A 56,717-nucleotide genomic window follows, 5' to 3' on the forward strand; every position below is an offset into this window, starting at 1 on the left:
GATCCGAACTGGATCGCCGCCGCGCGCTGCGTCAGCAGCTGCGCCAGGTCCTCGCACAGCTCATACCGTTCGCGCACGAAGGCGATGGGCTGGAGCAGGCGCTGGCCGGAAGGCGTGGTGTAGAGGGCGATGAACGAAGGGGGTACGTCGATCTGGTTGGGGTCGTCCATGCGGGCAGGATAGCGGGGTACTGGTGCCGTACTCGACCTCGGGCGCGGATCGGCCGGGGAGGCCGCGGACACAAGCATCGACGCCGGTCGCCTTAGTCGGGCTTGGCGACGGCGGCCTGCTTTCGATTGGCCCACATCGCGCGCCAGAGGATCGCGAACCCATTGAGCTCCTTCTTCTTCGCCGACTTGCGCGCGGGTGCGGGCGACGCACGACGGAACTCCGCAAGGGCCTGCTGAGTTGCGGCGAGCACGGCCTGGGACTGCGCAAGGATGGCCTGCGCCTGGTGGTACACCACCTGCGCGTCGGGTGACGTGGGTGCCCCATGAGCGGGAACGGCACCCGCGGACTGGCCGACGTCCATGGCAGCGGCGATGGCCTGGTCTATCGCCGCGGGCCGCGCCGGCAGGCCGACCTGCGCCGGGTCGCGCGCGTCGTGGCGATCTTCCAGGAGCATCTCGGCCAGGTTCTCCTCGAATTGGCCGAGGATCTGGCTCGCGACCTCGGCGATCATGCCGCTGCCACGGCCGTACTGGGCGACTGCTCCGGTGAGCTGCAGCTGCGTGGTCACGGTGACATCGGTGCCACTGCCGGACGGTTGCAGTGCGAAGCTGAATTCGGACTGGGCGGCACCACGCCCCTTCGGGTCGAGACCCGCCCCCTTCAGCCAGGCGATATGCGCCTGGTCGTCCTGCTTGACGAGTTCGGCCTGGCCCTCGAAACCCAGCTTCACCGGACCGAGCTTGACCGCCACCGCGCCGCGGTATTTGTCGGGACCGACGACTTCGGTCAGCTTGGCCCCGGGCAGGCAAGGGAGGATGCGGGGCACGTCGAGCATCAGCTTCCACGCCTCCTCGATGGGCAGCGGCACGTGAAACTTGTTGGTGAACTCCATGATCAGTCCTGTTGCTTGCTGGTCTGTGCCGATGCATGGCCAAGCAGTTCGGCCACTCGAATGGGCGTGAGCGGGAATTCGGCGATCCGCACACCCCGGGTCCACAGCGCGTCTTCGACCGCCCCCACCACGGCCGCCGCCACCGGAATGGTGGAGCATTCGCCGATGCCCTTGATGCCCAGTGCGTTGAGCGGCGTGGGCGAAGGCTGGAAGATGACCTCGATGTGCGGCACCTCGGGCGCGGTGGGCAGCAGGTACTCGGCGAAGGTGGTGCTCAGGGGCTGGCCGTTGGTGTCATAGCCCATCCACTCGAAGAGCGCGTTGCCGATGCCGTGCACCACGCCGCCCACCACCTGCGCCTCGGCCAGCTGCGGATTGATGATGTTGCCGCTGTCCTGCACCGCGACATAGCGCACGATCTCGACGTGGCCGGTATCGGGATCGACTTCGACCTCGCAAGCGTGCGAGGCGCCGGCATAGGTTTGCGCATCGCAGTGGAAGTGCGCGATTTCCTCGAGCCCGGGGTCGGCGACCAGCGGCAGCGCATAGCCGGGCACGCCTTTCATCAGCATCGCCAGCCGGGCCAGCGACACGCGCCTGGAGAAGTCGGCGGTGTGTACCTCGCCGTCCGACAACTGCAGGTCGCCCACCTCCACGGCGAGCACCGCGGCCGCCACGTCGAGCACCTTGGTGCGCAGCCTCGAGGCGGCTTCGTTGACGGCGTTGCCGGCCATGATGGCTTGACGGCTTGCGAAGCCGCCGTGGCCGTAGCCGATCAGCGAGGTGTCGCCGGCGAAGACTTCAACGGCGCGCGGCTGCAGACCGAAATAGGGCGCGCACAGTTGCGCAAGCGTGGTCTTCAAGCCCTGCCCCATCGCCAGTGCCCCTGTGTACACGGCCACGCAGCCGGACGGCTGGATCTTGACTCGCACCGATTCGTACGGGCCGCGGCCGGTTGGCTTGACCGAATTCGCGATCGCCAAGCCGCGCAGGCGACCCCGCTGCTCGGACTGGACGCGCCGGGCAGCGAAGCCGGAAAGGTCAGCCGCCTCGACGGCGCGCGCATGGAGCGCCGGGAAGTCGCCGGAGTCGATGGTCAGGGGCACGCCCGCGCGCGACTTGAGCGGCTTGGTGTACGGAATCTTCTCCGGCGGGATCAGGTTGCGCTGTCGACACGCCACCGGATCCATGCCCAGTTCGCGGGCGAGCCGATCGAGCAGGCGCTCCATGACGAACGTGGCTTGCGGGTATCCGGCGCCGCGCACGGTGGAGACCGGCACCTTGTTGGTGTGGACGACCGACACCTCCAGCGAGAACGACGGCACGACGTAGGGGCCGGTGATGGACGAGGCCGCGTTGTAGGGCACGTTGGTGCCCTGCGGCGTGTACGCGCCGTGGTCGTGGACCAGCGAGCCGCGCAGCCCCTTCACCCGGCCGCTGCGGTCGGCCACCAGCTCCATGGTCCAGTACTGGTCGCGCTCCTGGATGGCGGAGACGAAGTGTTCGCGCCGGTCCTCGACCCACTTCACCGGCCGCTTGAGCTTGCGGGCGACCGCGGGGATCACCACCTCCTCGGGGTAGATCATGAATTTGGCGCCGAAGCCACCGCCCACGTCCGGAGTGATGACGCGCAGGCGCTCCTCGGGCTGGCCCAGCATCAGGGCGATCGTGTAGTGCAACTCGTGCGCCATCTGCGTGGACGACCACACCATGAGGGTGTCGGAGCCCTTCTCGAGCAGGGCCAGGACGCCGCGCCCCTCCATGGGATGCGCCGCGCCCCGATGGGCCCAGAAGCTCTCTCGCACGACCACCTCGCCATGGGCGAACGCGCGATCCGGCTCGCCGTAGGACAGGGTGAAGTGCTGCAGAACGTTGGTCTGCAGCTCGGTCCGCACCCGTGGCGCGTCGGGGCGCGCGGCAATGCGAGGATCGGCGAGTACTGGCAGGGGTTCATAGGCGACCTGCACCCGGCTGGCCGCATCTTCGGCCACATGCCGACTGCGGGCGACGACGACGGCGATCGCCTCCCCGACGAAGGCCACTTCATCGCGCGGGAGCACGAAGGGCATCGTGTTCTCCGGCAGGTTGGCCAGGGCAAACCCCAGGGGCATGCGCCACGAGGTGAGCTCGCCGAACAGGTCGCGCTGGGAGTAGACCGCGACCACGCCGGGCAACGATGCGGCCGCGGCGGTGTCGATGGAGAGGATGCGCGCGTGTGCTTCGGAGCTGCGCACGAAGCAGGCGTGCAGCGCGTCGTCCACGGGGATGTCGTCGAGGAAACGGGCCTCGCCCCGCAGGAGTTGCTCGTCCTCGAGCCGGCGCGCGCTCTGCCAGATGCCCGTGCCCGGGATCTTGGCGGTCATGCCTGCTCCTTGCGGCGCACCACCTCGATCGCGCGCAGCGCCGCCGCGACGATGTTCTGGTAGCCGGTGCAGCGGCACAGGTGGCCCGACAGCACGTCGCGCACGGCAGCTTCATCGGGGTGGGGATGGCTCTCCAGCAGCTCGGTGAGCGACATGAGGATGCCGGGGGTGCAGAAGCCGCACTGCAGCGCGTGCAGCTCGTGGAAGGCCTGCTGCAGGGGACTGAAGGTGCCGTCGGTGGCGGCCAGTCCTTCGACGGTGCGCACGTTCTTGCCGTCGGCCTGCACGGCCAGCATGAGGCAGCTGCGCGCGGACACCCCATCGACCAGGACCGTGCAGGCGCCGCAGACTCCGTGCTCGCAGCCCACGTGCGTGCCCGTCAGGCCCAGGTCGCCGCGCAGGAAGTCGGCCAGGTGCACGCGCGCCTCGGGGACACCGCGGTGTGCATGGCCGTTTACGCACAGCGCGATGCCCGCTTCTTTCGTGTTCGTTGTCAATTTACCGCTCCGCTCTCGAAAGAGCCTTGGCCAAGGCCCTGCGGCACAGGACCTGCGCCAGGTGTTTGCGATACCACCCGGGGACATAGCTGTCGCTGCTGGCTTCGACTTGGCCGCAATGCGCCGCGGCTGCATCGATGTCGGCTGGCAAGGCCCGCGACCCCAGCAGCACCTGCTCGGCCGCCAGCACCTTGACCGGCATGGAACCGATGCCGCCCAGGGTGACCGACGCGCGCCCGACGATGCCCTGCGCGTCGAACTCGAGCAGCACCGCCGCGGAAACGATGGCGAAGTCGCCGTGCCGGCGCGCGTATTCCTCGAAGGCATACCCGTGCCCAGCGGGCCAGGGCCTGATGGACAGGGCCACCAGGATCTCGTCCGGCTGCAGCGAAGGCGTCATGTAGCCCGCCGGAAAGTCCGCCATGCGGATCTCGCGCCGGCCGCGCACGCTGGCAGCCGTGACGCAGGCGTCCATCGCCATGGCGATGGTGGGGATCTCCGCCGACGGGTCGAGCTGGCACAGGCTGCCGCCCACCGTGCCCCGGTTGCGGGTCTGCCGGTGGCCGACGTTCAGGATGGCCTCACGCAGGATCGGCAGGCGACGCTCGACGAGAGGCGAGAACTCCACGTCGCGCTGCCGCGCCATGGCGCCGATCTCGACGACATGGCCGGCCTCGCGGATGAAAGAAAGCTCCTGGATACCGTTGATGTCCACCAGGCAGTCGGGGAACGCGAAGCGCATGTTGAGCATGGCCACGAGCGACTGCCCCCCCGCCAGCACCCGCGCGTTGTCGACCTCGCTCAGCGCGCGCAGCGCCTCGTCGAGCGTGCGCGGGGCGACGTAATCGAATGCCGGAGCCTTCATGGGTCGTCAGATCTTCGAGAGGTCCAGCGAGGAGCGCGCGAACAGCTCCTCCGGCGCCACCTGGCGGGTGGAAAGTCCCTGCCCGTAGTGGTAGCGCGAGAAGGTCTCGATCACATGCTGGTTCGCCTCCAACCCGTAAGGCCAGTAGTCCGCACCCATGAGACGCTTGGCCTCATTGTGGTGGTGGACCATCCAGGGCAGGGTCACCGCCAGGTGGCAGATCTCGTCGAGTTCCTTGACCGCGAGGTTCTTGGCCGTGAGGAACGCCTTGTAGACGCTCACCGGGAGCCACGGGTACTTCTCGACCAGGCTCTTGCGGATGCCGACCATGTGCATGATCGGGAAGATCCTGGTACGCCGGAAGTAGTCCTGCTCGGACTCGATGTAGTTCTTGAACAGCCTGCCGACGTGGGGCGCGCCGCGCAGGAAGCAGGACGGCGCCCGGGCGCCGATGTAGCCGTCGATCTCACCCGACTCGAGCATGCCCGACAGCGTCTTGTCGTTGGGGATCTGCTGCAGGTCGATCGAGTCGGGCAGGGAGATGGGGGCGCGCTCCTCGCGGCCACCCTCCTCCACCCCACCGCGGCGCCAGTGGATCTCACTGGGCTTGACGCCGTATTCGTCTTCCAGGATGCCGCGAATCCAGACGTTGGCGGTGATCTGGTACTCGGGCACGCCGATCACGCGGCCGCGCAGGTCGTGCGGATGCTCGATCCCGCGGTCGGTGCGCACATAGATGCCGGACTGGCGGAACACCCGCGACAGGAAGGCCGGAACCGCGACATATTGGTTGTCGCCGCGCGCCGTGGTCATCATGTGGCTGCTCATGGAGATTTCGGTGATGTCGAATTCCCCGTACCGGAAGGCGCGGTGAAACGCCTCCTCCGGCTCGAGCGGCACCGCGTGCACGTTGCAACCCTCGATCTGCGCCCTTCCATCGAACAGGGCCTGCGTCCGGTCGTAATTGCCGACCGACATGCTGAGTTCCAGTTTGCTCATGTTGTCTCTTGCTTTCCTTGGATCAATCCGCTTTGAGGTTCAACTGCTTGGCCAGCGCGCGGAACTTGTCGATGTCCGAGTGCACGACCTTGGTGAATTCGGCCGGGTTCTCCGCCGCCGGGGTATAGCCCAGCTCGAGCAGCCGCTTCTGGATCTCCTTGCTCTGGGCGATTTCCGCGACGGCCTGGTAGATCTGCTGCTTGACCGGTTCGGGCGTGCTGCCCGGCACGGCCAGTCCCTGGTACTGGCTCATGTTGAAGCCGGGGGCACCGCTTTCGGCCACGGTGGGTACGTCGGGCAGGATGGGCGATCGCTGGGCCGCCGTGATCGCCAGCGCGCGCATGCGACCGTTGCCGATGTAGGGCACCGCGCCCGAGACGGTCACGATGGCGTAGTCCAGCTGGCCGCCCAGCACGTCCACCAGTGCGGGCCCGCAGCCCTTGTAGGGCACGTGCGTGTTGTTCGTCTTGAACGCCATGTTCATCATCTCGCCGGCCAGGTGCGGCGCGGTGCCGGAACCGCAGGAACCCCAGTTCAGCGGTGACTTCGATGCCGCGACCAGGTCGTTCATGGTCTTGAGCCGGGAGTTGCCCGGCACGACCACCACCATCGAGGCGTAGGCGACGCCGACCACCGGGGCGAGGTCCTTGCGCGGGTCGTAGGAGAGCCGGGAATAGATGGCCGGCGCAAGCGAGAACGAGTCGTTGACCATCATCAGCGCCGTCCCATCGGCAGGACGTCCCGCCACGTAGGCAGCCGCCATGGAGCTGCCCGCGCCCGCGCGGTTCTCGACGACGACGGTCATCCCCTTTTTCTGGAGCTCGGCCGTGAACAGCCGCGCGAGGATGTCGACGCCGCCGCCAGGCGCGAAGCCCACCGTGATCTGCACGGGCTTGGTGGTCCAGCCGGTGCCGTTCGCCCAGGACAGGGCGGAAGTGAACAGCGAAGCGGCCGCAAGGCCTGCGACGAGCGTGCGACGGGTCAGGGTGCGGGAAAAGGTCATATAGAGATCCAATCTTGCAGTTCGATAAACACGGTTGCCCTCAGCAGACATGCGACTGAATACGACCTCCGACCCAAGGAACCCCGCCGCGCAGACCGCGCGCGTGAGCCTTCGAATCGTAGCGTATTAGTCAGCATGCTGAGTAGATGGGCTTGCAAAGAGCGTGCCACCAGCCCCGGCCCCCGGCCGCCACTGCCTTCAGCACATCGCAAAGCGACGCTATCCAGGCACCTGTCTGCGCCAAGTCATAGCGGTTCGCTTCGTGCGGGCCGATTGCGCGGTCACACCCGCAATCGGAGATCACAACCGGTCTGGATCCGCGGCCCATGGCGGCCACCGCACTGGCGCGCACGCACGCACCGATGGCACCGCGAGCCACCAACACGGTGCGCACGTCACGCGGGGTGAACCCTGCAGCCAGCCTGGTGCCGAGCCGCTCGCCGGCAAACGAAGGCATCTGAATGCACGCGGACGACACCATCGCGCCGGCATCCTGGTACTTCAACCGCTGCGCCTTCACAGCCAGTTGGCGCGGATCGTCCACCTGGCGGGCACGCCAGTCGATCACCTCGTGGTCCTCATTCTGGAAGGGCTCCACCACGAGTCCTGTCGGGGGTCCAGGCAGGGCGCCTCACGGGCGTCATGGACCGCACTTCGTGCGCGACCGGGCTCAGGCGTGTCATGGATCGGGGGAATAAAATCATCAGCGGACTGACGAATATGAGCACTTACGCGGGGGATACCAGGTGGTTGAGCGAAACAAGTTGAAGGCCGACCGGTTGGCGAGGCAGAACGCCGCACGCCTGGCGGAAGCGGCCGAGCCGCCGCGGGCCGACGTCGCGCTGGACGTGGAGCCGCCGGTGAGCGCCTCCATGTCGCCGAAGCAGCTTCTCTGGCGCCGGCCAGGCTTCCTGGTGCGCCGGCTGCACCAGATCCATGTGGCGATGTTCCTGGAGGAGTGCTCCAGCCACCCTCTCACCCCGGTGCAGTTCGCAGTCCTGACGGCGCTGGCCGTGCTGCCAGGGCTCGACCAGGTCTCGATCGGGCTGGAAGTCGGCCTGGACCGCACGACGACCGCCGACGTGGTCAAGCGCCTCGAGGAGAACGGCTTCGTCAGGCGCACCGTGCACCCAGCCGACAAGCGTGCGCGCCAGGTATTCCTCACGAAGGCCGGACAGGTCGTCGTCGACGAGATGCACGCGAGCATGACGAGCGCCCAAGAGCGGCTGCTGGCACCACTGACCCCGGCCGAGCGCGGGATGTTCATGCAGTTGCTCTCCAGGCTGGTCGAGGTGAACAACCAGTACGGCAGGACGACATTGAAGGGCATGGCCTGAGCGTTCAGGCCAGATAGACCGGGTCGTTGGCCACCACGCTGGTGCCGCACGCCACGCGGCGTTCCTTGAGCAAGAGCCGGCCGTCCTCGCCGTGCCCTGGCTTCGCCATCGGCCAGACCGGATGTGCGGGCCACCTGCATCCATGTCATTTTCGAACTCCTGCTGCTGTTCGCTCTGGAAGCCAATCATGTCAGTGCACTGACTAATACGCAAGGCGGCCGCGTACGACGGGACGCTAGGGAAACTGCGGATTGCCCCGTCTTTTGCCGCAGTGTGAAAGGGGCTTTTTGCTTTGTAACAAGCTGCGCCTCGAGGCCTGTCCTTGGGCCGACATAAAGATCAGCATACAAACCAACGCGTTGCCCGATTAGGATGCCAGGCCGCACCTCCATGCCCCTGTACCAAGCCACCCTCTTCGACTGCGATGGCGTTCTCGTGGACAGCGAGGGCATCACTCATGCCGTGCTGTCGGAACTGATGGCCGAGCTCGACTGGTGCGTCTCACCCGAAGAGTGCGCCAGGATTTTTGGCGGCAAGGGGGTCGTCGAGGAGCGGGTACTGATCGAGACCCGCACCGGCCGCCCATTGCCGCCGGAGTGGGTCGCGCAGTTCCGCTCCAGGCGTGATGCCGAACTCAGGAGGAGCCTACGGCCGATTCCTCACGCCCTCGAAGCCGTCGCGCGGGCGCATGCCGCATACGGCGAACGCATGGCGGTCGCCTCCGGCGCCTACCGCAGCAAAGTGGAGATGCAGTTGCGTCTGTGTGGCTTGTCGGGCTATTTCGAAGGTCGGGTGTTCAGCGGCCAGGAGCAGGCTCGTTCCAAGCCGCATCCCGACGTGTACCTCGCCGCTGCCGCTGCGCTCGGGGTGGACCCGCGAGCTTGTGTCGTCATCGAAGACACGGTGACCGGCGTGGCTGCCGGCGTGGCTGCCGGGGCGACGGTCCTGGGCTACTGCCCACGCACCGCCGCCATCAGCGACGCGGGGGCGCTGGTGGCCGCCGGAGCGGCCCGCGTGATCGCGGACCTGCGCGAGCTCGACGCACTGATCTGAACGCCCGCCTTCCGTCGGCAGCCCGGGCCGCACGATGGCCAAGCCGGCAGCCTACTACGCCCCCTTGACCCGCTCGTGCAGCCGCCGCAAAGAGCCCCACACCGCGACGGCCACGATCGGGATCGCCACCGCCGCCGTCGATTCGGGCGTGAACGGCCAGCCCAGGGCTTGCGCGCCCTTGGCCAGGTACGTCACCAGGCCGACGATGTAGTAGGTGATGGCGGCCACCGAGAGGCCTTCCACCGTGGACTGCAGCTTCAGCTGCACGGCCTGGCGGCGGTTCATGGTCGCCAGCAGCTGCTGGCTGCTCTCCTGCTGCTCGATCTCCACGCGGGTGCGCAGCAGGTTGCTGGCCCGCGACACCCGCTGCGACAGCGCGTCCTGCCGGCGCGCCGCCCATTCGCAGGTGCTGCGCGCGGGCGACAGGCGCCGCTGGATGAAGTCGCCCAGCGTCTGCAGGCCCGGCAGTCGCGCCTCGCCGATGTCCGCCACGCGCCGGTCCACCAGCTGGAAATAGGCACTGCTGGCCGAGAAGCGCGAGTGGCTGGCGGCGTACTGGCTCTCGATCTCGCCGGCCAGCAGCGTCAATCGATCGAGCAACTGCGGCTCTTCATGCCGCGCGGCGTCCCGGATGGCGGCCGCCAGTGCGGCCAGTTCGTGTTCGGCCCGCCCCAGTGCCGCGAACGCGCGCCGCGCCACGGGCAACGCCAGCAGGGCCATCATGCGGTAGCTGTCGATCTCGATCAGCTGCTGCACCAGGCGACCCAGGCCACGCGCCGGCATGTCACCGGAGAGCAGCACCATGCGCGTGAAGCCGTCGGCGTGCAGTGCGAAGTCGGCGTAGACCTCGGCCCGCCCCCCGTCCAGCACCGAGCCGACCAGCGTGTCCTCCCGCAGCACCGTCCCAAGCTGCGGTGCGCAACCCGTGGGCGCCGCGCGCAGCACCCACAGGTGCAGACCGGCCAGCAGGCGGCCGGGCAAGCCGGCCAGCCAGGCCTGGGGCAGGTGGCGCAGCACGGTCTCGGGTTCGCGCTCGCCGAGGCCCGCCGGGTCGAGCGGGCACGAGAACGACCAGCTCACGAACTCGGTGTGCAGCTCCCACCGCAGGTGAAAGCCGGCCACGTCGACCCGCAGGTGCGTGCAGTCGCGGTCCGGAACCGGCAGGTGGTGGTCGCGCAGCAGCGAGGCCAGGTGCGCCCGGCTCGCCTCGCGCTGGTCGGCATCGCACAACAGCACCACATGGCTGATGGCCAGCGGCGCCGCCAGCGCCTCGGGCGGGCGGGCGTGGATCTCGTTGTGCAGGGCGGTGCGCTGCGGATGCGGCGCTGGCAGGTGGTGCGACAGGCTCATCGGTCCTCCGGATGCCGATGCTAGTCCACTGAAACACTGCGACGAGGCGGTGCCGTGCGGCCCCTCACCACCCCTTCCAATGGTTCAGCCGACCGTGCGGCGATCCAGGCGCGTGGGGCCGCCGGGCGTGGTGAGCCACGAGCCGGATGCGCCAGATCGCACGGCGCTGCGGCTGCATCAGAGCGCCAGGATGATCTTCTGGCCGGCGGCCCGCGAGCAGCAGGCGAGCATGCGCTGGTTGGCGGCGCGCTCCGACTTGGTCAGCACCTTGTCGCGGTGGTCGACCTCCCCCTCCACCACCGCCACCTCGCAGGTGCCGCACAGGCCCTCGTTGCAGTCGCAGGGCACGTCGAATCCGGCCGACTGCAGGGCCTGCAGCAGGGTCTTGTCGGGAGGCACCAGCACATCGACGTCGGAGTCCTTCAGGTGCGCGACGAAGGCATGCTCCCGGGCCGGATCGAGCGCCGAGCCGTCGGCGCTGAAGTGCTCGAAGTGCAGCACGCCTTCGGGCCAGCGCTCGCTCAGGTTCTCGAGTTCGTCGATGAGGCGGTCCGGGCCGCAGGCGTAGACCCGGGTGGCGCCATCCACGTGCGCCAGGACGGTGGGCAGGTCCATGCGCCGGCCCTCGGCCTTGACGTACAGCGTGAGGTGCCCGCCATGTTCGCGCTCCAGGCGATCGAGCAGGGCCATCTGCCGACGCGAGCGGCCGGCGTAATGGATTTCGTACGCCTTGCCGATGCGCTTGAGGCGGTCGGCCATGGCCATCACCGGCGTGATGCCGATGCCGGCGGCGATGAGCACGAAGCGCCGTGCCGATTCGTCGAGCTTGAACAGGTTCTTGGGGCCCGAGAGCTGCAGCGCCTGGCCCACCTCGAGCGTGTCGCAGAAGTGGCGCGATCCGCCCCGGCCATCGCCCTCGCGCTGCACCACCACCTGCAGCAGGCTGCGGTCATCGGCTGGCCCGCATAGCGAGTACTTGCGGCGGAAGCCGCCGGCGATCAGGTCCACGTGCGCGCCGGCGCTCCAGGCCGGCAGCGGCCCGCCCCGGGGATCGGCCAGCTCGATGCGGCACAGGCCCTCGCCTTCCTCGTGCTTGCCGCGGACGACCACCGTGCGCGCGATGCTGTCCTTGGCCGGCGGGCCGATGTAGAACGGCTCGGCGCTGGCCGCCGTGGGGGAGCCGCTGCGCCCGGGGTTGAGCGCGGGGTCCCACTCCACCCACAGCTCCGAGGGGCCGCGGAACGAGGTGTTGGACAGGTAATCGATCTGCTGGCCTGCGACCAGTCGGATGTGCGGCAGGCGGCGCACGAACTCCTCGAGGAACACCCGCATCTGCATGCGGCCGATGTTCTTGCCCATGCACTGGTGCGCGCCGTAGCCGAAGGTGAGGTGTTCCACCGCGCCCTCGCGGTAGACGTCCACTTCATCGGGGTTCTCGAAGTGGCGCGGATCGAAGTTGGCCGAGGCCATCACGACCAGCAGCTTGCCGCCCTTGGGGATGCGCACGCCGCCCACCACGGCGTCGTCGGTGGCGATGCGGCGCCAGGCGATGATGGATCCGGCCACGCGCAGGCATTCCTCCACCGCATTGGGAATGAGGGCCGGGTTGGCGCAGATGTCCTCCCAGGCCTTGCGCTGCGTGAGCAGCGTGAGGAAGGCGTTGGCCGTGGCGTTGGAGGTGGTCTCGTGCGCCGCCGCCAGGATGGCCATCATCATCGAGCGCATGTACGACTCGGGCACCACGTCCGGGTGCGCCAGGTGCTGGCGGATGGTCTCGTACATCCAGCCCTCGCCATCGGGCCTGGCCCGCATGTCGTCCAGGATCTGCTGCGCGGTCTGCCAGAAGCGGCCCACGTTGTGGGCGATCTCCAGCTGCTCCTGCGGCGAGGGGCGGCCCCAGGTGTTGAGCGTGTGCGCCACGGCGAACTGGCGCAGCTGCTCGGCGCCCTCGTCGGGCACGCCCAGGAACTTCAGCGCGATGTTCAGCGGGATCTCGTAGAACATCTCGCGCACCAGGTCGGCGCGGCCCTTGTCCACGAAACGGTCCATGTACTGGCGCGCCAGCGATCGCACCATGGGCTCGAAGGTGGAGAGCCGCTCGGGCAGAAAGGCGTCCATCAGCAGGCGCCGGCGCTCCATGTGGTCGGGCTCGTCCTCGTTGACCATGGTGCGGTTCATCGCGAAGCCGTACGACTGCAGGATCTCCATCACCTGCGGCGGGGCCGGCGTGATCTTCTCCAGCGCGATGGCCGGCGAGAACAGGATGTTGTCGCGGAACACCGCCTTGACGTCCTCATAGCGGGTCACCACCCAGTAGCCCAGCTGCGGGCTCCAGAACACCGGCTCCTGCTCGCGCGCCCAGCGCAGGTAGTCGCCAGGGGACTGCATGTAGGCCGGCTCGAACGGGTTGAAGGCGGCCGCGTTGGCGCTGACCGGGCAGCCGTTGGGCGCCAGCTGCCGCTGCAGCGCCTGGTGATCGATGGGACAGCGGCCGAGCGCCGCGGAGGAAGGGCTGTTCATGGCAGTCGCTCGAAAAGGAATTGCGGAAGTGTTTTACGCAAAGCGTAAATTCGCCACAGGGTTTACCCCTAAACCATGGCCTGGTCGCCGCCGAACCCCATGGTGGCGCTGATGCCGCGGGCCTCTTCCACCACCTGGGGGCAGACCCGGCCGCCCGGACGGGTATCGAAGCCGTTGCTCGCCCCCAGGGCGGTGAGGACCGCGCAGACATGCCCGCGCGCATCGAAGATGGGCGCCGACACCGCGCTGATGCCCGCCAGCAGGGTGTCGTTGACGATGGCGCAGCCCTGTTCACGCACCTGCCTGCAGAGCCTGGCCACCGGCTCCGGCCCGGACAACATCGAGCGCTGCTCGGGCGTGGCCGCGTCGAATTCCGACTCGGCCTTCCGGCGCAGCTCGGCGTCGCCTGAGTAGGCCAGGAAGACCTGCCCCGTGGCCGACCAGAGCAAGGGCATGACCGAGCCGGCGCGGATGTTCACCGTCACCGGCAGCGAGGGTTCCTCGATCCGCAGCACGGTCGGGCCGAGGTTGCCCATGACGGCGATGAAGCAGGTGACCTGCAGCGCTTCGCGCAGGTCCAGCAGCGCGCTCTCACCCAGGCGCACCGGATCGCATTGGCGCAGGGCCGCCAGGCCGATGCGGATGGATTCCGGGCCCAGCCGGTAGTGCTGCGTGGACGGGTCTTGCGCCACCAGCCCCTCCTGGATGAGGCTGACCAGGTAGCGGTGGACCTTGGACGCGCTTTCCTGCACATCGGCGGCGATGGCGGTCAGGCTGGCGGATCCTCCCAGCCGCGCCAGCGCCTTGAGGATGGACATGCCGGTTTCCGCGGATTGAACGCGCTGGCGACGGTCGGTGAGGGAGGTGGCTGGCATGGGCGGGATCGAAGGAGTGGGTCGCATCAGGGTAATCACCGTCCAGCTTTTACGCAATGCGTAATACCCTTGCGCAATTCATTCATCCGTTCAAGGAGATCCCATGTTGAACCGGCGTCACGCCACCGGACTGATCGCGGCACTGGCCGTCCTGGCAGGCAGCGGCCTGGCCCATGCCCAGAACTTCCCCGGCAAGCCCATCCGCTGGGTCGTGCCCTACCCGGCCGGCGGCGGCTCGGACTTTCTGGCGCGCACCATCGGCCAGCAACTGTCGACCCAGATCGGACAGCCGGTCCTGATCGAGAACAAGCCCGGCGGCAACACGGCCATCGCCGCGTCCGACGTGGCGCGCGCGGCGCCCGACGGCTACACCATCCTGTCCGCCGACAACGGCACCATGGTGTTCAACACGGCGCTGTACTCCAAGCTCTCCTACCACCCCGAGAAGAACCTGGTCCCGGTCACCTTGATGGGCAAGTTCCCCATGATCCTGGTGGTGGGGCCGAATTCAGAGTTCAAGGACGCGAAGGACTTCATCGCCAAGGCCAAGGCCGCGCCTGGCCGCATCAGCTACGGCTCGGCCGGCGCGGGCAGCCCGCACCACCTGGCCATGGAACTGCTGAAGGTCGACGCGGGCCTGCACATGGTGCACATCCCCTACCGCGGCGCCGCCCCGGCGCTCACGGACCTGGCCGGCGGGCAGGTCGCCGCGATGATGGTCGACCTGGCGGCCGGCGCCGGCTTCCTCAAGGGCGGCAAGGTGCGCCCGCTGGCCGTGGCCAACCCGACTCGCCTGCCCCAGCTGCCCGACGTGCCCACCTTCGCCGAGCTGGGCTTCAAGGGTGTCGAGGCCGCCGCCCAGGTGGGCGTGGTCGCCCCGGCCGGCACGCCCGCCGATGTGGTGGGCGCCCTGCAAAAGCAGATCGCCGCCGCCATCCAGACGCCGGCCATCCGCCAGAAGCTGATCGATTTCGGCATCGAGCCCGTGGGCAGCACGCCCCAGCAGTACGCGGACCTCAATCGCGCCGAGGTCCAGCGCTGGCACAAGCTGATTCGCGAGCAGAAGATCTCGCTGGATTGAGGGTTGCGTCTCGGGGTGTCCACCGCGGGCGGCGCCGGGCGGGCCGCGCGACGGCCCCTTCGCGGCGGGCGCCAGTGGCAAGATCGTGAGCGACGACCCGGTCTTCATGCTCGAGTCGATGGGCCTTCGCACCGGCCCCGACCGGGCCAAGCTGATCGGGGCGAGCTGCCGGCTGCCCGAAGAGCCGCTCCCACGGCATGGCGGCCGGTGCCGGCGTGCCCCTGAACGACCCCACACGATGACGTCCAACGCAGCCCTTCCCCTCCACGGCATCCGCGTCGTGGAGTTCACCCACATGGTCATGGGCCCGAGCATGGGGCTGATCCTGGCGGACCTGGGCGCCGACGTGGTCAAGGTGGAGCCGCTGGACGGCGACAACACCCGGCGCCTCACCGGCGCGGGCGCCGGCTACTTCGCCATGTACAACCGCAACAAGAGCAGCCTGGCCATCGACCTCAAGAGCCAGGCCGGCCACGAGGCGGTGCTGCGCCTGGTCGACCAGGCCGACGTGGTGATCGAGAACTTCCGGCCCGGCGCCATGGACGCGCGGGGCCTGGGCGCCGACGCGATCCGGGCGCGCAACCCCGGGGCCATCTACTGCTCGGGCAAGGGCTTCCTGAGCGGCCCCTACGCGCACCGCACGGCCCTGGACGAGGTGGCGCAGATGATGGGCGGCCTGGCCTACATGACCGGCCTTCCCGACAGGCCCATGCGCGCCGGCGCGTCGGTGATCGACGTGACGGGCGCCCTGTTCGGCGTCATCGGCATCCTGGCGGCGCTGGTGCGGCGCCAGGCCACCGGCCGCGGCGAGCAGATCGCAACGGCCCTGTACGAGACCACGGCCTTCCTGGTGGGCCAGCACATCGCGCAGTTCGCGGTGACCGGCACCGCGCCGCCGCCGATGTCGCAGCGCCAGTCGGCCTGGGCGGTGTACGACATCTTCGAGTCGCGCGAAGGGGAGCGGGTGTTCGTGGCCGTCGTCACCGACACGCAATGGCGGCGCTTCTGCGAAGCCTTCGGCCTGGAACGCTTCGTCGACGATCCGCAGCTGGCGAGCAACAACGATCGCGTGATGCAGCGCGAGCGCGTGATCCCGGTGGTCACCGAAGCGTTGCGCACTTTCTCCAAGGTCGACCTCATGGCCCGCCTCGAGGACATCGGCCTGCCCTTCGCCCCGGTGGCGCGCCCGCAGGACCTGGTGGACGACCCGCACCTGAACGCCGGCGGCCTGCTGGAGGTATCCGTCGCGGGTGGCACGGTGGCCAAGCTGCCCGCGCTGCCCATCGAGATGGGTGGACACCGCTTCGGCCTGCGCTCGGGCATGCCCGAGGTCGGCGACGGTGGCGCCGAGGCGCTGCGCGCGGCCGGCTATTCGGCGCAGCAGATCGAGGCCCTCGCGCGCGAAGGCGTGGTCCGCCTCGGCACGGCCGCCGACTCATGACCGCGGGAACAGACCCACCGGGCGGCGCTGGAGGACATGGCCAGCATCGCCGAGTGAGCAGTTGCGAGGCGTTGGTCGAGAGGCTGGCGAAGGGTTGAAGCGGCACCGGTGCGTCGGCTCCGGTGCGCCGGCCTCGCCGCCTGCGCCGGTCACTCCAGCTTGAGGTCGAACTGCGCCTTCATCTGCCGGAACTGCTCCAGGTTGGAGGCGACGCGCTGCGCGAGCTGCTGGGAGCGCAGCAGTTGCGGCGACATCTGCCGGTCGATGTAGGCCTTCTGAATGTCCTTGTCGCCCAACGCCGTGGCGATGTGCCGCTCCAGCTGGGACACGATGGCCGGCGGCGTGCCCTTTGGCGCGAAGAAGGCGAACCACACCTCGGCATCGAAGTCCTTCAGCCCGAGCGCTTCGCCGAAGGTGGGTACGTCAGGCGCGCCCGGGAAACGCTCCTGTCCGCCCACCGCCAGCAGCCGCAGCTTGCCCGCCTTGACCTGGGCATCGGCGTTCTGCACCGTCGTGAACAGCACCGGCACGGCATTGCTCACGCCATCCATGATGGCAGGGGCGCAGCCCTTGTAGGGCACGTGGATCATCGAGAGCTTCAGGGCCTGGGCGAAACGCAGGCCGATCAGGTGCTGCGGCGAGCCGTTGCCGCAGGAGGACCAGGCGACCTTGCCCTGGTTCTCGCGGGCGTGCGCGACCAGGTCCTGCAAGCTCTTGAACGGCAGCTGCGAATTGACGGCCAGGGCGACCGGGACGGACGCGACACCCGCGATCGGGACCAGGTCGCGTTGGACCTCGAAACGCTGCGGACCGCCCAATGCTTCGTTGATGACGAGCGTGCTGTTGTTGACCAGCAGGGTATGGCCGTCCGGGTTGGCCCGGGCCACCATCTCCGAGCCGATACCGCCACTGGCGCCGGGCTTGCTGTCCACGACCACCGGCTCGCCCAGGAGCTGCGCCAGGCGGTTCTGCAGGACGCGGGCCACGAGGTCGGAGCCGCCCCCCGCCGGGTAGGGGTTGATCACCGTGACAGGTCGGCTGGGGTACTTGGCGGGCTGCGCGAAGGCGGCACCGACGGATGCGAGCACGGCCCCTGCGAACAGGGCACGGCAAAGAAGGTTGCGAATCATCTTGTCTCCTCGTGGTGGTGATGAATTTCCGGTCGTCGCGTCTGGTTCGTCTCGGACGCTGGCCGAAGAGGCGGCGCACCGAGCAGGGCGCAGGCGCCAGGCGAGCCCGGACGGACGAAGGAACGCGAATCATGCCTGCTGTCTTCGTTCATCCCTGGCGCAGGCGATTGTGAAAGCTCGGTTGGCGCGTGGCTTGTGAACTTCTCATGGGGTGAGACACGTGCCGGCAGTCGGCGTTCGCGGGTACCCCGCCGAGGATCTGCTCCGGGATCGGGTGAAGAACCGTGGCGTACGCACTCAGCCCCCGACCCACCGGGAGCCTGTGCCGCGTCGCTCGGCATTCCCCGCGGGGCCGGCGCAGGCGCGCCCTTAATCAGCCCCCTCCACCGCACAGGCACCATCCAGCCCCGCCAGGCCCGCCAGCTTCTGCAGGCGCGAGCGCTGCTCCAGGCAGGCCTGGTGCTGCGCCTGCGCCGCCTTCTGCTGCGCGAGTCGGGTGGCTTGTTCGCGCGCCGCCTGCAGCTGCGCGATGCGCTCGCGGATCTGGGGCATGGCGGCCAGCGCCGCCCTCTCGCCTTCCAGGATGGCGCCGGCACGCTTGGAGAAGTCGGTGCCGCCGATGTCGAGGACCTGCGGCCGCACGATGACGTCGGCGCGGGACAGCTCGGCCTGGCCGAGCTTCTGTCCCATGATGGCGATGGACTGGCCGATGGTCCCCAGCATGCCGGTGGGCGTCTGGCCGCGAGCCTTGTTCGAGATGTCCACCGCGATGACCACATCGGCGCCCAGTTCGCGCGCGGCATCGACAGGCACGGGGCTGACCACGCCGCCATCGACGAAATGGAACTTGCCGATGGCCACCGGCTGGAACACGCCGGGAACGCTGCTGGAGGCCCGCACGGCCTGGCCGGTGTTGCCCCGGACGAACACCGTGCGCTCGCCGTCCTCCAGGCGGGTGGCCACCGCGGCGAAGGGCTTGGCAAGGCGCTCCATCGATTGGCGCCGCACCTGCTCGTTCACGTAGTCTTCGAGCTTCTGCCCCAGCAACAGTCCGCCCGAGGACAGCTGCAGGTCACGGATCCTGGACTCGTCGAGCCCCACGGCCTGCTCCTGAAGCTCGAACGCGTTCATGCCACTGGCATAGAGAGCGCCCACCACGCTGCCCGCGCTGGTCCCGGCCACCACGGCGGGCGCGAGGCCGTTGGCCTCCAGCATCTTGATGACGCCGATGTGGGCGAAACCCTTGGCCGCGCCCCCGCCGAGGGCAATGCCCACCTTGATGGCCGGCGTCGCAGGGGACGGCGACACGGCCCGTGCGGATGCCGCGCCTGCGGCCGTGCTGGCGGGTGGGGTGCTGGAACAGGCCGCGGCAGCGGCAGCGGCCAGGGCGATGGCCAGCGGACGAAGCCGGGCTGCGAGGGTGGCTGAGCGCGACATGGCGTTCAGGCGCACGCGGGAAGGGAAGGAAGCTGGGGGCACACGCATGAGTTTAGATGCCGGCCCCGGGCGCGGCTGCCGCGCGCCAGGCGCGCAGGTCGACGCCGCAGCCTCCCTCACAATCCCACCCGATGCAGAGATCCTTTTTCGGGCTGGCGCTGGTGCTGGGCCTCGTATCGGCCGTGGGCCCCTTCGCCATCGACATGTACCTGCCGGCGCTGCCGACCATCGGCCGCTCCCTGCAGGCGTCGCCGGCCACGGTGCAGGCCAGCCTGATCGTCTTCTTCCTGGCGCTGGGCATGGCCCAGGTGATCTACGGCCCGGTGTCGGACATGCTGGGTCGCAAGCGGCCGCTGTACTTCGGCCTGGCGCTGTTCTCGCTCGGCAGCATCGGCTGCGCGCTGGCCCCGGACGCGGGCACGCTGGTGGCGATGCGCTTCGTGCAAGGCCTGGGCGCCTGCGCCGGCATGGTGATCCCGCGCGCGGTGGTGCGCGACCTGCACACCGGCACCGAGGCGGCGCGCCTGATGTCCATGCTGATGCTGGTCTTCAGCGTCTCGCCCATCCTCGCCCCGCTCACCGGCAGCCTGCTGATCGAGGCCTTCGGCTGGCGCGCGGTGTTCTGGGCGGTGGTGGGGGCAGCCGCGCTGGCGGCCGCCCTGGTGCACAACTTCCTGCCCGAGACGCGGCCGCTCGAGGAGCGCGCCAGCAGCAGTCTCCGAAGTGCCTTGCGTTCGTATGCCGTGCTGCTGCGCGACGGGCATTTCATGGGCCTGTCGCTGATCGGCGGCTTCGGCGTGGCGAGCTTCTTCGCCTACCTGGCCACCTCGTCGTTCGTGCTGATCGACCACTACGGGCTGAGTCCGCGTGAGTACAGCGTGGCCTTCGCGGCCAACGCCGCGGCGTTCATCGGCGCCTCGCAACTGACGGCGCGCCTGGGCCGGCGCTTCGGGCTCGCGCCCATGGTCAAGGTGGCGGTCACCGTGTACGCGGCCATCATGGTCGCGACGCTGGTGGTCCACGGACTGGGCGCGGACAGCCTGTGGGTCATGCTGCCCATGCTGTTCGCCGGCTACGGCGCGCTGGGCCTGGTGGTGCCGACGAGCATGGTGCTGGCGCTGGAGGCGCACGGCCCCATCGCCGGCGCGGCGTCGGCCCTGGCCGGCACCATGCACTTCGTCTGCGGCATCCTCGTGATGGGCACGGTGAGCGTCTTCGCCCATGGCGATCCGATGCCGATGCTCTCCGCCATCGCGGCCCCTGCCGTGGCCGCCTGCGCCTTCGCCTGGGGCACCTTGCGCCCACCCATGAGGGGCGCTTCGGCCGGTGCCGCCCGCTGAGCCTGGGCTGTCACCGGACGGGTGTCCGGCTGCCCGTGCGAGCGGGGCCAGATCGTGTTCACCGGGCCTAGACTCACCGGCATGCTGGACCTCCTCATCCTCGGAGCCTTCGTCCTGTACAGCATCGGATCGGGGCTGCACGCGCGAGGCCAGGCCTCGCATGGGCTGGACGAGTACTTCCTCGCGGGCCGCCGCCTGCCGGGCTGGCAGGCGGGAACGTCGATGGCGGCGACCCAGTTCGCCGCCGACACGCCCTTGCTGGTGACCGGGCTGGTGGCCACGGCCGGCGTGTTTTCGCTGTGGCGCCTGTGGATCTATGCGCTGGCCTTCCTGGCGATGGCCTTCGTGTTTTCGGCTGGGTGGCGCCGGGCGGGCGTGCTGACCGATGCCGAACTCGCCGAGGTTCGGTACAGCGGCCGTGGTGTCGTCGCACTGCGACTGCTCAAGGCCATCTACTACGGCACGGTGATCAACTGCGTCGTGCTGGCCATGGTCCTGGTGGCGGCGATCCGCATCGCCGAGGTGTTCATGCCGTGGCACGAGTGGTTGCCGCCTTCCGTCTACCTGCCGCTGCAGGGCCTGGTGGTCGCCAGTGGCTTCGCCGTGGGCGACAGCATCACCGGCCTGGCGCCCGCGGTGGCCCACACCAACAGCCTGGTCTCCATCGTGCTGATCCTCGCATTCACCGCGGCCTACTCGATCACCGGCGGATTGCGTGCCGTCGTCCGCACCGACGTGATGCAGTTCGCGCTGGCGATGATCGGCACGGCGCTTTATGCGTGGTTCGCGCTGGACGCGGCCGGTGGACTGGCCGGCCTGCCCGACCGGCTGGCCGCCCTCTACGGCAGCGACGCGGCCGCGCGCATGCTGTCCTTCACGCCGCCTTCCGGCGGCGAGGTGCTGATGCCCTTCCTCGTGCTGATCGGCCTGCAATGGCTGTTCCAGATGAATGCCGACGGCACCGGCTATCTCGCGCAGCGATCCATGGCCTGCCACAGCGACCTGGGCGCGCGGCGTGCCCCCGTGCTCTTCGCGTGGCTGCAGGTTTTCCTGCGCAGCCTGCTGTGGCTGGCGATCGCGCTGGGCCTGCTGGTGCTGTACCCGTTCTCACCGGCGGACGCCGCGTCGCCGGGGTTCGCGGCGGCGCGTGAACTCACCTTCGTGCGCGGCATCGACGAGTTGCTGCCGCCCGGCGCGCGTGGGCTGATGCTGGTAGGGCTGCTGGCGGCCCTGGCCTCCACGCTCGACACCCACTTGAACTGGGGCGCGTCCTACTGGAGCAATGACGTGTACGCAGGCGTCGTCTGCCGGCGCTGGCTCAAGCGCAGCCCCGGCCCGCGCGAGCTGGTGCGGGTGGCGCGCCTGTCCAACCTGCTGATCATGGCGTTCGCGCTGGCCGTCGTGGTCCACCTCGGCTCCATCCAGACCGCCTGGTTCATCTCACTGCTCTTCGGTGCCGGCATGGGCGCCGTGCTGGTGCTGCGCTGGTTGTGGGAGCGCATCAATCTCCAGGCCGAGCTGGCCGCCATGGCCGCCTCGCTCGTCACGGCGCCCTTGCTGCTGTTCCTGCTGGGCACCGACCCCGAGCGCGAGTGGCTGCGGCTGGCGCTGATGGCGCTGGTCACAACGACCGTGGCCGTGCTCGCGGCGCTGCTGACGCCGGCCACCGACGACGCGACGCTGGGCGCGTTCTACGCCCGGGTCCGGCCCTATGGCTGGTGGCGGCGCACCGCCCGTCTGTGCGGCGAGGACCCACGCGCGCCGCTGCGGGCGCTGGGTCGGCCCCTGATCGCCGTGATCGCCGGTACCCTGTCGCTGTTGGCGATGCTGGCCGGCGCCGGAACGATGCTGTTCTCGCCGAGCGGCGTGCAATCGCTGGGCAGCTGGCTGCTGGTGGGTGGCGGGCTCGCGCTGGTGCCGCTCTGGCTGGCTCCGCTGCTGGCCTCGCCCGCCAGGCGCTGACGACGACCGAGCCGGCCTGAACGTGTTCGTGATGAAAGGAGACTTCCGATGTTTCGATCCAAGCCGATCCATCCACCGCTCGCGGCGGCCATCGCAGTCGCGGCGCTCGCAGCGGGCCCGTCCTGGGCCGCCGCGCCGTCCGGCGAGGGGGTGACGGCCTCGCATTCGGCCACGGCGCGCGTCGCCGAATCGCGCGCGTTGCGGGCCAGCCGTGCCATCGGCATGGAGGTGCGCGGCCGCCAGGGCGAGGTGATCGGCCCGGTGCGCGACGTGCTCGTGAACAACCAGACCGGGGTCGTTCGCTACCTGGTGATCGCGTTGGGGCGGGGCACGGCACCGGGCGAGCGCGTCGCCCTGGTGCCCGCCAGCCGCCTGGCGCTCGGGCCCGCACGGCAGTCGCTGGTCTACGAAGGCCGGCCGCAGACCCTGGAGAAGGTGGCGGTCCCGCAGGCCGACTGGAAGACCATCCTGGGCGACGCCGATCGACTGGCGCAACTCGACAAATCCTGGAGCCTGCAGCGCCGCACCGCTGCCCGCTTCATGCGGCCGGTCAGCACCTTGATGGGCCAGCGCGTCACGGGCGCGGCGGGCGCGCCGCTGGGCGAGATCGAAGACCTGGTCCTGAACATCAACCAGGCCAGGCCCAGCTACGCCGTCATCAAGCTCGACCAGCAGGCGTCGGGCGACGGCAACCGGGTCGCCGTGCCGCTGCGCGCGCTGCAGGCGCCAGCCGGCCAGCCGGCGCTCGCCCTGGACACCGGCCGCACGCGGCTGGATGCGCTGAAGGGGTTCAGCCGCGAGGCCTACCAGGACCCGAACAACCCAAGCTTCATGGCGCAGGCGAGCCGCCATCTCGGCGCCTTCGGCAGCAGCCCCACGGGCTCCCCACCCGCGGGCGGGAAGCCGCAATAAGGGCCCGCGCGGGTTCACGGGCGGCCTCCCCAGCGGCGTCGGGTGCACGGCGCGGCCGTGTCCGACAGGGCCGGTGCGCACCGCCGCCTACGATGGCCCGACGCAGCCTCATGCCGAACAGCGGCACCAAGCACGCCCCACCCATGCGACACCCGGCGATCGACTCCTGCCATCCGACAGCGACCACGTGCTGGACCACCGGGCGCGTGCGCCCAGGCGCCTGGCGGCGCCGTTCGACGCATGGCTGAGTCGCAGGCCCGACCGATCGTCCTGATCACGGGTGCCGACGGCAACCTGGGTCGCACGCTGGCCCAGGCCCTGGCATCGGACTACCGCATCGTGGGCCTGTCACGCGAGGCGGCCGAGGCGGACTTTCCCCTGATCGAGTGCGACCTCTCGTCCGACGAGTCGGTGGCGAACGCGATGCGCGAGTTTCGCCACCGCCACGGCACGCGCATCGCCAGCGTCGTGCACCTGGCCGCCTACTTCGACTTCACCGGCGAGGACAACCCGCTGTATGACACGGTGAACGTGGAGGGCACGCGCCGCCTGGTGGCTGCGCTGCAGCCGTTCGAGGTGGAGCAGTTCCTGTATGCCAGCACGATGCTGGTGCACGCCCCCTGCCGACCCGGCGAACACATCGACGAGCGGCAGCCGATCGAGCCGCGCTGGGCCTATCCCAAGTCCAAGGCGGCGGCCGAAGCCGTGATCCGCGAAGGGCACGGCGACATGCCGTACGTGCTGCTGCGGCTGGCCGGCGTGTACGACGCGCAGTCCATGGTGCCCACGCTCGCGCAGCAGGTGTCGCGCATCTACGAGCGCGACCTGCAAAGCCACCTGTACTCGGGCGACACCGAGGTCGGGCAGTCGATGCTGCACCGCGACGACATGCTCGACGCGTTCCGCCGCACCATCGATCGCCGCCACTCGCTGCCGCGCGAGGCCGAGATCCTCATCGGCGAACCCGAGGCGATGGGTTACGACCGGCTGCAGGACGAGCTGGGCTACCTGATCCATGGCGCCGACGACTGGCCGACCCTGCGCGTGCCCAAGCCGTTGGCCGCGGCGGGTGCCTGGGCCCAGGCCAAGCTGGAGCCGGTCATCCCCGATGCGATCGACCGCGGCGAGGAGCCCTTCATCAAGCCCTTCATGGTCGCCATGGCCGACGACCACTACGCGCTCGACGTGCGCCGCGCGCGCGAGCTGCTCGGCTGGGAGCCGCGCCACCGCCTGAAGAACGAACTGCCGGCGCTGGTGGCCGCGCTGAAGAAGGACCCGGCCGAGTGGTACCGCCAGAACGGCATCACCCCGCCGGCACGCGTCGCCGAGGCCCAGCAGATCGGCAGCAACGCCGAAGACCTGCGCACCCGGCACGAGGCCCTGCTGCGGGCGCAGCATGCCGAGAACCGCTGGGCCCACCTGGCGAACATGGCGTTGGGCACCTGGCTGTTCACGCAGCCGCTGCTCATCGCGGTCGAGTCGCCGCTGCTGCGCTGGAGCGAGATCGTGCTGGGCGTGCTGCTCACGGCCGGCGCGGCCGTGGCGCTGTCCTGGCGGGCCCGGTGGGCGCGCTGGTTCTGCGCCGGCATCGGCGCGCTGGTGATGGCGGTGCCCTTCCTGTTCTCCACGCCCAACGCCGCGGCCTACCTTTCGGACACGCTGGTCGGGGCCCTGGCCTTCGCGCTCGCCGTCGGCACCCGGCCAGAGCCCGGACCCTCGGCCATCGCGGCCCTCGCCGGCCCGACGGTTCCACCCGGATGGAGCTACAACCCGTCGGACTGGACACAGCGGCTGCCGATCATCTGGCTGGCCATCGTGGGCCTGTACGTCTCGCGCTACCTGGCGGCCTACCAGCTCGGCCACATCCCCGACGTGTGGGACCCGTTCTTCGCCGGATCGGCGGCCGACCCGCAGAACGGCACCGAGGAAATCATCACCTCGTCCATCTCCAAGGCCTGGCCCGTCTCCGACGCCGCGGTGGGCGGCTACACCTACCTGCTGGAGATCCTCACCGGCATCGTCGGATCGCGCCGGCGCTGGCGCACCATGCCCTGGCTGGTGGTGCTGTTCGGCCTGATGATCGCGCCGCTGGGCATCACGTCGATCTTCTTCATCATCATCCAGCCGGTGCTGATCGGCACCTGGAGCACGATCGCGCTGATCGGCGCGGCCGCGGTGCTGCTGCAGATTCCGTACTCGCTGGACGAACTGCTGGCCACGCTGCAGTTCCTGCGGCGGCGCGTGAAAGCGGGCCAGAGCGCGCTGCGCGTGTTCTTCGTCGGCGACACCGACGACACCGCCGCGTCCAAGGGCCCGGCGCTGGCCGACGAGTTCGACCGATCGCCCGGTGCGGTGCTCAAGGACATCACCCGCGGTGGCGTGGGCCTGCCGTGGAACCTGTGGCTGGCCGCGCTCATCGGCCTGTTCCTGCTGTTCACGCGCCCGGTGCTTGGCGTCGATGGCGACCTGGCGAACACGCACCACGTGATCGGGTCGCTGGTGCTCACCGTGCTGTCGGTGGCCGCCGCCGAGGTCGCACGCGCCGTACGCTTCCTCATCGTGCCCCTGGGCATTGCACTGGCGGCGACCCCGCTGTTCCTCGCCGCCGGTACCACGGTGGCCGCGGTGGGCGTGGTCCTGGGGGTGGCGCTGGTGCTTCTGAGCCTGCGGCGCGGCCCCATCCGTGAGCGCTACGGCAGCTGGCAGAAGCTGGTCCGCTGAACCGACGGATGTTCTTCAGCGCAGCGCGTACAGCACGAACAGCCCGCCGGTGTAGGCGATCAACGCGAGGATCGAATCGACGCCCAGCCTTCCGACGGTGCGGTCGCGCCGCTCGATCAAGCCGATCAGGAACAGGCCGGTCAGCACCAGCGCCAGCAGCGCACTGAAACTGGCGAAGCGACCCGTCTCGAGCAGCACGGGTTCGCCGTCGTGCAGGGCATCGACCAGCGCGATGATGGTGACGTTGAAGATGTTGGTGCCCAGCACATCGGACATCGCCATCTCGTAGCGCTTCATGCGCACCGCGGTGAAGACGGTGCTGGCCTCGGGCAGCGAGGTCGCGAAGGCCAGCACGACCACGCCGAAGAAGCTGGTGCCCAGGCCCGTTCCCTCGGCCACCGCCTCGCCCGTGCTGGCGAGCACGAAGCCGGACACCAGCACCCCGGCGCCGGAGGCGATCGCGCGCATCACCCGTGATCTCAGCCGCCCATCGCGCGAGCCCTCGTCCTCGCGCTGCGTTTTCCGCAACGGCTGCCCGTGGTCCAGCGGCGACCAGCCGCGCGGCGCCTGCGAGTTCCCCATGAACCAGATCGCACCCGCGAACACGACCAGGCTCACCCAGCTCCAGCGGCCCATTCCCCACAGCAGGGTGTCCCCGGTGACGGTGGGAGCGACCACGATGGCCATGACGATCACGCCGAGCACGCCGATCAGCAGCACCTTGGGCGAGCCCTGGACCGAAGTCAGGGCGCGGCCGCGGATCAAGGCGTCTGCGAACACCAGCAGCAGCACGTTGATGGCCGCCGAGCCCAGCAGGTCGTTGATGGTCAGCGCGGGCGAGCCACGGGTGGTGGCGGTCACGGCCACGGCCAGCTCCGGCAAGGAGGTCACGCCGCCCAGCAGCAGCACGCCTGCGATCTCCTGGCCCATGCCGGTGCGCGCCGCGATCGCCTCCACGGCACGCGTCAGCTGGACGGCGGACAGCCAGACCGCTGCGGCGGACGCTGCGAACAGCAGGAGGTTCACCCAAAGCGGCAGCTCTTCGAACATGGGATGTCGGCGGCGGGGTCGACGTGGCGGAGAGCGACATGCTGGCACGAGTTCGACCGCCGGGGGCGGGGCGCCCAGCCCGGGCACGAGACCTTCCAGTCGTTACGTGGTCGTCGGGGCTGCGCTGGCCCGCAGCGCCGCATCGAGCGCGGCCGCCAGCGGCTGGGCGTGTTGCCGCACCAGCGCCAGGTGGGTGCCGGGCAGGTTGATCTGGCGCAGCCTGCCGCCCGAGACGCGCCGCCACACGGGCATGGGATCGAAGAAGGGGCCGAAGGGCTCGGCGGAGCGGACGAAGACCATGGAGCCGCCCAGGTAGGGCGCCGGCCGGTACGCCAGCAGGGCCCACCACAGGCTGTCGAAGACGCGCTGGTGCACCGGCGCCATGGCCAGGCCCGCACTGGGCCGGGGTGGCGGCGCCAGGCCCAGGCGCACCCGCAGCTTGATGCCGGCCTGCCGCACCCGGTCCTGCAGGAAGCGGGGCAGCTCCGACCGGGGCATGCGCCACAGCCGGTGCACCAGCCGGGTGAGCTGGTGCCAGAGCCGGGACGGCGCCGAAAGATCCTGCTGCAGGTGCGGATCGATCAGGAACAGCAGTTCGATCTTCTCTCCCTGCGCGATCAGTTGCTGCGCCATCTCGTAGGCCACCAGGCCACCGAAGGAAAAGCCGGTGAGCGCGTACGGACCCTCGGGCTGGATGCTGCGCATCAGCTCGATGTAGGCCTGCGCCATCTCCTCGACCCGCTCGTGCGGCGCCTGCTCGCCGTCCAGGCCGCGAGCCTGGAACGCCCACACCGGACGGCCGGTCTGCAGGGCGCGCACCAGCGGCCAGCAGTCCATCGTGGTGCCGTTCATGCCATGGGCCATGAAGATCGGCCGGCCCTCGCCTTCGCGCATGCGCACCAGCATGGAGGAGGCCGCGGCCGGCGTGTCCTGGGACAGGATGGAAGCCAGCTTGGCCACCGTGGGCGCGCACATCAGCGTCCCCAGGGGCAGCGAGCGACCGGTCAGCTTCTGGATCTCGCGCATCATGCGCGCCGCCAGCAGCGAGTTGCCGCCCAGCTCGAAGAAGTCGTCCTCCAGGCCGACGTCCATGCCCAGCAGCTGCCGCCACACGGACTGCAGCTGCGCGAGCAGGTCCTCGCCCTGCGCCAGCTCCGCGGCGGGCGGCGCGTCGCGCAGGCCGGGATGCTCGCGGATGGCCTCCAGGCACTCGGGGTTGCGCAGGGCCGAGAGGTTCTGCAGCGGCAGCCCGCTGGCCGCGGCGCGGGCGGCGGCTTCGGAGACCTTGCCGTTGTGCGTGACCGGCAACTGCGGCACGTCGATGATGCGGTCCGGCACGTGCGCGGCCGACAGGCGCGCGGCGATGTCGCGACGGACCTGCGCCTCCAGCGCCCGGTCCAGCACGGCGCCGGGGCGCAGCACCAGCAGGGCGAGGATCTCGGGGCCGCCGGCCGCCGATGCGTCCGCGGGCCGCCGCTCGACCACCATGGCTTCGCGGATGGCCGGAATGTCGGCGAGCACGCGGTAGATCTCGGCCGGGGCGAACTTGATGCCCGCCACGTTCAAGAGCCCGTCGCTGCGCCCGTGCAGGCGCGCTCCCCCCTGCGGCGAGAACTCGATCAGGTCGCCGTGGGTCCACACGCCCGGGTTCTGGCTGAAGTACGCGGCATGGAAGCGGCTTCCATCCGTGTCGCCGTAAAAGCCCAGCGGGCGCGACGGGAACGGGTTGACGCAGACCAGCTCGCCGACCCCCTCGGCCGGGGCGCCCTCGCGCCACGCCTGCACATCCAGGCCCAGGCTGCGCGACTGCGCCTCGCCCGCCACCACGGGCCGATCGGGATGGCCGAGCACGAAGCAGCCGATGATGTCGGTGCCGCCGCTGATGGATTGCACCGGCACGGACTTGACCTGGCGCGTGACCCAGTCGAACTGCGCGTCGTACAGCACGGCGCCGGTGGACAGCACGGCCCGCAGGGCACCCAGGTCGAATTGCCGCCCCGGCTCCAGCTGCGCCTCCTGCGACATCTTCAGGTAGGCCGGGCTGGTGCCGAAGACGGTGACGCGCTGCTCGGACACCAGCCGCCACAGGCGGTCCACGCTGGAGATGGTGCCGTCGTAGGTCACGATCTCGACGCCGCTGGCCAGGGCCGAGAGTTGCCAGTTCCACATCATCCAGCTGCAGCTGGTGTGGAAATACAGGCGGTCGCCGGGCTGCAGGTCGGTGTGCAGCCGGTGCTCCTTCACATGCTCGAGCAGGCTGCCGCCGGCCCCGTGCACGATGCACTTGGGCCGCCCGGTGGTGCCCGACGAGAACATGATGAAGAGCGGGTGGTTGAAGCTGAACCGCGGCCACTCGAAGCTGCCCGAGGCCCGCGCCTGCAGCAGCCCGTCGAGCTGCAACACGCTGGCGCCGTCCGGCAATGGGCCGCCATCGAGGCTGACCACGCCTTGCAGCGAATCCAGCTGCCGCGCGAGGTCGGCGAGCTTCTCGTCGACCGGCGTGCCCGTGTCGCCGGGCAGCGGCGCCAGGTGGGCGAAGAGCAGGCGAGGACGCAGCGGGCCGAACCGGTCCAGCAGGGCCTGCACGCTCATCTCCGGCGACGCGGTCGACAAGGTCGCACCCACCGCCGCGACGGCAAGCCCCGCCATCACGGCGAGCCCGTCGTTGCGCATCACGGCCACCACCCGGTCGCCCTCGCCCACGCCCATGCCGACCAGCGCGGCGGCGAGGCGGGCCACGCGCTCGCGCAGTTCGCCCCGCGTCCAGGACTCGCTCGAGCCGTCGGCATGGCACTGGGTCAGCGCCGGTGCGCCGGCCCCGGCCACCTCCAGGTTCAGGAGGCTGTCGGCGTAGTTCAGCTGCAGGCAGGGAAAGAAGGTCGCGTGCTCGCAGTCGTCACCGATGCAGACCGGTTCCGCGGCGCCGGCGATGCCCAAAGGCTGGCCGCACCATTTGAGGAGGACCTCCCAGAAGGTCCTGAACTCCGCCACCGAGAACGCATGCAGCGCGCCGGGGTCGCCGAACGTGCGCCCGGTTCGCGTCTCGAGCAACGCACGGAACGCCGCCAACTGCGAAGAGTGGCCGGCGGCGACCCGTTGATCGCTCGCTGCAGAACCGCTGGAGCGCGTGGCGCTTTGCTCCGACCTCCCGCCGGGAGGAATGGATGCCGGTGAGACGAGCACTCCCATGCGGGTCACTGTATGGCGCAGGTCCGCCCTCGCCTAATAGTCCGATGGAGCTACTCCACTGAGGCACCGACTGCCCCCGGGGCGCGCTCCGGTATTCCAGGGCACTCGGGCAAGGCTTCGATGCCGCGCGGACGCACCGGTGGCGTGGCGGCTGCCTCATCGGCGAGCGCCACCAGCGCGGCGGCCAGTCCTTGCCTGAAGGAAGGAAAGCGGTGCACGTCGCCGTGCCCCGCTCCCTCGACGCACAGCAGGTGGCACCCCGGCAGGGCATCGCGGATGGCCACGCTGTGATGCAGTCCGATCAGCTCGTCCCGGTCCCCATGCACCAGCAACACGGGCCCCCTGACCTGGCAGGCATGGTCGATCGTGGACAGCGGATAGCGCAGGATGCGCGCCGGCACCCAGGGAAAGAGTTCGTCGGCCAGGGCACGCATGCTGCGGTAGGGCGAGATCAGCAGCGTGAGGTCGGGCACGCAGCCCGCGGCGCACAGTTCGGCCGACAGCGCCGCCGCCAACGCGGTCCCCAGTGACTGGCCCGAGACGACAAGGCGCCGGCCTGCATAGTCCCCGGCGATCGCGTTCCACACGGCCCGCACGTCGGCGCGCAACTGCGATTCACTTTCGATCTGGCCGCTGCTCTTGCCGTAGCCGCGGTAATCCATCATGACCACGTCGAAGTTCATTTCGCGGAACACGTCCAGTTGCACGAACCACTTCCGCAGGTTGCCCGAGTTGCCGTGCAGGTAGAACACCACCCCACGGGGATCGGGCAGCTTCAGCTGCGCCACGGACAATCGAGCGCCGGGAACGTCGACCATGAATTCGCGCACGTCGGCCTCGTCGGAGACGGGCTGGTCCGAGGCGAGCCAGGCGGGCTCGAACAAGAGCCGTTCCTGTCGCATCCACAGCCAGGCCAGGGCCGCCATGTAGGCCGCGGCGCCGACCGCGGGAAGTGCGATCAGCGGGTGGAGCATGGCGAAGCCCCGTGCGCGTGCGAACCCATGGCCGCCTCCCTTCCCTTGCCGGATGCCTTTTCCGGCTTCTTGGAACACATGGTCGACTGGCGGCGAGTGCGGGCCTGTCGGCGCTTCGTGCGGTCGAGAGTAGGAAACGGTCGTGCTCGAGTGTCCGCTGGAACACTGGCGCGCCCAGGACCCGCGACCGGGGCCGCTGCGAGTCCAGGGCCCGCAACGCATCACGCGAGAACCGTGTGGACAGGCCCCTAGTCCTGCTGGAACTGCCGCAGGTCGAGTGGCCAGTCGTTGCCCAGCCAGTAGGCGAAATCGGTGTGGTCCTTGAGGGCGTCTCCGCTCAAGCCATGCACGAACACGTCCAGCCCGCCGCGGTGCTCGTCGAGCCAGGGCACGACGCGCTCGAAATCCCCTGCCGCGAACGCGAGCTGGCAACTCCAACGCGGGTGGGGACCGACCCGCTTTTCGTGAACCCGGCCCATCGAGATCCCGAACCGGCGCGCCGCCTCTTCACAGAGGGCGCGGGCCTGGTCGACGGTGTCGGCGTCGAAGTAGACGTGGGCGTGGTAGGCGCGATGGACATTGACGGGGCGACGCGGCATGGCGGCATTGTGGCAAGGGGCGCGCTGGCATCAAACCCGGCCCGTGACCGGAATCGCCGCGCCATGCAGGGCTCGCGCCGCATCCGAACACAGGAAGACGATCACCGCGGCGAGCGCATCGGGCGCCACCCAGCGTGACGCGTCGGCGTCGGGCATGGCGGCGCGGTTGTCGGGCGTGTCGATGATGGACGGCAGCACGCAATTGACATTGATGTGGCGGTCCTTCAGCTCGGCCGAGAGGGCCTCGGTCAGGCGGATCAGCGCGCTCTTCGACGCCGCGTAGGCGCCCATCTGCGCCGCGCCCCTGGCGGCGGCCGCCGCGCCGACGGTGACGATGCGGCCACCGCCGTCGGCGATCAGCAGCGGCACCAGCGCCCGGGCCACGTGCACGAGGCTGCGGGCGTTCAGGTCCATCAGGAAGTCCCAGGTGGCCGCCGAGGTCTCATGCACCGCCTCGCCCATGCGAAAGCCCCCGGCCAGGTGGCACAGCGCGTCGATGCGGCCGAAGCGCGTGCGCGCCTGGTCCACCCCGTGCCGGACCTGCTCGGCATCGAGCAGGTCCACCGGCAGCAGCAGCGCCTCGGGCAGGTGCCCGCAGGTGCGCTGCAGCGCGTCGGCGGTACGGTCCATCAGCACGAGGCGCGAGCCCTGCTGCGCGAAGGCCGCCGCGACCGCGCGGCCCAGGTGCCCGGCCGCGCCGGTGACGAGGACGGTGGCCGGCTGGGCGCCCATCACCGGCCCCCTGCCCGCTTGGCCGCGTGGTAGCGCCCCGTGCCGCGGGTGATGACCCCGTCGGTGTCGAGCACGTCACCGGGCTCGAGATCGGCAGCCTGCCGCACGCGCTCGTAGGTCGGCGCGAAGTCGATCTGCGCCAGGCGCAGCAGCTCGTCGAGGTGGCCGATGACGAAATACGTTTCCTGGAAATCGTCGATGCGGTAGCGCGTGCGCATCACCCGTTCCAGCTCGAAGCGGATGCGGTTGGGCGAGTCGTCCTCGACCGAGAACACCGTCTCGGCGGCCGACGAGGCGATGCCGGCGCCGTAGATGCGCAGGCCATCGGGCTGGCGCAACAGGCCGAACTCGACCGTGTACCAGTACACCCGGGCCAGCTTGTCGAGCACGCCCAGCCGCTGGGCGCGCAAGCCGCCTTCGCCATAGGCCTGGATGTAATCGGCGATGGCCGGGTTCATCAACATGGGGACATGGCCGAACACGTCGTGGAACACGTCCGGCTCCTCCAGGTAATCCAGCTCGTGCGGCTTGCGGATGAACTGCCCGGCGGGGAAACGGCGGTTGGCCAGGTGCTCGAAGAACACGTCGTCGGGCACCAGCCCGGGAACGGCGACCACCTGCCAGCCGGTGCGCTTGATCAGCAGGTCCGACAGCGCCTCGAAGTTCGGAATCTCGTCGGCCCCGATGGGCAGGTCGTCCATGCCCCGGATGAACTCGTCGCAGGCGCGGCCCGGCAGCAGCTTGCGCTGGCGCTCGAACAGCGTCCTCCAGACGGCATGCTCCTGCGGCGTGTAGCGGTCCCAGGCCTGCTCGATGGTCCAGTCGGGACGCTCGGGCCGCTGTTCGGCGCCGGCGGCCAGGCCGTGCTTCACGGTGTCCTTGCTTGGCTGCTGCAGCATGGTGCCTCCAGTGGTCAGTGAGCCTGCGTGGAGGCCCGCCCGGCGCTTGCCTCCACCGCTCGACTGCATCAGGAACCGCTTGCCGTGTCCAGAGCTTCTGGATGACGCGGGGGTGAGCGAAAGGCGGCAGTTGCCCGATTCACATCGCCTTCAGGCCGAACACGTGGCGGGCGTTGCCTTCGAAGATGAGGTGCTTGTCTTCGCGGCTCAGCCGGCGAGCGCCAGGCCGCCAGGCTTCATCACGACCGCGTCAGCTCCGGCACGACGCTGAACACACGAGGCGCCTACCGAGCTGGCACGCCGGCTTTGACAAGCCGCGCGTGTTCACCGATACTTTCCCATCTTTCGGCCATGTGTCCCATTAAACGGGAACAACCAACTTTAACTCTTGAGGAGCACGACATGGGTACCTTGAACAAGTCGCTGGCCGCGCTGTGGTGTCTGGCTGCAGCCGCGCATGCGTGGGCCGCAGCCGACGACTACCCGACCAAGCCGGTGCGGCTGGTCATTCCGTTCGCGGCCGGCGGCGGTGCCGACATCACGGCGCGGATCGTCAGCCAGGAAATGGGCGAGGCCCTGGGACAGCGATTCGTGGTCGAGAACCGCCCCGGCGCCAGCAACGTGATCGCCACGCAGCACGTGGCGCGGGCCGAGCCCGATGGCTACACCCTGCTGTGGATCACCGACGTGCACTCGATCAACGAGGCGCTCAACCGCCTGGGCAAGCTCCCGAGCAAGCTGCCCTACCAGTCGCTCAAGGATTTCGAGCCGGTCGGCCAGGTGATCGCGCTGCAGATCGCCCTGATGGCCTCCAAGAAGAGCGGCATCGCATCGGTGCAGGACCTCACGGCGCGAGCCCGCAGCGGAGGCGTTCCGCTCAATGCCGGCCACAACGGCGACGGCAGCCCGCACTACCTGGCCTTCCTGCGCATGCAACAGGTCGGCGGCTACAAGCTCAACGAGATTCCGTATCCCGGTTCCGGCCCCGCCGCGGTGGCCGTGCAGGCCGGCGAAATCGACCTGGCCTTCGGCACCGTGGGATCGGCGCTGCAGTTGTCCAAGTCCAACCGGGTGAACCTGCTGGCCGTTTCCAGCGCCGAGCGTGACACGCTGGCCCCGGACGTGCCCACGCTGGCCGAATCGGGCTACAACGGGCTGTCGATCCAGAGCTGGATGGGCGTGCTCGCACCCAAGGGCGTGCCCGCGGACCGCCTGGCCAAGCTGAATGCCGCGCTGGCCAAGGCGCTCGCCGCGCCGGAGGTCGTCAAGCAGTTGCAGGCCGGCGGCACGACGCCGAAGGCGGGCACGCGCGAGCAGTTCGGGCAGTTGATCGCCAGGGACGCCGACAAGATCGAAGCGATCTACAAGGGCTCGGCGAAGCAGCCATGACCATCAAGGAACTCGGCTACATCGTGCTCGATTCGCCGGACCTGGCGCGCTGGGGCACCTACCTGCAGGAGGTGGTCGGCGCCATGGTGTCCGAGGGCCCCGACGGATCGCTGCGGGTGCGGATCGACGAGCGCGACTGCCGCCTGCTGCTGCGGGATTCCCCGCAGGAGAAGCTGGCCGCGATGGGCTGGCTGGTGCGGGACGAGGCGGGCCTGCGGCAGGCGCTTGAGACTGCGCGCGCAGAGGGGTGCGAGCCGCGCATCGGCACCGCCGACGAATGCATCGCGCGGCGCGTCAACGGCTTCTTCGCGATCACCGATCCGGCGGGCCATTCGCACGAGATCGCGTGGGGCCCGGTCGTGAACTTCAGGCAGCCGTTCCGCTCGCCCGCCGGCGTGCCGGCCTTCATGACCGGCGACCAGGGCCTGGGGCACCTGGTGATCGGCTGCGAGCCCGCGCAGTTCGAGGCGACGAGCCGCTTCACCACCGGGGTGCTGGGCCTGCAGGTGGCCAACCTGCGCGCGCAGTCGCTCTCGGGCGAGCCCGTGCCCTTTCCCATCACCTGGTTCCACGCGGACAACCCCCGGCAGCACTCGCTGGGACTCGCCGCCAGCTTCACGCCCGGCGCGCCGCGCCACGGCTGCCGGCACATCAACCTGGAGGTGCCCGAGATCGACGACGTGGGACGCGCCCTGGACCGCTGCGACCGGCACGGCGTGCGCATCGCCCGGTCACTGGGGCGCCATGTGAACGACCGCGCCATCTCGTTCTACATGGCCTCCCCGGGCGGGTTCCTGGTCGAGTACGGCTGCGCCGCCCCCAGGAAGGACTGGTCGCTGGAGATCGTCTACGACGAGGGCGGTGCCGGCTCCGTCTGGGGCCACAAGCCCAACCCCGCACGGTGATCGACGACCGCATCAAGGAGCACTCATGCAAACCTACAAGAGCATCTGGAACGCCCTGACGGACGTGGCGTTCGAGCAGGGCTGGATCGATGCCGCAGGCATCCGAACGCGCTACGCGCACGCCGGCCGGAAGGGCCGGCCCGTGGTGCTGATGCTGCACGGCACGGCCGGCAGCTGGGAAAACTTCGCGGAGAACCTGGGGCCGCTGTCGAAGCACTTCGACTGCTACGCCATCGACATGGTCGGCTGCGGCTTCAGCGACAAGCCGGACCTGCCGTTCGAGACGCCGGTGTACGCGCGGCACGCCAGGGACTTCCTCGATGCCATCGGCGCGGACCGAGCCCACGTCATCGGCTGCTCGCTGGGCGGCTGGGTCGGTGCCCGGCTGGCCGTCACGTACCCGGAGCGCGTGGCCAGCCTGACCATGGTGTCGGCAGCCGGCTACCTGTCGGACGCGTCCAACATGTCGCGCATCAAGAGCCAGCGCACCAAGGCCGTCGACGAGCCGACCTGGGACAACGTCAAGCAGATCTTCAACAACCTCATCCACGACGAGAAGAACCGCATCCCGGACATCGTCGCGGTGCGACAGCGCGTCTACCAGTTGCCGGAGATGGCGCGGGCCATGCACAACATCCTGTGCCTGCAAGACCCGGACGTGCGCGCGCGCAACGTGCTGGGCGATGACGAGTGGGAAAGCATCGAGGCGCCCGCGCTCGTCATCGGATCGCTGGAGGACAAGGACACCTACCTGGCCACGGCCCGCGCGGTGTCGAAGCTCATGCCCCACGCGCGGTATGCGGAGATGGCGGACGTGGGCCACTGGCCTCAGTTCGAGGATCCGGCCACCTTCAACCGCCTGTTCCTGCAGTTCATGGGAGAGATCACGCAATGAACACCCTCCAGACCGATGTCGTCGTGGTCGGCGCCGGCCCCTGCGGGGTCACCCTGGCCAACTATCTGGGCGCCTATGGAGTGCGCGCCGTGCTGGTGGAGCGCGCCGCCGACATCCTCGACTACCCGCGCGCGGTGGGCGTGGACGACGAGGCGCTGCGGTCCTGGCAGGGCGTGGGCCTGGCCGACACGCTGCTGCGCGACATGCTGCAGAACGTGCCGGCGCGCTACCACAACTCCAGGGGCCGGTGCTTCGCGGAGGTGGCGCCCGAAGGCCAACCCTTCGGCTGGCCGCGCAGGAACCTGTTCCTGCAGCCACTGACCGAAGCCACCCTGCGCAAGGGGCTCGACCGCTACGACTGCGTGCGGGTGGAACTGGGCCTGGAGATCACCGGCCTGGCAAGCGGCGAGCGCATGGTGTCGCTGCAGGGCCGGCGATCCGACGGCGAGCCCATCGACATCGCGGCCCGCTATGTGGTCGGCGCCGACGGCGGTCGCAGCACCATCCGCAAACTCATCGGCGTGGAGCTGACGGGCACGACCGACACGCACAAGTGGCTGGTCATCGACGTGACCGACGACACCATGGATGCGCCCTTCACCGGCATCTATTGCGATCCGCAGCGGCCCAGCTTCTCGATCCACCTGCCGTATGGCTACCGCCGTCTCGAATTCCTGCTCAAGCCCGACGAAACCGAGGAAGAGGTCCTCAAGCCGGAGCGGCTGGAGGCGCTGATGCGGCTGCACTACGGCGCCACCGGCCCGCTGCCGCCGGTCAAGCGCTCGCGCATCTACCTGCACCACTCGCGCATCGCCGAACGCTTCAGCGTCGGGCGCGTGTTCCTCGCCGGCGACGCGGCGCACCTGCAGCCGCCGTTCTTCGGCCAGGGCATGAATTCGGGGCTGCGCGACGCGACCAACCTGGCGTGGAAGCTCGCCTGGGTCCTGAAGGGGCATGCGGACGAAGCGATCCTGCAGACCTACGACACCGAACGGCGCCACCATGCCCTGGCGATGGTGAAGCTGGCCACCTGGATGGGATCGTTCTACCGGCCCTGGAACCGCTTGACCGAGAGCGCGCGCGACCTGTTCTTCGACGTGATCCGCAAGCTGCCCGGCGCCAAGGACTACGTGCTGCAGCTGAAATTCAAGCCGATGTCCCGCTACACCCAGGGCGTCGTGCTGTTCGACGAACGCGCGGCGCGGCGCAAGGACTACCCCGTCGGGCGCATGTTCATGCAGCCCTCGGTTCTGGTGGGGGACAAGGTGTCGAGACTGGACGACGTGATCGGCCCCGGCTTCTGCATCCTTGGCATCCACACGGACCCGGCGGAACTGCTCGGCCGCGACACCCTCGAGGACCTGGCCACCATCGGCTGCAGGACCCTGTGGATTCGGCCGTCGCGCTCGGTCGGCCCCGGCAGGCAGGCCCGCTCACCCTCGCTGGAGGTCGAGGACGTGCATGGCAAATTCCGGGACTGGAAGATGAGGCATCCCGAGTGGCCGTTCATCGTGCTGCGGCCCGATCGCTACGTGGCAGCCGTCGGCTCGGCCGCGCAGCTGCCGGAGACGGTGCGCAGCCTGGTCACGCTGCTGCGCGCAGAGGCACAGGCGATGCGACTCGCCGCGTGATGCACGGGCGGGCGCTGCAAGCAGCGCCCCTACAATCGCGCGCCGTCCGACCCTCCCGGGCGCCTTGACCACGATGGACCCGAAGACCTCTTCCGCCGATGAGTCCCTGCTCGGCAACTCCACCGCCGACCGCGTCATCGAGATCCTGCTGCTGTTTACGGATCGGCAGCCGCGCTGGACGGCGCACGAGCTGTCGGCCCAGATGGGCATGCCCCGCAGCACCATCTACCGATACCTGAACTCACTGAAGAACAGCCGGATGATCGTCGAGCGGGGCGACGGCACCTTCGTGCTCGGGCCGCGCATCCAGGTGCTCGCCGCCGTGGCGAAAGGGACCAACAACATCGTCTCGGTCGCTCGCGACGAGATGCTCAAGCTGGCCGAGGCCTTCAACGAGAACCTGCTGCTCAACGAGATCGCCGACTTCGAGGTGGCGACGCTGGAGCGGATCGAAAGCCGCCATCGCGTGGGCCTGACCTCGGCCCGCGGCGGCCTGCTGCCGTGGCCGGCCACGGCCAGCTCGAAGCTGTTCCTCGCCTACGCCCCGAAGGAGAAGCTCGCCCGGTTCTGGACCATCGGCAAGCCCACCGCGTACACCGACAAGACCATCGTCCAGAAACACCGCCTGGAAGCCGAGCTCAGGCAGATCCGCCAGCAGGGCTTCGCCTACTCCGACGAAGAGCGCGACGAAGGGGTGGTGGGCGTCGCGGTGCCCTTGATGAGCGAGGGCGCGTGCCGATACAGCCTGGCCTTCGTGGCGCCGAAGTTCCGGGCGAACCAGGACGTGCTGGCCGCCATGAAGCAGGCCCTGCTCGACGCCGCCCGCAGCTTGCAGGTGCACCTGGCCTGAGGCGGCGCGCCCGGGCGAGCAGCGCGCTGCCCCTCGCGCGGGGCGCAGCCGGCGGGCCGGCTACTCCACCTTGCCGATCTTCTTGACCACGTCGGCCATGCGGCCGATGTCCTGCTTCACATACCGGTCGAACTCCGGTGCGTCCATGTACTGGATCGGGCTGCCGGCGCCGAGGATGACCTGCTTGACCTTCGGGTCCGCCGCCGCGGCCTTCGCTGCGGCGCGAACCTTCTGGAGCACGGGCTCGGGCATGCCGGCCGGGGCGAACAAGCCGGACCATTGCGCGTACTGCGCGTCGTAGCCGGCGTCCTTCAGGGACGGCACGTCGGGCATGCTCTCCAGCCGGCCCGTGGCCCAGTGGCCCAGCACCTTGACCTTGCCGGCCTTGACGTGCTGCAGGACGGTGGCGGGCCCGGTGGACAGCGCCTGGACCTGGCCGGCCAGCAAGGCCACCACGGCCGGCCCGGCCCCGGTGAACGGCACGTGCGTGAGCTTGATGCCGGCGTTCTGGGCGAGGATTTCCATGGGCACGTGCATGGTGCCGTAGTTGCCGGACGAGCCGTAGTTGATCGCGCCGGGCCGCTTCTTCGCGTCTTCCACGAAATCCTTCACCGTGTTCCAGGGCGCGTCGGCCCGCACCGCCAGCACGGTGGGGTCGGCGGTGAAACGGGCGATGGGCGTCAGCGCATCGAACGCGTACATCGGCGAGCGGCCCAGGAGCTTGTCCGCCTCGGGCAGCACGCTGTACGAAGACAGGGCCATCAGGAGCGTGTAGCCATCGGGCGCCGACTTGGCCGCCTGGGCCATCCCGATGCCGCCACCGGCCCCACCCCGGTTCTCGATCACGACCGGCTGGCCCAGTTCGCGCGACATGGACTCGGCCACCGGCCGCGCCACCGTGTCGGCCAGGCCTCCCGGCGGGAAGGGCACCACGATCTTGATGGGACGGTTGGGGTAGTCCGTGGCCTGGGCCTGGACGGACACGGCGCCGGCGCAAAGCAAGGCCGCGACGGCGATTCGAAAGGTGGCACGTACGTTGATCATCTTGTCTCCTAAGTTCGTGGTTCGGGAAAAGCCTCGGTTACTGGAAGCGGTTTTCGATCGCGCCGATCCCGTCGACCTCGATGCGCACCACGTCGCCGGCGCGCAGGTAGCGCGGCGGCTGCAGCCCCATGCCCACGCCGGCCGGGGTGCCGGTGGCGATCACGTCCCCAGGAACGAGGGTGATGCCGCGCGAGACGGTTTCGATCAAGGTGGGGATGTCGAAGATCATGTTCTCGGTCGGTCCGTCCTGGCGCAATTCGCCGTTGACCCAGCAGCGCACGCGCGTGCGCCGCCCGTCGAGTTCATCGGCGGTGACGATCCACGGGCCCATGGGGCAGAAGGTGTCGAAGGACTTGCCCATGTCCCATTGCTGGTGCCGCATCTGCACGTCGCGCGCGGTCACGTCGTTCACGATGGTGTAGCCGTAGATGTGGTCCATGGCGTCGTCCTTGCGGATGTTCTTGCCACCCTTGCCGATCACCACGGCCAGCTCGGCTTCGTAATCGATCTGCTCCGATACCGCGGCACCGGGCAGCACCACCGGATCGTGCGGGCCGACCACGCACTCGGGCACCTTGGTGAAGACGATCGGCCACTCCATGACGTTCTCGTTGCTGCCCTTGAAGACCGATGCGGCCAGCTCCTTGGCATGGGCGTGGTAATTGCGGCCGACGCACCAGAGGTTGCGACGGGGCCGCGGCAAGGGAGCGTCCAGGCGCACGGCCGACAGCGGCAGCGACGGGCCCGAAGCGGGCAGCCGTTCGCCCCGCACGGATGCCTCGACCAGGGCCAGCGCGCCGTGCTGCGCCTGCTCGGTCGACAGCTGGAATGGCGCGACCTGCTGGCCGTCCGGTGACACGACGCCGACTTGCCGGCGGCCATCATGGGTGAATGTTGCGATGCGCACAGGATCTCCTCAATTGGTTGATTGGTGACCATTCATGGACCATTGGCGAGCATGCTACACGAGTCAGTTGCCGAAGAGAACCCATGAATCTTATGGAATGGAAGATGGGCGATTGGTCTAACATTGGTCCTTATGCAATCGGCTCAAAGCCTTCGCCACTTCATCCTCGACAACCTGCGCGCCGGGCGATGGCGGGTGGGGGATCGGCTGCCGCCGGAGCGCAGCTTCAGCGACCGATTCGGCCTGAGCCGCGGATCCGTGCGCAAGGTGCTGCAGGACCTGCGTGAACTCGGGCTGATCGAGCAGACGGTGGGCAGCGGCACCTTCGTGAGGGAAGGCGCCGAAGCGGTCGTCCAGGCACTGCCTGCCGAGCAGGTTTCGCAAAGCAGCCCGGCCGAGTTGATGGAGGCGCGGATCACGCTGGAGCCGGCGATCCTGGAACTCGTGATCGCCAATGCCACGGCCACGGACTTCCGCCGCATGGACGAGTGCTGCGAACGTGCCGAGCGCGCGCAATCGCTCATGGAGTTCGAGCACTGGGACGGCATGCTGCACGAGGCGATCGCCCTCGCCGCGCACAACAGCTTCGTGGCCGGGGTGTTCAGCCACATGAACCAGGTCCGCGCGCAAACCGAATGGGGCGTCCTGAAGCGGCGCAGCGTGACCCCCGAGCGGCGGCTGCTGTACCAGCGGGAACACCGCGCCCTGGTCAAGGCGATCAAGGCCCGCGACCTCGACCAGGCGCGGTCGGCGGCCCTGCAGCACCTGGTGGGCGTGCGCAGGAATCTGTTCGGCGGCTGAGGGCAGGCTCAGGCCTGGCCGTCGGCCGGCTCCGGTGGCCCTTTCAGTTCAACCGTATTGCCTTCAGGATCGGTGATGTAGATCGACGGGCCTCGGCCTTCCGCTCCGAAGCGCTGAGCCACGGGGCCGGGATCCAGGCCGTGGGCGCGCAGGTGCGCGCAGATCGCGTCGGCATCCCAGGGGTCGATGCGCAGGCAGAAATGATCCATGTTGCGGCCGGGCGTGCCCGCGGCTTCAGCGCCCGCCGCGTCGATGCCGCCCTCGGGCAAGAGAAGGTCGATCAAGCCCCGCCCCGCACGCAGCTGCACCAGCCGGTTCTTCTCGTCGATGCGGTGCACCGGGCACCCGAGGACGGTGCCGTAGAAGCGGATCATGGCGTCCGGGTTGCGAACGCGCAGGACCAGATGATCGATTTCGCGAACCTTCAGCATCGGATCATTGTGCCTTCGCAAGCCGGGCGCCAGGCTCATCGACCCGCGCCCACCCCCTCAGATCGACTTCACGATGCCGCCATCGACGCGCAGGCTCTGGCCGGTGATGTAGCCGCTGCCGTCGGACAGCAGGAACGCCACGGTCTGGGCGATCTCCTGCGTGGTTCCGAACCGCTGCATCGGTATCCGGGCGACCACTTCGGGCGTCTCGGGCCAGCTGTCGACGAAGCCCGGAAGAACCGAGTTCATGCGGATCCCGTCGGGTGCATGGCGCTCGGCGTAGAGGCGGGTGAACGAGCCGAGCGCGGCGCGCAAAACGGACGAGACGGGCATCGACTGCTCAGGCATGGCCGCTGCGTAGCTGGAGATGTTGACCACCGCACCCCCGCCCTGGCGCTGCATGACCGGCGTGACCTTGCGCATCATGCGGATCACGTTCAGCAGCAGCATCTCCAGGCCGGCCTGCCAGCTGGCGTCGTCCAGCGCGAGCAGATCGCCCTTGGGCGGATGCCCGGTGTTGTTCACCACCGCGTCGACGCGGCCATACGTGCGCAGCGCCAGTTCGACGAGCGCGTCGAGGTCTTCCGCGCGAGTCACGGATCCTTGCATCCCGACCCCGCCCAGCTCGCGCGCCACCTCGACGGCTTTGCTCGGCGACATGAGCGCGACGCGCCAGCCGCGGCCGGCCAGTTCGCTGGCGATCGCCGCGCCCATCCCGCGACCTGCAGCCGTCACGATGGCCACTTTTCCTGGTGTCACTGTCGATCCTTCAGCGTGGGGGCGTGGTTCAGTCATGCGCCACCCGCCAGGGCGTGGCCTTGCGCTCGATCCAGACCACCGCCCCGTACAGGACCATGCCCATGATCGCGAGCAGGAACACGGCGGCGAACACCCGGGCCGTGTCGAACATGCCTTGTGCGCTCAGGATGACGTAGCCCAGCCCACGCTGCGAGGCCACGAACTCACCGACGATGGCGCCGACCAGCGACAACGCGATGGCCACCTTCATGCCGGTGAGGATGGAGGGCAGCGCGCAGGGCAGACGCACCTTGAGGAAGAAGTCGAGCGACGAGCCCTTGAGCACGCGCCCGAGGTCCAGCACGTCCTGGGGGACCGAGCGCAATCCGTGAACCGCATCGACCAGCACCGCGAACACCGCGATCAGGAAGGCCATGGCGATCTTCGGCTCGTACCCCGTGCCCATCCAGATCACGAACAGCGGTGCGATCGCCACCTTGGGCACGCTGTTCAAGGCGACGATCATCGGATAGACCACGTCGGTGAAGTTGCGCGAGGCCACCAGCAGCATGGCCAGGCCGACGCCGACGACCACGGCCAGGGCGAAACCGCCGAGCGTCGTGATCAGCGTGTAGTAGCAGTGGTCGAGGTACCAGCGCCATTCGCGGGCGAGCTCCAGCAGCACCGTGGACGGAGGTGGCAGCGTGATCGGCCGCGCCTCGAACACGTGCACGGCCACTTCCCACAGCGCCAGCAGCAGCAAGAGGGCGGCGGCTCCCACCCCGGCGCGGCGGGCGCTGTCCAGGCGGGTGCTCATGCTGCGTTGACCTCGCCTGCGGTCGCGGGTGGCTCCTTGATGAGGCCCATGTCGTTGAACAGGCGGCGGATGCGCGCGGTATAGGTGCCGAACTTGTCCGACTCGCGGTCGCCCAGGCGGCGCGGTCGTGCCAGATCGACCTCGATGATGTCGGCGACGCGGCCGGGTCGCGGCGACAGGACCACCACGCGGTCCGCCAGGAACACGGCCTCGGCGATGCCGTGGGTGACGAAGACCACCGTGTTGCGCGTCTCCAGCCAAATGCGTTGCAGCTCGATGTTCATCTGGTCACGTGTCAGGGCGTCCAGGGCGCCGAAGGGCTCGTCCATCAACAGCAGGCGCGGATCGTCGACCAGGGCGCGGCAGATCGCGGCGCGCTGGCGCATGCCGCCGGACAACTCGCGGGGATAGCGGTCGGCGAAATCGCTCAGGCCGGTGAGCGCCAGCAGCCCGGCGACGCGCTTGCGGTAGTCCTGCACCGGCTTGCGAGCAAACTCCACCGGGAGCAGGATGTTGCGTTCGATGTTGCGCCACTCGAGCAGGGCGTCGCGCTGGAACACCATGCCGATGTGGTCGGGCGGCCCGTCGACGGTTTGTCCGTCGACCTGCAGTTCACCACCCGTGACGCGCTCGAGCCCCGCGATGCAGCGCAGGAAGGTGCTCTTGCCGCAGCCGCTGGGGCCCAGGATGCTCACGAACTCGCCGGGCTTGACGTCCAGCGACACCTGCTCGAGCGCCGTGAGCGCGCGCTCGCCCGGGTAGACCTTGCTGACGCCGCGCGCCTGGATCGAGCTGGCGCTCACTTGGCCCCGCTGATCGCCGGCATCGGGCGGACCATGTTGGGTGCGACGAAATCACTGCCGTTGCGGCTAGCCTTGATCAGGCTGGCGTCCGTGAGCGTCTTGACCGCGTCGGTCCAGTCGGCCGCGACCGGCGCGCCCAGCGTCTGGCCGGCGGCCACGGGCAACTTGAAGAATTTGCGCAGCGAATCAACCTGGCCGCGCAGGATCTTCTTGTCCAGCTTGGCTTGGGGCCGCTGGGCAACGATGGCGTCGACCGCCTCGTCCTCATGGCCGTTGTAGACGTACTGCCAGGACGCCGCGGTGACGCTGGCGAACTTCGAGATGGCTTCGCGCTTGCTGGCCAGCTTGCTTTCCGAGCTGAACAGCCCGAAGCTGGGCATGGGCAGCTTGTAGTCGGCGAAGAGGATGCTGTTGGACGGCCGCGGCTGGGCCACGATGGCCTCGAAGAACGGGATGGTCGAGAAGACGGCGTCAGTGCGCCCGGAGACGTAGGTGCCGGCCTTGGCGGCGGCATCCACGTTCACCAATTCCAGGTCGCCGCGCTTGAGGCCGCCGGCGGCCAGGAAGGCGTCGATGAAAGGTGCTTCGAGCGATCCGGCGGTATAGGCCACCTTCTTGCCCTTGAGGTCCGCCGGGCCCTTGATCCCCGAGTCGGCGGGCACCAGCATGCCCAGGTCGCTGGTGCGCGCGAACACCGCCACCGCCTTCACCGGCAGGCCCTTGTCACGGGCGATCATCATCGGGCCCAGCGCCGCGTGGCCCAGGTCGAACTGGTCGCTGCTGCCGACGATCTGCACGGTGGTCACCGAGCCGTTGCCATCCTCGATCTCGACGTCGAGCCCGGCCGCCTTGTACCAACCCTTCTGCTGGGCCAGGTGCATGGCGGCGTGGGCGCCCCAGGGCGTCCAGTCCAGGCGCACCTTGATCTTCTCGGGCGCCTGCGCAGATGCGGCGGCGGCGAAAGCCAGCGCGGCGCAAGAGGCGAATACGCGGACAACGAATCTGCTGAGGGAAAAGGTCATGTCGGTCTCCAGGAGGGCGGGGTTGAAGGAAGCGACGTGCGGGTCAGGCGCCCACCGCACGCGCGCCGGCAGCGGTGGCTTCCAGGGCGGCGTCGCGGGTCATCAGGGTGGCGTATTTCTGGTCCATGTCGAACAGGTTGGCTTCGTGGGCCTGCAGCGAGCGATCGCCCACGCAGTCGGTGACGACCAGCGGGCGGAAGCCGTGGCACATGGCATCGACCACGCTGGCCCGCACACAGCCGCTGGTGGTGCAGCCGGCGATCAGCAGGGTCTGCACGCCGCGGTTGGCGAGCCAGCTTGCAAGGGGCGTGCCAAAGAAGCCCGACGGGTTGGTCTTGCGCACCACCAGTTCACCGGCCACGGGCTGCAACTGCGACACGATCTGGCTGCCCGGGCTGTCCTCGTGCAGGGCCAGGAGGGTCGGCACCTTGAGGGTGAAGACGTTGGCGTCGGCGCCGTCGTCCTGGTAGACGATGCGGGTGTGCGCGATCGGCCACTGGCGCGTGCGCGCCTGGGCGAGCAGCGTGCGCGTGCACTCGATGGCCGGGCCGATGTTGCCGCCGCCAAAGGCCGCCGGGTCGGCGAAGCCGTTGACGAAGTCGACGATGAGCAAGCCATAAGGCGGCTTGGGCTCCATCGTGGCGCCGAAGCCCTGGTTGCGGTAGGTGGCTTCGTCGCTTCTCACTGGAACGCCTCGTCGATCACCTTGCCATCACGCACCACGATGGTGTCGTCCACCCGCACCGTGCAGTTGCGCAGCGGGATGTCCAGGTGGCAGGCCGTCTTGCGCTTTCCGCCGGCCTCGTTGTTGGGCCCGAGCGAGAACAGGAAGTTGCCCTCGAAGGCGCGCGCATCCATCGCGATGGTTCGCTCGCGGTCGTACAGCGACAGCGTGTGCCAGTAGCACCGCGGCTGCATGCCCCAGCCGATGTGCGACATGGCATAGGCCTCGGGGTCCTTGTAGGCCGCCATGAACTCACGCAGGAGGTCGGCATCGATGCCGCCCTCGATGCTGCGCACGAAGCCTTCGCTGACCTTCAAGGTGACCTTGTCCGAGACATAGTTCTTCTGCGGCAGCAGGATGTCGCCGCGGTCGATCACGATGGTGCCGTCGCTGCCGCCCTCGTTGGCGAAGGTGAAGAGGAAGCCGCTGGGCCAGTGGTCCCACCGCCCGGGCTCCTCGACGAATCCGTATTCGCAGATGGTGGGGAATTCCCCGATCTTGAAGGTGACATCGGTGCCGGCGGGCGACGTCACGTGCATGGTCCTGGCCCGCTTGAGCAATCGCGAGGCGGCCAGCACGCGCTGCCGGTCCGCCTCGGTGGGCACCGTGCGCACGAGCACCTCCGGCGGCTCGACCGCCAGGAGGATCTTGGTTCCCGAGTCCAGGATGTCCATCTGCTCGGGCGAGAACAGCAGCAGCATCAGGTCCAGCACGATGTCGCTGTTCTTCAGCGCCGAGATCGCCGCCGTGTTGCCGGTCAGGGGGGTCTCCCCGAGGTAGTTCAGCAGGTCGCGGCTGGTGGCCTTCTCGGCATTGATCGGCGGCAGCTCGATCTTGGTGACGATGGCCCCGGCCCGCTGCGCCGAGATGGTGGCCGCACGTAGCGTCAACGGATCCGTGTGCGGTCCGCAAAGAATGGAGACGGTCTGGCCCGCCTGCACCTGGCTGAGCCTGAGCACTTCGTCCCAGGCGCTGATCATCTGGTGGTCACTGACCGGCATGGTTCATCCTTTCTGCGTGGTAGACCAGGGAAAAAGAAACCGGCCGGCGCTAGACGCCGGCCAGCTTGAAGAGCCGGCGCGCGTTGCCGTGGCAAACGAGCGCGCGCGTGCGGTCGTCCAGCGGCGCCTGCTCGATGAACGCGCAGGCCTCGGCGGTCGACTCATAGGGATAGTCCACCGAGAACAGCACGCCTTCGGCGCCCATTTCGCCGATCGCCCCGACCAGTGACGGCGCCGAGCACACGCCCGAGGTCGTGATCAGGATGTTGCGGCCGAAGTATTCGCTGGGCTTGCGCGCCAGCTCGATGCCCATGGGATAAGCGGCGAAGCGGCTGTCCAGGCGCCAGCGCTGGAACGGGAGGAACTCGCCCATGTGGCCCAGCAGCAGCGTCAGCCGGGGGAAGCGGTCGAAGACCCCCCCGAAGAGCAGGCGCAGCGCGTGGCCGGCGGTCTCGACGCCCCAACCCCAGGTGGCGCCGTGCAGCACGGGCATGCCGTCGAGCAGGGCAGGCACCTGGCTGAAGCTGGCCGGGTGCAGGTAGATCGGCACATCGAGCGCCTGTGCGCGCTCCCAGAACACGTCGAACGCCGCGCCCTCGTAGTAGCGACCGAGGGTGTGGCCGTTGACCATAGCTCCCTTGAAGCCGAGCTGGCCGACGGTGCGCTCGAGCTCGTCGGCGGCCGCCTGCGGGTCCTGCAGCGCGACGTGGGCGAATGCGCCGTAGCGCGTCGGATGCCGCGAGACGCGCTCGGCCAGGAACTCGTTGTTCTCGCGCGCACGGCGGATCGCCAGCGCCGCATCGGGCTCGGCCTGCACACCCGGGGCCGTCTGCGAGAGCACCACGTATTCGATGCTGCCGGCGTCCATTTCCTCGATGCGGCGCGAATCGAAGTCGGTGAGGCGCGCGCCGAGGTCGGCGCGCACGTCGGGGGCGAGCAGCTGGGTGAAGCCCTTGGAGTACTCGGCGAAGCCGGGCGCCGAGAAGTGCTCCTCGAGCGCGATCTTGGGAATGCGGTTCATGCTCGGTTCTCTCGATTCGCTCAGACGGGGTAGGCCAGCGCAGTCGCCAGCACCTCGGTGTCGTGGACCACCTGCCGGTCCGCGAGCAGCAGCTGCTCGCCGCGGCGCACGAAGCGGTCATAGTAGGTGCCGGCCAGGTGCACGGTGGACGGCCCCTCGATGAGGGTTTGCACGAGGATGAACGGCGTCTGGGCCTCGACCGCCCCATCGGTCTCGTCGACCACCCGGGTGACACCCAGCAGGTGCAGCATGTGCCGCGGGGCGAACATCTGCGAGTGCGCCACCGCCAGCGCGCGGTCCCGGATCATGTCCGCGCCCTCGCAGTACACGAGCCCGACCGGCAGATCCAGCAGCGCGTTCTCGCGCGAGGTGACGCGGTAGGTAGCCTCCTCGGCGAAGAAGTCGGGCCAGCGCTCGACGTCGTTGGCATCCAGGGCCGCGCAGTACTCGGCGTTGAAGGTCTCGATCTCGGCGCGCAACTGGGCGGCGCGCTGGGGACCGACGGTAGCGGGGCGGTAGGCGAGTCTTTCCTTCATTGCGCGGCTCCTGCGACGGGAATACCCATGACCCCGCGGTAATACTCGTAAAGCGAGCGGATGCACGATTCGGAAATCAGCCCGTTGGACGTGCCGACGGTGCCGGAATCGAGCTTGAGGACGTTCACGTCCGTGCTGGAACGGCGCAGTCCTTCCTGGACGAACTTCATGGCTTCGTTGTCCTCCAGGCCCAGGAAGCCGGCCGGTCCCATCAGGTTCCCCTGGCGCAGCCGGTGGCGGGTCATCTCGGGGGTGTCGTCTTCGTAGCCGAACATCGTCCACTGCATGATCATGCTGTGCGGGCCGTTCGGGATGATCTGCCGCACGCCCAGCGTGTTCATCTCGCGCTGCACCACCAGGTTGGGCCAGACCGTCATCATGGTCACCGACCAGGGCGAGTCGAACTCGCGCACGAACTCCAGGAAGCGCTCGTCGCGCAGGCGCAGCTTCTCGTGGAACGAGCGCATCTCGGCCTTGGTCTCGGCCGACACCTTCGCGTACTTGTCCTCCTCCTTCGCGGATCCCATGTAGGCATGGCGGCCGTGCGCCTTGTCGGCGAGCATGATCGACTTGTTCCCGGCCACCAGCAGGCCGAACACCACGAGGAACGAGTGCAGCAGGGTCGCGTGGTACGGATCCTTGAGGTTCTCGTGGTACATCTTCCAGTTGCACGGAAGCTCGTTGCGGTAGTAGCCGAGGATCTTCAGCTTCTTGCCCGTGAACGTGACGTCGAACTCGTCGACCATCTCCTGCGTGAGGTACTCCTCCAGCGGCGGCGTCTGGTCCGAATAGGTGGCGAACACCACCCCGTGGCGCGTGGTCACGCGCAGCTGGCGGGCGCCGTGGTCGGCGTTCTGGAAATCCTTGGGCATGCCGCCCTGCTTGTTGACTCCGCGCTTGAAGGGCACCCCCTGCAGGTTGCCCTTGAGGTCGTAGGACCACTGGTGGTAGGGGCAGACGAACTCCTTGGCGTTGCCCTGGTTGTTGCGGCAGAACTCCGCCCCCCGGTGGGCACAGCGGTTCTCGAAGACCGAGATGCTGTGGTCTTCGGCGCGGGCGACCACCACCGGCACCGAGCCGACGTAGCCGCGCTTGTAGTCACCCGGGTTGGGGATTTCGGCCTCCAGCGCAACGAAGTTCCAGGTGTCGCCGCGGAAGATGCGGTCCATCTCGCGGTCGTACAGGTCCTGGCTGGTATAGACCCAGTCGGGGATGGTGTGGAGCGCATCGGCCGGCCAGATGCATTGCTCGAACGGCGGGTTCTTCGCGGCATCGGTCACGCCGATGACGGACTGCGATTGGTACATGGATGCTCCAGGGAGTCGCGGTGAGGTTAAAGGGTGGCCGCGGGCTCGGCAAGCAACTGCTTGGCCCAGGCACGCAGATTGAGGTGGTCCTGTGCGAACTCGTGCATGGGCACCGGCCGGGCGCGGTCGAACAGCGGCCGCAGGGCGCGCAGCTCACCGCCGGCGTTGAGCGCGACACCCTGCATGGGCACGCCGCCCCGATGCCCGATCCACAGGGCCTTGCCGCTGGCGGGGTCGCCTCGGCGCACGTAGTCGAGGCCGGCGGCAGGCAGGCCCAGCATCTGGATGTTGTGCCGGCCCTGCTCGGTCCAGAACCAGGGAAACGGCGGCACCGGTGGCGCCGAGCCGAGCATGGCGGCAGCCGCGATACGCGCCTGCTCGTTCGCGTTCTGCCAGGACTCCAGGCGCGTGGGCTGCTGCTGGCCCGGCCTCTGCTGGCTGGCGCAGTCGCCGCAGGCATAGACGTTCGGGTCGCTGGTGCGGCAGGACGCGTCGACCAGCACGCCTGCTCCGGGCGCGATGGCCAGGCCGGCCTCCCGGGCCAGGGCATCGTTCGGGGACATGCCGACACACACCAGCAGCTCATCGACCTCGAGGCGCTCGCCGTCGCCGGTCACCAGCAGCAAAGGCCTGTCGCCCATCGGTTCGACGCGGGTCACCGACGTGCCCAGCCGCAGATGCGCGCCTTCGCTGCGCAACGTGGCTTCGAGCCAGCCCGATACCTCCGCCGGCAGGAAGCGCGTCAGCAGCGCCGGTGCGCTCTCGATGACCGTCACCACGGCGCCGGCAGCCAGGGCCGAATGCGCCACCTCGAGCCCGAGGAAGCCGCCACCCAGGATGGCGATGCGGGGTCGTGCCCGCAGCGATGCGCGCAACCGGCGCGCGTCGTCCACCGTTCGCAGGTAATGGATACGCTCGCCGCCGCACGGCGCCCAGGGCAGCAAGCGGGGCTCGCCGCCGGTCGCCAGCAGGCACTTGTCGTAATCGATGGTCCGGCCGCCCGCGAGGTGCAGCCGCCGCTGCGCGGGATCCAGTCGCACGGCCTCGATGCCGCTGAGCAGGTCCACGTTGCAGCGCAACCAGTCATCGTCGGCCAGGACATCCAGGCGGGGCTCCTCGGCCCCGACCAGCACGGCCTTGGACAAGGGCGGTCGCTCGTACGGACGATGCGGCTCGCGCCCCACCATCACGATGGCACCGTCATGGCCGCCATCGCGCAAGGCATGCGCCGCCACGGCCGCGGACTGCCCGGCACCCACGATGACGATGCACCCGGTGGTCACTGGCTCGCGGGCGATCGGACGTAGACGTCGTCGCCTTCCTGTTTGACGGCGTGCGTGCGCACATCGACGGTGACCGGCGCGCACATCGCCTTGCCGGTGCGCAGGTCGAACCGCCCCTGGTGCAGCGGACACTCGATGCAGCCGTCTTCGACGTAGCCATCCGAGAGCAGCGCTTCAGCGTGCGTGCACATGTTGTCCGTGGCGAAGAACTCGCCGGCGGAGCGATACAGCGCGATGCGGTATCCCGCCACGTTGACCGCCTTGACTTCGTCATCGCCGAGCTCTTGCGCGGACGCAACCCTGATCCATTCCATCGGCTCATCCAGTCGCGGCGTCGCCGCGCAAATAAATTAGTCAGTACACGTCCATATTAGCGCCAGATCGGGCGGACGTTCAAGGGGTTATCTCTGCCCCCCGGGGTTTTTTAGGGCCCGGCGCGGTCCGGTTGCGCAGGCACCAATCCGATGACCGTGGCACCAATAGAGGGACTGCGGATGCACCGACCTTTGCGGACTTCGGGTTTGTCCTAGCCGAGGGGGACTTCCGGTCGCCGACGGCTCCTTCCATAATCGATCAGTACACTGCTCAATCGCGCTGCCAGGCACCGTTTCGACCGGAAGAAAGGTTGGCATCGAAGTTGCGATCGGGGCGGCTTGTGCGGCCGGCGCTTCCAAGCCGGATCACGTTCTTCACCAAGCAAAGGAGCTTTCAATGCGACGTCGCGGATTCCTGGACAAGATGGCTGTTGCTGGAGGGGTGGGCGTCGCGGCGCTTGCTGCGCCGGCGGTTCATGCACAAGCGCAGACGACCGTTCGCTGGCGCATGGCCACGGCCTGGCCGAAGAGCCTGGACAACATGTACGGCTCGGCCGAAAACCTGTGCAAGCGCGTGGGCGAGCTCACCGGCGGCCGCTTCGAGATCCGGGCGTTTCCCAACGGGGAGATCGTGCCGGCGCCCCAGCTGATGGACGCGGTGAGCAACGGCACGGTGGAATGCAACCACGTGCTGAGTTCGTTCTTCATCGGCAAGAACAGCGCGGTGGCGTTCGACGCCGGCCTGGCATTCGGCCTGAACGCCCGCCAGCACAACGCCTGGCTCTACAGCGGCGGCGGCATGGAGCACCTGCGCAAGCTCTACAAGAAGTACAACATCGTCAACTTCCAGGTCGGCAACGTCGGCGTGCAGATGGGCGGCTTCTTCCGCAAGGAGATCAAGTCGGTGAAGGACCTGCAGGGCCTGAAGATGCGCATCGGCGGCATCGGCGGCATGGTCCTGGCGAAGCTCGGCGCCCAGCCGCAGCAGATCCCGCCCGGCGACATCTACCCCGCGCTGGAGAAAGGTGCACTCGACGCCGCCGAGTGGATCGGCCCCTACGATGACCAGAAGCTCGGCCTGAACAAGGTGGCGCCCTACTACTACGCCCCCGGCTGGTGGGAAGGCAGCGCCTCGGTGTCCAGCCACGTGAACGAAACCGCCTGGAACGCGTTGCCGCCGGAGTTCAAGGCCGCGTTCGAGACCGCGGCCAACGAGCAGAGCATGCTGATGCTGGCCCGCTACGACGCCACCAACCCCGCCGCCCTTCGCCAGCTGATCGCCAGCGGCGCGAAGGTGTCGTACTTCCCGCGCGACGTGATGGACGCGGCTTACAAGGCCTCGCAGCAGCTGTGGGTCGAGTTGAGCGAGAAGAACCCCGACTTCGCAGCGATCTACAAGGACTGGAAGGCTTTCCAGGCCCAGCAGGTCAGCTGGTTCCGCGTGGCCGAGACGGCCCTCGACGGCTACACCTTCAACGCCGTCCAGGCCGGCAACCGGTAACGCCAACGAGGCAGGCAGAAGCATGGATCAGGCTGAAACCCCGGCACGGCTGCTGAAGCCGGAGGGCATCGGGGCCCGGGTGCCGCGCAAGGAAGACGCGCGGCACCTGGCCGGAAAGGGAAACTTCGTCGGCGACATGGTGATGCCGGGCCTGCAGGAAGTCGCCTTCCTGCGCAGCCCGTTGGCGCATGCGCGCATCACCGGTGTCGAGATTCCCGAGGAACTCGCCGCACGTGTGTTCGTGCGCCAGATGATGGGCGACGCGGCCGACATCCTAGCGCCGTCCTCCCTGCCCACCTACCAGACCTCGGCGCAACCGCCGCTCGCGAGCGACAAGGTGCGCTTCGTCGGCGAGGCGGTCGCCATGGCCTTCGCGCCCACGCGGGCCATCGCCGAAGACCTGCTGGAGCAGGTCCAGGTGTCCTTCGACGAGTTGCCGGTCTTCCACGACTCATGGTCGGCCCTGGCGGCTCAAGGCGAGCTCCTTCACCCGGGGTGGAAAGACAACCTGTTCATGACCTTGCGGGCCGATCGCGACTTCGACCAGCTGGCCGCGCAGGCCGAGGTCCGGGTGACGCGCACGATCGAGCTCTCGCGCCAGTGCATGGTGCCGATGGAAGGCAAGGCCGTGATGGCCTACTGGGACTTCCAGGCGAACCAGCTGGTCGTCGTCAGCGCCACGCAGGTACCCCACCTGCTGCGCGCCGGCATCGCCCAGCACCTGGGAATGGGCGAGGAGAGCGTCCGCGTCGTCTCGCCCGACGTCGGCGGCGCCTTCGGCTACAAGTGCGTCATGCACCCCGAGGAGCTGTGCATCGCGTGGCTGGCCAAGACCTACAAGCGCCCGTTCCGCTACCTGGAAGATCGGCGCGAGCACCTGATCGTCGGCGCCAACACGCGCCAGCACCACTACCAGCTCACCGCCTACGCCGATCGCACCGGCAAGCTGCTGGCGCTGGACGCCGTGATCACCATCGACGGCGGCGCGTATTCGTGCTGGCCTTTCAACATCGGGCTCGAGCCGGGGCAGGCGGTGGGCAACCTGCCCGGTCCGTACGCGTTCCGCGGCTATCGCTGCGAGACGCGCTGCGTCGGCACCAACAAGCCCGGCTTCATGCCCTACCGGGGCGTCGCGCGAACCGGTGTGTGCTTCGCCATGGAACTGCTGATGGACGCACTCGCCCGCGAGGTCGGCCGGGAGCCCTGGCAGGTCCGCCTGGACAACCTGGTGCAGGGTGAGCAGATGCCCTACGTCAACGTCGTCAACAAGCATTTCGACAGCGGCGACTTCCCGGCCAGCCTCAAGCGGGCGGTCCAGATGATCGGCCTGGAGGCCGTGCGCGAGCGCCAGGCCCGCGGCGAGCCCGACGGCCGGCGCATCGGCGTCGGCACCGCCACCTATACCGAGCAGTCGGCCCACGGCACGTCGGTGTTCGCCACCTGGGGGCTGCCGGTCGTGCCCGGCTACGACCAGGCCATGGTCAAGCTCACCGCCGACGGCGGGCTGGAGGTCCGCGTCGGCGTGCACTCGCACGGACAAGGCATGGAGACCAGCTTCGCGCAGATCGCGCACGACGTGCTGGGCGTGCCCGTGAACCGCATCCGCGTGATCCACGGCGACACGGGCCAGACACCGTTCTCCACGGGCACCTACGCATCGCGTGCCACGGTCATGTCGGGCGGCGCGATCGCGGTGGCCTGCAAGGAGCTGCTGCCCCGCGTGCAGGCCATCGCGGCCCACCTGATGGGCGTGGAGCCGCAGGCCGTCGCACTGCTTGAAGGACGCGCCTGGGCCGGCGAGAAGTCGGTGGCCTTGTCCGACGTCGGGCGCGCCTGGTACCTCACCCCCCAGGAGCTGCCGGACAACGTCAACCTCGGCGGACTCGAGGTGTCGCGGGCCTACAAGCCCAAGGTCGATACCGGCGCCTTCACCTATGCGAGCCAGGCGGCGGTGGTCGCGGTCGATACCGAGACCGGCGAAGTCGAGATCCTCGACTACGTGGTGGTCGAGGACTGCGGCACCATCGTCAACCCCATGATCGTCGAGGGCCAGACCATCGGCGGCATCGCGCAGGGCATCGGCACCGCGATGTACGAAGAGACGCCTTACGACGAACAGGGCCAGCCCCTGGCCTCCACGCTGGCCGACTACATCCTGCCGGGTGCCACGGAGGTACCGCGCATCCGCATCGAGCATTTCGAGACGCCCTCGCCCAACACCGAGTTCGGCGCCAAGGGCATGGGGGAAGGCGGCGCCATCGCCCCGCCGGCCGTGATCTTCAACGCGGTGAACGACGCGCTTCGCGGCACCGGTGCCGCCGAGGTGCTCCTCACGCCACTGACGCCGCGGCGCCTGCTCAAGGCGCTGGAGAGTGCCACCTCGCCAGAGGAAGTCGCCAAGTGAAGGCTGCAAGCTTCGGATACATGAGCGTCCTGGAACTGGACGAGGCGCTGCAGGCGCTGGCGCGCGGCGAGGGGGCGGCCAAGGCCATGAGCGGCGGACAGTCGCTGGGCCCCATGCTGAACCTGCGCCTTGCGCGGCCGCAGCAGGTGATCGACATCGCGGGCCTGCCGATGCTGCGGCAGGTCAAGGCCGGGCCGGACGACATCGAGATCGGCGCCGGCGTCACGCATTCCGAGATCGAGGACGGACGGCACGCGCCCCTGGTCGGCCATCCCATGCAGGGGGTGGCGGCCGGGATCGCGTACCGCGCCGTGCGCAATCGCGGCACCGTCGGCGGCAGCCTGGCCCACGCCGACCCGGCGGCCGACTGGGTGGTGGTGCTGCCCGCGCTCGGCGCCCGCATCAAGCTGCGCTCGCCACGCGGGGAACGCACGGTGGAGGCTGCCGGGTTCATGCTCGGCGCCTACACCACGGTGCTCGAGCCCGACGAGCTCGTCACCGCCGTGGTCGTGCCGCGTCACTCGCCCACCACCCGCTGGGGTTACCACAAGCTGTGCCGCAAGCCGGGTGAGTTCGCCGAGGCCAGCGCGGCCATCTACCTCGACGAGGCCGCGAGTGCCTCGCGCATCGTGCTCGGTGCAGTGGACGGCCCGCCGCTGCTGCTAAACCAGCTTGCCACGGCCGTGGCCCGCGATGGCGCCTCGGCGGCCTCGCGTCCGCAGCTGCGCGCGGCGGTCGCCGCCGCGCTGCCCGATCGCGACCCCATCGACCTCAAGATGTTCACGGCGTGCCTGGAGCGCGCGCTGGAGCAGGCGGGCGTGATCGCCCGCGCACAAGCCACCGGAGCCCCGAGTTGAATACTGTCCGCCTGCACGTCAACGGCCGCGAGATCAGCGCCGAAGCGGAGCCGAGAACCCACCTGGGCGACTTCCTGCGCGACGAGCTGCGCCTGACCGGCACGCACCTGGGTTGCGAACATGGGGTGTGCGGCGCCTGCACGG

51 protein-coding genes (2 of these 51 only partly in view) are annotated in these 56,717 nt (G+C 69.1%); 18 read left to right on the forward strand and 33 right to left on the reverse strand.

Annotated features, from left to right (window positions below):
• The 8 genes from JI739_RS14125 to JI739_RS14160 form a co-directional block, all read right to left on the reverse strand.
• A protein-coding gene (locus JI739_RS14125; protein ID WP_201684571.1) for a hypothetical protein crosses the window boundary here: on the reverse strand, positions 1–170 show its 5' portion. 151 nt of this gene lie to the left of the window's left edge; only the first 170 of its 321 coding nucleotides appear in the window; the start codon lies at positions 168–170; the stop codon falls past the left edge of the window.
• A gap of 92 nt (positions 171–262) precedes the next feature.
• Positions 263–1,039, reverse strand: a complete 777-nt coding sequence (locus tag JI739_RS14130) for an SRPBCC family protein (RefSeq protein ID WP_354003729.1) — start codon at positions 1,037–1,039, stop codon at positions 263–265.
• Positions 1,040–1,065: 26 nt separating this feature from the next.
• On the reverse strand, positions 1,066–3,426 hold the full coding sequence (locus tag JI739_RS14135; protein ID WP_201684573.1) for a xanthine dehydrogenase family protein molybdopterin-binding subunit: 2,361 nt from the start codon (positions 3,424–3,426) through the stop codon (positions 1,066–1,068).
• A complete protein-coding gene (locus tag JI739_RS14140) occupies positions 3,423–3,923 on the reverse strand; it encodes a (2Fe-2S)-binding protein (protein ID WP_236589645.1) in 501 nt (166 codons plus the stop codon). Before JI739_RS14140 ends, JI739_RS14135 begins: the two co-directional genes overlap by 4 nt.
• Before the next feature lies 1 nt (position 3,924).
• A complete protein-coding gene (locus JI739_RS14145) occupies positions 3,925–4,788 on the reverse strand; it encodes an FAD binding domain-containing protein (protein ID WP_201684575.1) in 864 nt (287 codons plus the stop codon).
• A 6-nt stretch (positions 4,789–4,794) separates the two neighbouring features.
• Positions 4,795–5,787, reverse strand: a complete 993-nt coding sequence (locus JI739_RS14150; protein ID WP_201684576.1) for a substrate-binding domain-containing protein — start codon at positions 5,785–5,787, stop codon at positions 4,795–4,797.
• A gap of 22 nt (positions 5,788–5,809) precedes the next feature.
• On the reverse strand, positions 5,810–6,790 hold the full coding sequence (locus tag JI739_RS14155; RefSeq protein WP_201684577.1) for a Bug family tripartite tricarboxylate transporter substrate binding protein: 981 nt from the start codon (positions 6,788–6,790) through the stop codon (positions 5,810–5,812).
• Between the two features lie 130 nt (positions 6,791–6,920).
• Positions 6,921–7,388: an isochorismatase family protein gene (locus JI739_RS14160; RefSeq protein WP_354003730.1), complete on the reverse strand. Its 468-nt coding sequence runs from the start codon at positions 7,386–7,388 to the stop codon at positions 6,921–6,923.
• A 274-nt stretch (positions 7,389–7,662) separates the two neighbouring features.
• Here JI739_RS14160 and JI739_RS14165 point away from each other — a divergent pair, with 274 nt between their 5' ends.
• On the forward strand, positions 7,663–8,127 hold the full coding sequence (locus tag JI739_RS14165) for a MarR family winged helix-turn-helix transcriptional regulator (RefSeq protein ID WP_201684845.1): 465 nt from the start codon (positions 7,663–7,665) through the stop codon (positions 8,125–8,127).
• Between the two features lie 390 nt (positions 8,128–8,517).
• Positions 8,518–9,180, forward strand: a complete 663-nt coding sequence (locus tag JI739_RS14170; RefSeq protein ID WP_201684578.1) for an HAD family hydrolase — start codon at positions 8,518–8,520, stop codon at positions 9,178–9,180.
• 54 nt (positions 9,181–9,234) lie between these two features.
• On the opposite strand, the gene JI739_RS14175 is transcribed toward JI739_RS14170, so the two are convergent.
• From JI739_RS14175 to JI739_RS14185, 3 genes are all read right to left on the reverse strand, one after another.
• Positions 9,235–10,530, reverse strand: a complete 1,296-nt coding sequence (locus JI739_RS14175) for a DUF3422 family protein (protein ID WP_201684579.1) — start codon at positions 10,528–10,530, stop codon at positions 9,235–9,237.
• Positions 10,531–10,707: 177 nt separating this feature from the next.
• Positions 10,708–13,050, reverse strand: coding sequence for a cytochrome P450/oxidoreductase (locus tag JI739_RS14180; RefSeq protein ID WP_201684580.1), 2,343 nt, complete (start codon positions 13,048–13,050; stop codon positions 10,708–10,710).
• A 68-nt stretch (positions 13,051–13,118) separates the two neighbouring features.
• Positions 13,119–13,925, reverse strand: coding sequence for an IclR family transcriptional regulator (locus JI739_RS14185; RefSeq protein WP_236589647.1), 807 nt, complete (start codon positions 13,923–13,925; stop codon positions 13,119–13,121).
• Positions 13,926–14,028: 103 nt separating this feature from the next.
• Between JI739_RS14185 and JI739_RS14190 the strand changes: the two genes are divergently transcribed.
• Both JI739_RS14190 and JI739_RS14195 read left to right on the forward strand, forming a co-directional pair.
• Positions 14,029–15,006, forward strand: a complete 978-nt coding sequence (locus JI739_RS14190) for a Bug family tripartite tricarboxylate transporter substrate binding protein (RefSeq protein WP_201684582.1) — start codon at positions 14,029–14,031, stop codon at positions 15,004–15,006.
• 238 nt (positions 15,007–15,244) lie between these two features.
• Positions 15,245–16,447, forward strand: a complete 1,203-nt coding sequence (locus JI739_RS14195) for a CaiB/BaiF CoA transferase family protein (protein ID WP_201684583.1) — start codon at positions 15,245–15,247, stop codon at positions 16,445–16,447.
• Between the two features lie 149 nt (positions 16,448–16,596).
• Here the strand turns inward: JI739_RS14195 and JI739_RS14200 are convergent, their stop codons facing one another.
• Together JI739_RS14200 and JI739_RS14205 are read right to left on the reverse strand one after the other, a co-directional pair.
• The gene (locus JI739_RS14200) at positions 16,597–17,577 is read right to left on the reverse strand and encodes a Bug family tripartite tricarboxylate transporter substrate binding protein (RefSeq protein ID WP_201684584.1); all 981 of its coding nucleotides are present in this window, start codon (positions 17,575–17,577) and stop codon (positions 16,597–16,599) included.
• Positions 17,578–17,946: 369 nt separating this feature from the next.
• Positions 17,947–19,014, reverse strand: coding sequence for a patatin-like phospholipase family protein (locus tag JI739_RS14205; RefSeq protein ID WP_201684585.1), 1,068 nt, complete (start codon positions 19,012–19,014; stop codon positions 17,947–17,949).
• Positions 19,015–19,145: 131 nt separating this feature from the next.
• On the opposite strand from JI739_RS14205, the gene JI739_RS14210 reads away from it, so the two are divergent.
• The 4 genes from JI739_RS14210 (at position 19,146) to JI739_RS14225 (ending at position 25,949) form a co-directional block, all read left to right on the forward strand.
• Complete coding sequence (locus JI739_RS14210; protein WP_201684586.1) at positions 19,146–20,354, forward strand: multidrug effflux MFS transporter; 1,209 nt, start codon at positions 19,146–19,148, stop codon at positions 20,352–20,354.
• A gap of 81 nt (positions 20,355–20,435) precedes the next feature.
• Positions 20,436–22,316, forward strand: a complete 1,881-nt coding sequence (locus tag JI739_RS14215; protein ID WP_201684587.1) for a sodium:solute symporter family protein — start codon at positions 20,436–20,438, stop codon at positions 22,314–22,316.
• A gap of 48 nt (positions 22,317–22,364) precedes the next feature.
• On the forward strand, positions 22,365–23,228 hold the full coding sequence (locus tag JI739_RS14220) for a PRC-barrel domain-containing protein (RefSeq protein ID WP_201684588.1): 864 nt from the start codon (positions 22,365–22,367) through the stop codon (positions 23,226–23,228).
• Positions 23,229–23,468: 240 nt separating this feature from the next.
• The gene (locus tag JI739_RS14225) at positions 23,469–25,949 is read left to right on the forward strand and encodes an NAD-dependent epimerase/dehydratase family protein (RefSeq protein ID WP_201684589.1); all 2,481 of its coding nucleotides are present in this window, start codon (positions 23,469–23,471) and stop codon (positions 25,947–25,949) included.
• Positions 25,950–25,964: 15 nt separating this feature from the next.
• Here the strand turns inward: JI739_RS14225 and JI739_RS14230 are convergent, their stop codons facing one another.
• The 6 genes from JI739_RS14230 to phhA form a co-directional block, all read right to left on the reverse strand.
• Positions 25,965–26,999 carry a sodium:calcium antiporter gene (locus JI739_RS14230; protein WP_201684590.1) on the reverse strand — a complete coding sequence of 345 codons (1,035 nt, stop codon included), beginning with the start codon at positions 26,997–26,999 and terminating at the stop codon, positions 25,965–25,967.
• Positions 27,000–27,101: 102 nt separating this feature from the next.
• On the reverse strand, positions 27,102–30,188 hold the full coding sequence (locus tag JI739_RS14235) for an acetoacetate--CoA ligase (RefSeq protein WP_236589649.1): 3,087 nt from the start codon (positions 30,186–30,188) through the stop codon (positions 27,102–27,104).
• 50 nt (positions 30,189–30,238) lie between these two features.
• Complete coding sequence (locus JI739_RS14240; protein ID WP_201684591.1) at positions 30,239–31,162, reverse strand: alpha/beta hydrolase; 924 nt, start codon at positions 31,160–31,162, stop codon at positions 30,239–30,241.
• Between the two features lie 248 nt (positions 31,163–31,410).
• Positions 31,411–31,761, reverse strand: a complete 351-nt coding sequence (locus JI739_RS14245; RefSeq protein WP_201684592.1) for a DOPA 4,5-dioxygenase family protein — start codon at positions 31,759–31,761, stop codon at positions 31,411–31,413.
• Positions 31,762–31,791: 30 nt separating this feature from the next.
• Complete coding sequence (locus JI739_RS14250) at positions 31,792–32,493, reverse strand: SDR family oxidoreductase (RefSeq protein ID WP_201684593.1); 702 nt, start codon at positions 32,491–32,493, stop codon at positions 31,792–31,794.
• Positions 32,493–33,392: a phenylalanine 4-monooxygenase gene (phhA, locus tag JI739_RS14255; protein WP_201684594.1), complete on the reverse strand. Its 900-nt coding sequence runs from the start codon at positions 33,390–33,392 to the stop codon at positions 32,493–32,495. The genes JI739_RS14250 and phhA overlap by 1 nt, the downstream gene beginning before the upstream one ends.
• Positions 33,393–33,794: 402 nt before the next feature.
• Between phhA and JI739_RS14260 the strand changes: the two genes are divergently transcribed.
• From JI739_RS14260 to JI739_RS14280, 5 genes are all read left to right on the forward strand, one after another.
• On the forward strand, positions 33,795–34,781 hold the full coding sequence (locus tag JI739_RS14260) for a Bug family tripartite tricarboxylate transporter substrate binding protein (protein ID WP_201684595.1): 987 nt from the start codon (positions 33,795–33,797) through the stop codon (positions 34,779–34,781).
• Complete coding sequence (locus JI739_RS14265; protein WP_201684596.1) at positions 34,778–35,686, forward strand: VOC family protein; 909 nt, start codon at positions 34,778–34,780, stop codon at positions 35,684–35,686. Before JI739_RS14260 ends, JI739_RS14265 begins: the two co-directional genes overlap by 4 nt.
• Positions 35,687–35,711: 25 nt before the next feature.
• The gene (locus JI739_RS14270) at positions 35,712–36,581 is read left to right on the forward strand and encodes an alpha/beta fold hydrolase (protein ID WP_201684597.1); all 870 of its coding nucleotides are present in this window, start codon (positions 35,712–35,714) and stop codon (positions 36,579–36,581) included.
• A complete protein-coding gene (locus JI739_RS14275; RefSeq protein WP_201684598.1) occupies positions 36,578–38,212 on the forward strand; it encodes a bifunctional 3-(3-hydroxy-phenyl)propionate/3-hydroxycinnamic acid hydroxylase in 1,635 nt (544 codons plus the stop codon). Before JI739_RS14270 ends, JI739_RS14275 begins: the two co-directional genes overlap by 4 nt.
• A 73-nt stretch (positions 38,213–38,285) precedes the next feature.
• Positions 38,286–39,062 carry an IclR family transcriptional regulator gene (locus JI739_RS14280; protein ID WP_201684599.1) on the forward strand — a complete coding sequence of 259 codons (777 nt, stop codon included), beginning with the start codon at positions 38,286–38,288 and terminating at the stop codon, positions 39,060–39,062.
• Positions 39,063–39,122: 60 nt separating this feature from the next.
• Here JI739_RS14280 and JI739_RS14285 read toward each other — a convergent pair whose 3' ends face one another.
• Positions 39,123–40,106, reverse strand: coding sequence for a Bug family tripartite tricarboxylate transporter substrate binding protein (locus JI739_RS14285; protein WP_201684600.1), 984 nt, complete (start codon positions 40,104–40,106; stop codon positions 39,123–39,125).
• Positions 40,107–40,143: 37 nt separating this feature from the next.
• The gene (locus JI739_RS14290; protein WP_201684601.1) at positions 40,144–41,013 is read right to left on the reverse strand and encodes a fumarylacetoacetate hydrolase family protein; all 870 of its coding nucleotides are present in this window, start codon (positions 41,011–41,013) and stop codon (positions 40,144–40,146) included.
• Between the two features lie 132 nt (positions 41,014–41,145).
• Between JI739_RS14290 and JI739_RS14295 the strand changes: the two genes are divergently transcribed.
• A complete protein-coding gene (locus tag JI739_RS14295; protein WP_201684602.1) occupies positions 41,146–41,814 on the forward strand; it encodes a FadR/GntR family transcriptional regulator in 669 nt (222 codons plus the stop codon).
• A gap of 8 nt (positions 41,815–41,822) precedes the next feature.
• On the opposite strand, the gene JI739_RS14300 is transcribed toward JI739_RS14295, so the two are convergent.
• The 12 genes from JI739_RS14300 to JI739_RS14355 are packed head-to-tail and all read right to left on the reverse strand — an operon-like array spanning position 41,823 to position 51,811.
• A complete protein-coding gene (locus JI739_RS14300) occupies positions 41,823–42,245 on the reverse strand; it encodes a VOC family protein (protein WP_201684603.1) in 423 nt (140 codons plus the stop codon).
• Between the two features lie 57 nt (positions 42,246–42,302).
• Entirely contained in the window at positions 42,303–43,004 is a 702-nt protein-coding gene (locus JI739_RS14305; protein ID WP_201684604.1) for an SDR family oxidoreductase, read from the reverse strand.
• 28 nt (positions 43,005–43,032) lie between these two features.
• Positions 43,033–43,800: an ABC transporter permease gene (locus JI739_RS14310; protein WP_201684605.1), complete on the reverse strand. Its 768-nt coding sequence runs from the start codon at positions 43,798–43,800 to the stop codon at positions 43,033–43,035.
• Positions 43,797–44,603, reverse strand: a complete 807-nt coding sequence (locus tag JI739_RS14315; RefSeq protein WP_201684606.1) for an ABC transporter ATP-binding protein — start codon at positions 44,601–44,603, stop codon at positions 43,797–43,799. The genes JI739_RS14310 and JI739_RS14315 overlap by 4 nt, the downstream gene beginning before the upstream one ends.
• Entirely contained in the window at positions 44,600–45,625 is a 1,026-nt protein-coding gene (locus JI739_RS14320; RefSeq protein ID WP_201684607.1) for an ABC transporter substrate-binding protein, read from the reverse strand. Before JI739_RS14320 ends, JI739_RS14315 begins: the two co-directional genes overlap by 4 nt.
• A gap of 43 nt (positions 45,626–45,668) precedes the next feature.
• A complete protein-coding gene (locus JI739_RS14325; protein ID WP_236589703.1) occupies positions 45,669–46,262 on the reverse strand; it encodes an isochorismatase family protein in 594 nt (197 codons plus the stop codon).
• Positions 46,263–46,306: 44 nt separating this feature from the next.
• Positions 46,307–47,350 (reverse strand): 2,5-dihydroxypyridine 5,6-dioxygenase NicX family protein, encoded by a 1,044-nt coding sequence (locus JI739_RS14330; RefSeq protein ID WP_201684609.1) that lies wholly within the window; start codon positions 47,348–47,350, stop codon positions 46,307–46,309.
• Between the two features lie 49 nt (positions 47,351–47,399).
• A complete protein-coding gene (locus JI739_RS14335; protein ID WP_201684610.1) occupies positions 47,400–48,371 on the reverse strand; it encodes an amidohydrolase family protein in 972 nt (323 codons plus the stop codon).
• Between the two features lie 20 nt (positions 48,372–48,391).
• Positions 48,392–48,907 (reverse strand): aromatic-ring-hydroxylating dioxygenase subunit beta, encoded by a 516-nt coding sequence (locus JI739_RS14340; protein WP_201684611.1) that lies wholly within the window; start codon positions 48,905–48,907, stop codon positions 48,392–48,394.
• Positions 48,904–50,214: an aromatic ring-hydroxylating dioxygenase subunit alpha gene (locus JI739_RS14345; RefSeq protein WP_201684612.1), complete on the reverse strand. Its 1,311-nt coding sequence runs from the start codon at positions 50,212–50,214 to the stop codon at positions 48,904–48,906. Before JI739_RS14345 ends, JI739_RS14340 begins: the two co-directional genes overlap by 4 nt.
• A 26-nt stretch (positions 50,215–50,240) precedes the next feature.
• Complete coding sequence (locus JI739_RS14350) at positions 50,241–51,497, reverse strand: NAD(P)/FAD-dependent oxidoreductase (protein WP_201684613.1); 1,257 nt, start codon at positions 51,495–51,497, stop codon at positions 50,241–50,243.
• Entirely contained in the window at positions 51,494–51,811 is a 318-nt protein-coding gene (locus JI739_RS14355) for a non-heme iron oxygenase ferredoxin subunit (RefSeq protein ID WP_201684614.1), read from the reverse strand. Before JI739_RS14355 ends, JI739_RS14350 begins: the two co-directional genes overlap by 4 nt.
• Before the next feature lie 397 nt (positions 51,812–52,208).
• Between JI739_RS14355 and JI739_RS14360 the strand changes: the two genes are divergently transcribed.
• The 4 genes in view from JI739_RS14360 to JI739_RS14375 are tightly spaced (at most 22 nt apart) and all read left to right on the forward strand, a layout consistent with a single transcriptional unit that may run on beyond the window.
• Complete coding sequence (locus tag JI739_RS14360; RefSeq protein WP_201684615.1) at positions 52,209–53,312, forward strand: TRAP transporter substrate-binding protein; 1,104 nt, start codon at positions 52,209–52,211, stop codon at positions 53,310–53,312.
• A 22-nt stretch (positions 53,313–53,334) separates the two neighbouring features.
• Positions 53,335–55,716 carry a xanthine dehydrogenase family protein molybdopterin-binding subunit gene (locus JI739_RS14365; protein ID WP_201684616.1) on the forward strand — a complete coding sequence of 794 codons (2,382 nt, stop codon included), beginning with the start codon at positions 53,335–53,337 and terminating at the stop codon, positions 55,714–55,716.
• Positions 55,713–56,573 (forward strand): FAD binding domain-containing protein, encoded by an 861-nt coding sequence (locus JI739_RS14370; RefSeq protein ID WP_435531612.1) that lies wholly within the window; start codon positions 55,713–55,715, stop codon positions 56,571–56,573. The genes JI739_RS14365 and JI739_RS14370 overlap by 4 nt, the downstream gene beginning before the upstream one ends.
• Positions 56,570–56,717, forward strand: partial view of a xanthine dehydrogenase family Fe-S subunit gene (locus tag JI739_RS14375; protein WP_201684618.1) — the 5' end (the start) only. 1,124 nt of this gene lie beyond the right edge of the window; only the first 148 of its 1,272 coding nucleotides appear in the window; its start codon is at positions 56,570–56,572; its stop codon lies beyond the right edge, outside the window. Before JI739_RS14370 ends, JI739_RS14375 begins: the two co-directional genes overlap by 4 nt.

The organism is Ramlibacter aurantiacus (assembly GCF_016722895.1).
GTDB lineage: Bacteria > Pseudomonadota > Gammaproteobacteria > Burkholderiales > Burkholderiaceae_C > Ramlibacter > Ramlibacter aurantiacus.

Excerpts from the sequence above, each read along its gene's own strand:
- JI739_RS14135 (WP_201684573.1), bottom strand. The coding sequence starts at position 3,426 with ATGACCGCCAAGATCCCGGGCACGGGCATCTGGCAGAGCGCGCGCCGG.
- JI739_RS14145 (WP_201684575.1), bottom strand. The coding sequence starts at position 4,788 with ATGAAGGCTCCGGCATTCGATTACGTCGCCCCGCGCACGCTCGACGAG.
- JI739_RS14150 (WP_201684576.1), bottom strand. The coding sequence starts at position 5,787 with ATGAGCAAACTGGAACTCAGCATGTCGGTCGGCAATTACGACCGGACG.
- JI739_RS14155 (WP_201684577.1), bottom strand. The coding sequence starts at position 6,790 with ATGACCTTTTCCCGCACCCTGACCCGTCGCACGCTCGTCGCAGGCCTT.
- JI739_RS14165 (WP_201684845.1), top strand. The coding sequence starts at position 7,663 with ATGTCGCCGAAGCAGCTTCTCTGGCGCCGGCCAGGCTTCCTGGTGCGC.
- JI739_RS14170 (WP_201684578.1), top strand. The coding sequence starts at position 8,518 with ATGCCCCTGTACCAAGCCACCCTCTTCGACTGCGATGGCGTTCTCGTG.
- JI739_RS14175 (WP_201684579.1), bottom strand. The coding sequence starts at position 10,530 with ATGAGCCTGTCGCACCACCTGCCAGCGCCGCATCCGCAGCGCACCGCC.
- JI739_RS14180 (WP_201684580.1), bottom strand. The coding sequence starts at position 13,050 with ATGAACAGCCCTTCCTCCGCGGCGCTCGGCCGCTGTCCCATCGATCAC.
- JI739_RS14185 (WP_236589647.1), bottom strand. The coding sequence starts at position 13,925 with ATGCCAGCCACCTCCCTCACCGACCGTCGCCAGCGCGTTCAATCCGCG.
- JI739_RS14190 (WP_201684582.1), top strand. The coding sequence starts at position 14,029 with ATGTTGAACCGGCGTCACGCCACCGGACTGATCGCGGCACTGGCCGTC.
- JI739_RS14195 (WP_201684583.1), top strand. The coding sequence starts at position 15,245 with ATGACGTCCAACGCAGCCCTTCCCCTCCACGGCATCCGCGTCGTGGAG.
- JI739_RS14200 (WP_201684584.1), bottom strand. The coding sequence starts at position 17,577 with ATGATTCGCAACCTTCTTTGCCGTGCCCTGTTCGCAGGGGCCGTGCTC.
- JI739_RS14205 (WP_201684585.1), bottom strand. The coding sequence starts at position 19,014 with ATGTCGCGCTCAGCCACCCTCGCAGCCCGGCTTCGTCCGCTGGCCATC.
- JI739_RS14210 (WP_201684586.1), top strand. The coding sequence starts at position 19,146 with ATGCAGAGATCCTTTTTCGGGCTGGCGCTGGTGCTGGGCCTCGTATCG.
- JI739_RS14215 (WP_201684587.1), top strand. The coding sequence starts at position 20,436 with ATGCTGGACCTCCTCATCCTCGGAGCCTTCGTCCTGTACAGCATCGGA.
- JI739_RS14220 (WP_201684588.1), top strand. The coding sequence starts at position 22,365 with ATGTTTCGATCCAAGCCGATCCATCCACCGCTCGCGGCGGCCATCGCA.
- JI739_RS14225 (WP_201684589.1), top strand. The coding sequence starts at position 23,469 with ATGGCTGAGTCGCAGGCCCGACCGATCGTCCTGATCACGGGTGCCGAC.
- JI739_RS14230 (WP_201684590.1), bottom strand. The coding sequence starts at position 26,999 with ATGTTCGAAGAGCTGCCGCTTTGGGTGAACCTCCTGCTGTTCGCAGCG.
- JI739_RS14235 (WP_236589649.1), bottom strand. The coding sequence starts at position 30,188 with ATGGGAGTGCTCGTCTCACCGGCATCCATTCCTCCCGGCGGGAGGTCG.
- JI739_RS14240 (WP_201684591.1), bottom strand. The coding sequence starts at position 31,162 with ATGCTCCACCCGCTGATCGCACTTCCCGCGGTCGGCGCCGCGGCCTAC.
- JI739_RS14245 (WP_201684592.1), bottom strand. The coding sequence starts at position 31,761 with ATGCCGCGTCGCCCCGTCAATGTCCATCGCGCCTACCACGCCCACGTC.
- JI739_RS14250 (WP_201684593.1), bottom strand. The coding sequence starts at position 32,493 with ATGGGCGCCCAGCCGGCCACCGTCCTCGTCACCGGCGCGGCCGGGCAC.
- phhA (WP_201684594.1), bottom strand. The coding sequence starts at position 33,392 with ATGCTGCAGCAGCCAAGCAAGGACACCGTGAAGCACGGCCTGGCCGCC.
- JI739_RS14260 (WP_201684595.1), top strand. The coding sequence starts at position 33,795 with ATGGGTACCTTGAACAAGTCGCTGGCCGCGCTGTGGTGTCTGGCTGCA.
- JI739_RS14265 (WP_201684596.1), top strand. The coding sequence starts at position 34,778 with ATGACCATCAAGGAACTCGGCTACATCGTGCTCGATTCGCCGGACCTG.
- JI739_RS14270 (WP_201684597.1), top strand. The coding sequence starts at position 35,712 with ATGCAAACCTACAAGAGCATCTGGAACGCCCTGACGGACGTGGCGTTC.
- JI739_RS14275 (WP_201684598.1), top strand. The coding sequence starts at position 36,578 with ATGAACACCCTCCAGACCGATGTCGTCGTGGTCGGCGCCGGCCCCTGC.
- JI739_RS14280 (WP_201684599.1), top strand. The coding sequence starts at position 38,286 with ATGGACCCGAAGACCTCTTCCGCCGATGAGTCCCTGCTCGGCAACTCC.
- JI739_RS14285 (WP_201684600.1), bottom strand. The coding sequence starts at position 40,106 with ATGATCAACGTACGTGCCACCTTTCGAATCGCCGTCGCGGCCTTGCTT.
- JI739_RS14295 (WP_201684602.1), top strand. The coding sequence starts at position 41,146 with ATGCAATCGGCTCAAAGCCTTCGCCACTTCATCCTCGACAACCTGCGC.
- JI739_RS14300 (WP_201684603.1), bottom strand. The coding sequence starts at position 42,245 with ATGCTGAAGGTTCGCGAAATCGATCATCTGGTCCTGCGCGTTCGCAAC.
- JI739_RS14310 (WP_201684605.1), bottom strand. The coding sequence starts at position 43,800 with ATGAGCACCCGCCTGGACAGCGCCCGCCGCGCCGGGGTGGGAGCCGCC.
- JI739_RS14320 (WP_201684607.1), bottom strand. The coding sequence starts at position 45,625 with ATGACCTTTTCCCTCAGCAGATTCGTTGTCCGCGTATTCGCCTCTTGC.
- JI739_RS14325 (WP_236589703.1), bottom strand. The coding sequence starts at position 46,262 with ATGGAGCCCAAGCCGCCTTATGGCTTGCTCATCGTCGACTTCGTCAAC.
- JI739_RS14330 (WP_201684609.1), bottom strand. The coding sequence starts at position 47,350 with ATGCCGGTCAGTGACCACCAGATGATCAGCGCCTGGGACGAAGTGCTC.
- JI739_RS14335 (WP_201684610.1), bottom strand. The coding sequence starts at position 48,371 with ATGAACCGCATTCCCAAGATCGCGCTCGAGGAGCACTTCTCGGCGCCC.
- JI739_RS14340 (WP_201684611.1), bottom strand. The coding sequence starts at position 48,907 with ATGAAGGAAAGACTCGCCTACCGCCCCGCTACCGTCGGTCCCCAGCGC.
- JI739_RS14345 (WP_201684612.1), bottom strand. The coding sequence starts at position 50,214 with ATGTACCAATCGCAGTCCGTCATCGGCGTGACCGATGCCGCGAAGAAC.
- JI739_RS14355 (WP_201684614.1), bottom strand. The coding sequence starts at position 51,811 with ATGGAATGGATCAGGGTTGCGTCCGCGCAAGAGCTCGGCGATGACGAA.
- JI739_RS14360 (WP_201684615.1), top strand. The coding sequence starts at position 52,209 with ATGCGACGTCGCGGATTCCTGGACAAGATGGCTGTTGCTGGAGGGGTG.
- JI739_RS14365 (WP_201684616.1), top strand. The coding sequence starts at position 53,335 with ATGGATCAGGCTGAAACCCCGGCACGGCTGCTGAAGCCGGAGGGCATC.